This is a genomic window from Variovorax atrisoli 110B (assembly GCF_000382045.1).
In the GTDB taxonomy this organism is placed as follows: Bacteria; Pseudomonadota; Gammaproteobacteria; order Burkholderiales; family Burkholderiaceae_C; genus Variovorax; species Variovorax atrisoli.
Window position 1 is genome coordinate 736,321 of record NZ_KB907450.1, and the last position, 56,586, is coordinate 792,906.

At 68.7% G+C, this 56,586-nt stretch carries 50 protein-coding genes and 1 pseudogene (2 of these 51 cut by a window edge); 27 read left to right on the top strand and 24 right to left on the bottom strand.

Features of this window, described 5'->3' with window-relative positions; translation table 11 throughout:
* From G369_RS0103530 to G369_RS35370, 10 genes and pseudogenes are all read left to right on the top strand, one after another.
* Positions 1-691, top strand: the 3' portion of a protein-coding gene (locus G369_RS0103530; RefSeq protein ID WP_019652594.1) for a CmcJ/NvfI family oxidoreductase. 170 nt of this gene lie to the left of the window's left edge; the window shows 691 of its 861 coding nt (coding positions 171-861); its start codon lies off the left edge, out of view; it ends in the stop codon at positions 689-691.
* 9 nt (positions 692-700) lie between these two features.
* On the top strand, positions 701-2,032 hold the full coding sequence (locus G369_RS0103535; protein ID WP_019652595.1) for an LLM class flavin-dependent oxidoreductase: 1,332 nt from the start codon (positions 701-703) through the stop codon (positions 2,030-2,032).
* 73 nt (positions 2,033-2,105) lie between these two features.
* Positions 2,106-3,338 carry a multidrug effflux MFS transporter gene (locus G369_RS0103540; RefSeq protein ID WP_019652596.1) on the top strand — a complete coding sequence of 411 codons (1,233 nt, stop codon included), beginning with the start codon at positions 2,106-2,108 and terminating at the stop codon, positions 3,336-3,338.
* Positions 3,338-4,810 (top strand): MFS transporter, encoded by a 1,473-nt coding sequence (locus tag G369_RS0103545; protein WP_019652597.1) that lies wholly within the window; start codon positions 3,338-3,340, stop codon positions 4,808-4,810. The genes G369_RS0103540 and G369_RS0103545 overlap by 1 nt, the downstream gene beginning before the upstream one ends.
* A 20-nt stretch (positions 4,811-4,830) precedes the next feature.
* Positions 4,831-5,490, top strand: a complete 660-nt coding sequence (locus G369_RS0103550) for a paraquat-inducible protein A (protein ID WP_019652598.1) — start codon at positions 4,831-4,833, stop codon at positions 5,488-5,490.
* Positions 5,491-5,594: 104 nt separating this feature from the next.
* On the top strand, positions 5,595-6,266 hold the full coding sequence (locus G369_RS0103555; RefSeq protein WP_051127541.1) for a paraquat-inducible protein A: 672 nt from the start codon (positions 5,595-5,597) through the stop codon (positions 6,264-6,266).
* Complete coding sequence (locus G369_RS0103560) at positions 6,263-7,933, top strand: PqiB family protein (protein ID WP_019652600.1); 1,671 nt, start codon at positions 6,263-6,265, stop codon at positions 7,931-7,933. Before G369_RS0103555 ends, G369_RS0103560 begins: the two co-directional genes overlap by 4 nt.
* A complete protein-coding gene (locus tag G369_RS0103565) occupies positions 7,930-8,562 on the top strand; it encodes a PqiC family protein (RefSeq protein WP_019652601.1) in 633 nt (210 codons plus the stop codon). The genes G369_RS0103560 and G369_RS0103565 overlap by 4 nt, the downstream gene beginning before the upstream one ends.
* A 156-nt stretch (positions 8,563-8,718) precedes the next feature.
* Positions 8,719-10,320 carry an MFS transporter gene (locus G369_RS0103570; protein ID WP_019652602.1) on the top strand — a complete coding sequence of 534 codons (1,602 nt, stop codon included), beginning with the start codon at positions 8,719-8,721 and terminating at the stop codon, positions 10,318-10,320.
* A gap of 13 nt (positions 10,321-10,333) precedes the next feature.
* Positions 10,334-11,861: pseudogene (locus tag G369_RS35370) on the top strand (flavin-containing monooxygenase).
* Here G369_RS35370 and G369_RS0103580 read toward each other — a convergent pair.
* Both G369_RS0103580 and soxR read right to left on the bottom strand, forming a co-directional pair.
* Positions 11,858-12,382 (bottom strand): HD domain-containing protein, encoded by a 525-nt coding sequence (locus G369_RS0103580; RefSeq protein ID WP_019652604.1) that lies wholly within the window; start codon positions 12,380-12,382, stop codon positions 11,858-11,860. The pseudogene G369_RS35370 and the gene G369_RS0103580 overlap by 4 nt on opposite strands.
* Before the next feature lie 140 nt (positions 12,383-12,522).
* Positions 12,523-12,996, bottom strand: coding sequence for a redox-sensitive transcriptional activator SoxR (soxR, locus tag G369_RS0103585; RefSeq protein ID WP_019652605.1), 474 nt, complete (start codon positions 12,994-12,996; stop codon positions 12,523-12,525).
* Between the two features lie 99 nt (positions 12,997-13,095).
* Here soxR and G369_RS0103590 point away from each other — a divergent pair, with 99 nt between their 5' ends.
* The gene (locus G369_RS0103590; RefSeq protein ID WP_019652606.1) at positions 13,096-13,458 is read left to right on the top strand and encodes an antibiotic biosynthesis monooxygenase family protein; all 363 of its coding nucleotides are present in this window, start codon (positions 13,096-13,098) and stop codon (positions 13,456-13,458) included.
* A gap of 98 nt (positions 13,459-13,556) precedes the next feature.
* Positions 13,557-14,033: a VOC family protein gene (locus tag G369_RS0103595; protein WP_019652607.1), complete on the top strand. Its 477-nt coding sequence runs from the start codon at positions 13,557-13,559 to the stop codon at positions 14,031-14,033.
* A gap of 9 nt (positions 14,034-14,042) precedes the next feature.
* Here the strand turns inward: G369_RS0103595 and G369_RS0103600 are convergent, their stop codons facing one another.
* The 4 genes from G369_RS0103600 to G369_RS0103615 form a co-directional block, all read right to left on the bottom strand.
* Positions 14,043-15,479, bottom strand: a complete 1,437-nt coding sequence (locus G369_RS0103600; protein WP_019652608.1) for an MATE family efflux transporter — start codon at positions 15,477-15,479, stop codon at positions 14,043-14,045.
* Positions 15,476-16,048 carry a DUF2239 family protein gene (locus tag G369_RS0103605; protein ID WP_019652609.1) on the bottom strand — a complete coding sequence of 191 codons (573 nt, stop codon included), beginning with the start codon at positions 16,046-16,048 and terminating at the stop codon, positions 15,476-15,478. Before G369_RS0103605 ends, G369_RS0103600 begins: the two co-directional genes overlap by 4 nt.
* 109 nt (positions 16,049-16,157) lie before the next feature.
* A complete protein-coding gene (locus G369_RS0103610) occupies positions 16,158-16,520 on the bottom strand; it encodes a GIY-YIG nuclease family protein (RefSeq protein ID WP_019652610.1) in 363 nt (120 codons plus the stop codon).
* Between the two features lie 57 nt (positions 16,521-16,577).
* The gene (locus tag G369_RS0103615) at positions 16,578-17,093 is read right to left on the bottom strand and encodes a hypothetical protein (RefSeq protein WP_020722942.1); all 516 of its coding nucleotides are present in this window, start codon (positions 17,091-17,093) and stop codon (positions 16,578-16,580) included.
* A 370-nt stretch (positions 17,094-17,463) separates the two neighbouring features.
* Here G369_RS0103615 and G369_RS0103620 point away from each other — a divergent pair, with 370 nt between their 5' ends.
* The 4 genes from G369_RS0103620 (at position 17,464) to G369_RS0103635 (ending at position 22,838) form a co-directional block, all read left to right on the top strand.
* A complete protein-coding gene (locus G369_RS0103620; RefSeq protein ID WP_019652612.1) occupies positions 17,464-18,258 on the top strand; it encodes a LuxR C-terminal-related transcriptional regulator in 795 nt (264 codons plus the stop codon).
* Between the two features lie 8 nt (positions 18,259-18,266).
* On the top strand, positions 18,267-19,262 hold the full coding sequence (locus G369_RS0103625; protein WP_019652613.1) for a sensor histidine kinase: 996 nt from the start codon (positions 18,267-18,269) through the stop codon (positions 19,260-19,262).
* An 81-nt stretch (positions 19,263-19,343) separates the two neighbouring features.
* Entirely contained in the window at positions 19,344-21,719 is a 2,376-nt protein-coding gene (locus G369_RS0103630) for a Tex family protein (RefSeq protein WP_019652614.1), read from the top strand.
* Between the two features lie 45 nt (positions 21,720-21,764).
* On the top strand, positions 21,765-22,838 hold the full coding sequence (locus G369_RS0103635; RefSeq protein ID WP_026346186.1) for a patatin-like phospholipase domain-containing protein: 1,074 nt from the start codon (positions 21,765-21,767) through the stop codon (positions 22,836-22,838).
* On the opposite strand, the gene G369_RS0103640 is transcribed toward G369_RS0103635, so the two are convergent.
* The 5 genes from G369_RS0103640 to G369_RS0103660 are packed head-to-tail and all read right to left on the bottom strand — an operon-like array spanning position 22,802 to position 29,343.
* A complete protein-coding gene (locus tag G369_RS0103640; protein WP_020722943.1) occupies positions 22,802-23,158 on the bottom strand; it encodes a hypothetical protein in 357 nt (118 codons plus the stop codon). The genes G369_RS0103635 and G369_RS0103640 overlap by 37 nt on opposite strands.
* A complete protein-coding gene (locus G369_RS0103645) occupies positions 23,158-23,538 on the bottom strand; it encodes a RidA family protein (RefSeq protein ID WP_019652617.1) in 381 nt (126 codons plus the stop codon). Before G369_RS0103645 ends, G369_RS0103640 begins: the two co-directional genes overlap by 1 nt.
* A complete protein-coding gene (locus G369_RS0103650) occupies positions 23,535-25,079 on the bottom strand; it encodes an efflux transporter outer membrane subunit (protein WP_019652618.1) in 1,545 nt (514 codons plus the stop codon). Before G369_RS0103650 ends, G369_RS0103645 begins: the two co-directional genes overlap by 4 nt.
* 12 nt (positions 25,080-25,091) lie before the next feature.
* Complete coding sequence (locus G369_RS0103655) at positions 25,092-28,187, bottom strand: efflux RND transporter permease subunit (protein ID WP_019652619.1); 3,096 nt, start codon at positions 28,185-28,187, stop codon at positions 25,092-25,094.
* A complete protein-coding gene (locus tag G369_RS0103660) occupies positions 28,180-29,343 on the bottom strand; it encodes an efflux RND transporter periplasmic adaptor subunit (protein WP_019652620.1) in 1,164 nt (387 codons plus the stop codon). The genes G369_RS0103655 and G369_RS0103660 overlap by 8 nt, the downstream gene beginning before the upstream one ends.
* A gap of 196 nt (positions 29,344-29,539) precedes the next feature.
* Between G369_RS0103660 and G369_RS0103665 the strand changes: the two genes are divergently transcribed.
* The 3 genes from G369_RS0103665 (at position 29,540) to G369_RS0103675 (ending at position 32,025) form a co-directional block, all read left to right on the top strand.
* Positions 29,540-30,247, top strand: a complete 708-nt coding sequence (locus tag G369_RS0103665) for a response regulator transcription factor (RefSeq protein ID WP_038114016.1) — start codon at positions 29,540-29,542, stop codon at positions 30,245-30,247.
* Positions 30,240-31,649 (top strand): sensor histidine kinase, encoded by a 1,410-nt coding sequence (locus G369_RS0103670; protein WP_019652622.1) that lies wholly within the window; start codon positions 30,240-30,242, stop codon positions 31,647-31,649. The genes G369_RS0103665 and G369_RS0103670 overlap by 8 nt, the downstream gene beginning before the upstream one ends.
* Positions 31,650-31,716: 67 nt before the next feature.
* Positions 31,717-32,025, top strand: coding sequence for a YciI family protein (locus tag G369_RS0103675; protein WP_019652623.1), 309 nt, complete (start codon positions 31,717-31,719; stop codon positions 32,023-32,025).
* Here the strand turns inward: G369_RS0103675 and G369_RS0103680 are convergent, their stop codons facing one another.
* The 10 genes from G369_RS0103680 to gbd form a co-directional block, all read right to left on the bottom strand.
* A complete protein-coding gene (locus G369_RS0103680; protein ID WP_019652624.1) occupies positions 32,026-35,484 on the bottom strand; it encodes an efflux transporter outer membrane subunit in 3,459 nt (1,152 codons plus the stop codon).
* Positions 35,472-36,788 (bottom strand): hypothetical protein, encoded by a 1,317-nt coding sequence (locus G369_RS0103685; protein ID WP_026346187.1) that lies wholly within the window; start codon positions 36,786-36,788, stop codon positions 35,472-35,474. Before G369_RS0103685 ends, G369_RS0103680 begins: the two co-directional genes overlap by 13 nt.
* 38 nt (positions 36,789-36,826) lie before the next feature.
* On the bottom strand, positions 36,827-38,107 hold the full coding sequence (locus G369_RS0103690; RefSeq protein WP_019652626.1) for an HlyD family secretion protein: 1,281 nt from the start codon (positions 38,105-38,107) through the stop codon (positions 36,827-36,829).
* A gap of 155 nt (positions 38,108-38,262) precedes the next feature.
* Entirely contained in the window at positions 38,263-38,649 is a 387-nt protein-coding gene (locus tag G369_RS0103695; protein WP_019652627.1) for a DUF4150 domain-containing protein, read from the bottom strand.
* Between the two features lie 33 nt (positions 38,650-38,682).
* Positions 38,683-39,462 carry a DUF3540 domain-containing protein gene (locus tag G369_RS0103700; RefSeq protein WP_019652628.1) on the bottom strand — a complete coding sequence of 260 codons (780 nt, stop codon included), beginning with the start codon at positions 39,460-39,462 and terminating at the stop codon, positions 38,683-38,685.
* The gene (locus G369_RS0103705; protein WP_019652629.1) at positions 39,459-40,595 is read right to left on the bottom strand and encodes a pentapeptide repeat-containing protein; all 1,137 of its coding nucleotides are present in this window, start codon (positions 40,593-40,595) and stop codon (positions 39,459-39,461) included. Before G369_RS0103705 ends, G369_RS0103700 begins: the two co-directional genes overlap by 4 nt.
* Positions 40,592-43,231 carry a DUF2169 family type VI secretion system accessory protein gene (locus G369_RS0103710; RefSeq protein WP_019652630.1) on the bottom strand — a complete coding sequence of 880 codons (2,640 nt, stop codon included), beginning with the start codon at positions 43,229-43,231 and terminating at the stop codon, positions 40,592-40,594. The genes G369_RS0103705 and G369_RS0103710 overlap by 4 nt, the downstream gene beginning before the upstream one ends.
* Positions 43,232-43,252: 21 nt before the next feature.
* Positions 43,253-43,702, bottom strand: a complete 450-nt coding sequence (locus G369_RS0103715) for a hypothetical protein (protein WP_019652631.1) — start codon at positions 43,700-43,702, stop codon at positions 43,253-43,255.
* Entirely contained in the window at positions 43,699-46,041 is a 2,343-nt protein-coding gene (locus tag G369_RS0103720; protein WP_019652632.1) for a type VI secretion system Vgr family protein, read from the bottom strand. The genes G369_RS0103715 and G369_RS0103720 overlap by 4 nt, the downstream gene beginning before the upstream one ends.
* A gap of 184 nt (positions 46,042-46,225) precedes the next feature.
* On the bottom strand, positions 46,226-47,362 hold the full coding sequence (gbd, locus tag G369_RS0103725) for a 4-hydroxybutyrate dehydrogenase (RefSeq protein WP_019652633.1): 1,137 nt from the start codon (positions 47,360-47,362) through the stop codon (positions 46,226-46,228).
* Between the two features lie 141 nt (positions 47,363-47,503).
* On the opposite strand from gbd, the gene G369_RS0103730 reads away from it, so the two are divergent.
* The gene (locus G369_RS0103730) at positions 47,504-48,421 is read left to right on the top strand and encodes an alpha/beta hydrolase (protein ID WP_157773663.1); all 918 of its coding nucleotides are present in this window, start codon (positions 47,504-47,506) and stop codon (positions 48,419-48,421) included.
* Positions 48,418-49,317 carry a YbgC/FadM family acyl-CoA thioesterase gene (locus G369_RS0103735; RefSeq protein WP_019652635.1) on the top strand — a complete coding sequence of 300 codons (900 nt, stop codon included), beginning with the start codon at positions 48,418-48,420 and terminating at the stop codon, positions 49,315-49,317. Before G369_RS0103730 ends, G369_RS0103735 begins: the two co-directional genes overlap by 4 nt.
* Here the strand turns inward: G369_RS0103735 and G369_RS0103740 are convergent.
* Together G369_RS0103740 and ygfZ are read right to left on the bottom strand one after the other, a co-directional pair.
* Positions 49,311-50,264 carry a hypothetical protein gene (locus tag G369_RS0103740; protein ID WP_019652636.1) on the bottom strand — a complete coding sequence of 318 codons (954 nt, stop codon included), beginning with the start codon at positions 50,262-50,264 and terminating at the stop codon, positions 49,311-49,313. The two genes, G369_RS0103735 and G369_RS0103740, sit on opposite strands and share 7 nt — an antisense overlap.
* A 154-nt stretch (positions 50,265-50,418) precedes the next feature.
* Positions 50,419-51,345 (bottom strand): CAF17-like 4Fe-4S cluster assembly/insertion protein YgfZ, encoded by a 927-nt coding sequence (ygfZ, locus tag G369_RS0103745; RefSeq protein WP_019652637.1) that lies wholly within the window; start codon positions 51,343-51,345, stop codon positions 50,419-50,421.
* A 137-nt stretch (positions 51,346-51,482) separates the two neighbouring features.
* On the opposite strand from ygfZ, the gene mltG reads away from it, so the two are divergent.
* The 6 genes from mltG to G369_RS0103775 all read left to right on the top strand — a co-directional run bounded on the left by mltG (position 51,483) and on the right by G369_RS0103775 (position 56,152).
* Entirely contained in the window at positions 51,483-52,508 is a 1,026-nt protein-coding gene (gene mltG / locus G369_RS0103750; protein ID WP_019652638.1) for an endolytic transglycosylase MltG, read from the top strand.
* A complete protein-coding gene (gene tmk / locus G369_RS0103755; protein ID WP_019652639.1) occupies positions 52,505-53,161 on the top strand; it encodes a dTMP kinase in 657 nt (218 codons plus the stop codon). The genes mltG and tmk overlap by 4 nt, the downstream gene beginning before the upstream one ends.
* Entirely contained in the window at positions 53,158-54,174 is a 1,017-nt protein-coding gene (locus G369_RS0103760; RefSeq protein WP_019652640.1) for a DNA polymerase III subunit delta', read from the top strand. The genes tmk and G369_RS0103760 overlap by 4 nt, the downstream gene beginning before the upstream one ends.
* Positions 54,171-54,557, top strand: coding sequence for a PilZ domain-containing protein (locus G369_RS0103765; protein ID WP_019652641.1), 387 nt, complete (start codon positions 54,171-54,173; stop codon positions 54,555-54,557). Before G369_RS0103760 ends, G369_RS0103765 begins: the two co-directional genes overlap by 4 nt.
* Positions 54,558-54,668: 111 nt before the next feature.
* Positions 54,669-55,475, top strand: coding sequence for a TatD family hydrolase (locus G369_RS0103770; protein ID WP_019652642.1), 807 nt, complete (start codon positions 54,669-54,671; stop codon positions 55,473-55,475).
* Positions 55,472-56,152 (top strand): ankyrin repeat domain-containing protein, encoded by a 681-nt coding sequence (locus G369_RS0103775; RefSeq protein WP_019652643.1) that lies wholly within the window; start codon positions 55,472-55,474, stop codon positions 56,150-56,152. The genes G369_RS0103770 and G369_RS0103775 overlap by 4 nt, the downstream gene beginning before the upstream one ends.
* Before the next feature lie 16 nt (positions 56,153-56,168).
* Here G369_RS0103775 and G369_RS0103780 read toward each other — a convergent pair whose 3' ends face one another.
* On the bottom strand, positions 56,169-56,586 hold the end of the coding sequence (locus G369_RS0103780; protein ID WP_019652644.1) for an agmatine deiminase family protein. 602 nt of this gene lie beyond the right edge of the window; the window shows 418 of its 1,020 coding nt (coding positions 603-1,020); its start codon lies off the right edge, out of view — the gene reads right to left on this strand; the stop codon is at positions 56,169-56,171.

Below are 56,586 nucleotides of genomic sequence, written 5' to 3' on the forward strand. Positions count from 1 at the left end.
CGACGGGCGCCCCCTGGTTGCGCTGAACGAACTCTCGCTCGACCGCAGCGGCTTCACGCAGATCTCGCACCGCAGCGTGCTCGCCGATTTCTCCCAGGATGCGGCGATCCGCGACATCTACTACCGCGAGGCCGAGGCGCTGCTGCGCGACGTGACCGGCGCCGAGAAGATCGTGGTGTTCGACCACACGCTGCGCGACAGCGCACAGGGCTCGCGCCGCACGGCCGAGCTGCGCGAGCCGGTGCGCCGCGTGCACAACGACCAGACCTTCGTCTCCGGCCCGCGCCGCGTGCGCGACCATCTGCCCCCCGACGAAGCCGAGGAGCGGCTGAAGAGCCGCTTCGCGATCGTCAACCTGTGGCGGCCGCTGGCCACGGTCGAGCGCCTGCCGCTCGCGCTGTGCGACGCGCGCTCCATCTCGCCCGATGACCTCGTGCCCACCGACCTGGTCTACCCCGACAAGGTGGGCGAGACCTATTCCTTCACCTGGAACCCGGCGCACCGCTGGTACTGGTTCCCGAGGCTTCGGCCCGACGAGGCGCTGCTGCTGAAGATCTACGACTCGCTGGAGCAGGGCGTGGCGCGCTACACCGCGCACACCGCCTTCGAGGATCCGACGGGCTCGCAGGAGGCGCCGCCGCGTCGCAGCATCGAGCTGCGCGCGCTCGTGTTCTGGCCCGCCGGCAAGTAGCCCCCGTCCATGAGCACCACGAGGCAACTGCGGCTGGGCGCCTTCATGCGCCCGGTGAGCATCCACACCGGCGCTTGGCGCTATCCCGGCGCGTGGCCCGACGCGAACTTCAACTTCGCGCACCTGAAGCAGCTGGCCCAGACGCTCGAGCGGGGCCGTTTCGACGCCTTCTTCATGGCCGACCACCTCGCGGTGCTGAACATGCCCGTGGCCGCGCTGCAGCGCAGCCACACGGTGACGTCGTTCGAGCCGTTCACGCTGCTGTCGGCACTGGCGCAGCACACGCAGCACATCGGACTGGTGGCCACCGCCTCGACCACCTTCGACGAGCCGTTCCACATCGCGCGGCGCTTCGCCTCGCTCGACCACCTGAGCGAAGGCCGTGCGGGCTGGAACATCGTGACCACCTCCAACCCCGACGCCGCGCTGAACTTCGGCCGCGACGATCACATGGAGCACGACGAGCGCTATGCCCGCGCCCGGGAGTTCTACGACGTGGTCACCGGGCTGTGGGACAGCTGGGCCGACGATGCCTTCGAGCGCGACGTCGAAAGCGGCCGCTTCTTCGACCCGGCGAAGCTGCACGTGCTGAACCACAAGGGCAAGTACCTGTCGGTGCGCGGGCCGCTGCACATCGCGCGGCCGGTGCAGGGCTGGCCGGTGATCGTGCAGGCGGGCGCCTCCGAGGCGGGGCGCCAGCTTGCGGCCGAGACTGCCGAAGCCGTGTTCGCCGCGCCGGGCACGCTGGCCGGTGCGCGCAGCCTGTATGCCGACATCAAGGGCCGCATGCGCGCGATCGGACGCGACCCCGACCATCTCAAGATCCTGCCGGCGGCCTTCGTGGTGGTGGGCGACACGGTGGAAGAGGCACGCGCCATCCGCGCGAAGCTCGACGGCCTCGTGCACTACGACAGCGCCATCGCGTCGCTCTCGATCGCGCTGGGCCACGATGCGTCGAAGTTCGACCCCGACGGCCCGCTGCCCGACGTGCCCGAGACCAATGCGAGCCAGAGCGGCCGCGCCCGCGTGATCGAGCTGGCCCGCAGCGAGAACCTCACGGTGCGCCAGCTGGCACAGCGCCTGGGCGGCTACGGCGGCCTGGCCTTCGTCGGCACCGCGCAGACCATCGCCGACGCCATGCAGGAGTGGCTGGAAAGCGAGGGCTGCGACGGCTTCAACGTCATGTTCCCCTGGCTGCCCGGCGGGCTCGATGCCTTCGTCGACAAGGTGGTGCCCGAGCTGCAGCGCCGTGGCATCTTCAGGCGCGAGTACGAAGGTCGTACCCTGCGCGAGAACCTCGGCCTGCCATGGCCCGGCAACCGTTTCTTTGCCCAGAATTAGCAACACCGACTGAACCGCGCCCGGGCCGACCCCACGCCTGCACCGATCGCCGCGCTTCGCGACAATCGGCTCGATGCGTTCTTCCCCCTTCTTCAAGATGGCCCTGCTGCTGGGCCTGCTCTCGGCCATCGGGCCATTCGCCATCGACATGTACCTGCCGGCGCTGCCGGCCATCGGACAGAGCCTGCGCGCCGACATCGGCGCGGTGCAGATGAGCCTCACGGCCTTCTTCCTGTCGCTGGGCGCCGGGCAGCTGCTCTATGGGCCGGTCTCAGACATGGTGGGCCGCAAGCCGCCGCTGTACGCGGGGCTGCTGCTCTTCGCGCTGGCGAGCATCGGCTGCGCGCTGGCGACCGACATCCAGACGCTGATCGTGCTGCGCTTCGTCCAGGGCCTGGGCGCCGCGGCCGGCATGGCGATCCCGCGCGCGGTGGTGCGCGACCTGCACACCGGCACCGACGCCGCGCGGCTGATGTCGCTGCTGATGCTGGTGTTCAGCGTGTCGCCGATCCTCGCGCCGCTCGCGGGCAGCGCCGTGATCGCGTTCGCCGGCTGGCGCGGCGTGTTCTGGGCCGTGACCATCGCCGCGGTGGTCGGCCTCGCCATGATGGCGAAGCTGCTCGACGAAACCCGCCCGGCTTCGGAGCGCGTCGAAAGCAGCCTCGGCAGCGCGCTGTCGGCCTACTGGCTGCTGCTGCGCGACTCGCACTACCTCGGGCTGGTGTTCATCGGCAGCTTCGCGATGGCGGGCTTCTTCACCTACCTCGCGAACTCGTCGTTCGTGATGATCGACCACTACGGCCTGTCGCCCGCGCTCTACAGCGTGGCCTTCGGCGTGAACGCGGCCGCTTTCATCGGCGCCTCGCAGTTCAACGGTGCGTTGGGCGAGCGCTACGGGCTGGTCAAACTCGTCAAGTTCGGCGTGGTGTGCTGCGGCGCCGCGATGATCGCGATGTTCGCCTACTTCGCGATGGGCGGCGACAGCATCTGGGTGCTGATCGTCCTGTACTTCATCGCCTCGGGCTTCATGGGGCTGGTGATCCCGACCACCGGCGTTCTCGCGCTCGAAATGCACGGTGCCATCGCAGGCACGGCCTCGGCGCTGCTGGGCACGCTGCAGATGCTCACCGGCGCACTGGCGATGGCGGTGGTGGGCTTCTTCACCGACGGCAGGCCGCTGCCGATGGTGGCCGGCATGGCCGCCGGCGCGCTCATCGCGCTGGTGCTGACCTGGCTCACGCTGGGCGGCGTGCGCTCGGAGCCCACGGGCAAGGCAGGAAAGACAGGAAGGACACAGCAAGCCTGATGAACACGGTACGCGCAGGCGCCGCGCTCCCGGCCGCCGAAGACAACAACAACGGCGGCAACGCGGCGCCAAGGCCCGTCGACGGGCTGTCCCAGCCGGAGCGCGGCAGGGCGATGCTGGTCATCATCCTCGGGCTGATCGTGGCGGTGCTCGACGGCACCATCGTCAACCTCGCGCTGCCTGGCATCGCGCGCGAACTCAGCGCGAGCCCGTCGCAGTCGATCTGGGTGGTCAACGCCTACCAGATCGCCACGCTGGTGATGCTGCTGCCGCTGGCCTCGCTGGGCGACCTCGTGGGCTACCGGCGCGTGTACCTGGTCGGCATGGCGGTTTTCACGCTGTCCTCGCTGGCCGCCACATTCGCCAACTCGCTGGGCACGCTGATCGCGGCGCGCGCTTTCCAGGGCCTGGGCGCGGCCGGCATCATGAGCGTGAATGCGGCGCTGGTGCGTCTCACCTACCCGTCGTCGCAGCTGGGCAAGGGCATGGCGATCAATTCGCTGGTGGTGGCCACCTCGTCGGTGGCAGGGCCCTCGGTGGCGGCGGCGATCCTGTCGGTGGCTTCGTGGCCATGGCTCTTCGCCATCAACGTGCCGCTGGGCATCGTCACCTTCGCGCTCGGCCTGAAGGCGCTGCCTTTCAACCGCGTGCCGCCGGCCGCGGGGCTGCGCTTCTCGCCGCTCGACGTGGCGCTGAACGTGCTGATGTTCTCGCTGGTGTTCCTGGGCGTGGACCGGCTGGGCGTGCGCGAGGGAGGGGCGCAGGGCGCGGGCGGCTCGCAGGCGTCGGCCTGGGGCATCCTGGTGGCCGGACTGGTGGTCGGCTTCGTCTACCTGCGGCGCCAGCGCAAGCAAGCCGTGCCGCTTTTCCCGATCGACCTGCTGCGCATCCCGGTGTTCGCGCTGTCGATGGGCACCTCGGTTGCGGCGTTCTGCGCGCAAATGCTGGCCTACATCTCACTGCCTTTCCTGCTGCTGGAGGTGTACGGGCGCAGCCACATCGAGGCGGGCCTGCTCATCACGGCCTGGCCCCTGGCCATCGTGGTGATGGCGCCCATCGCGGGCAAGCTGATCGGGCGCTACCCCGACGGGCTGCTGGGAGGCATCGGGCTGGGCCTTCTGGCCATCGGGCTGGGGCTGCTGGCGGCGCTGCCGGCGCATCCGGGCAATGCCGACATCGCCTGGCGCATGGCGTTGTGCGGGCTGGGCTTCGGGCTGTTCCAGTCGCCGAACAACCACACCATCGTGAGCTCGCCGCCGGCGCACCGCAGTGGTGCGGCCAGCGGCATGCTGGGTACGGCCCGGCTCACCGGGCAGACGCTGGGCGCCGTGGTGCTGGCGGGCGTCTTCAGCTTCTGGAGCCCGCATGGCGGCCACGGGCCGGTGGTCGCGCTGGTGCTGGCCGCCAGCTTTGCCGCGGTGGCGGCGGTTTTCAGCAGCCTGCGGCTCAAGACGACAAGCCACGGCGGCTGAATGAGTTAGGGTACTCATCCATGACGGAAGTACCTGATACCGTGGTTTGCCCGGGCTGTGATGCGGTCTATGGCCGCACGCCGCTTCGCCCGCGCGACGTGGCGCGCTGTCCGCGCTGCGGCACCGAGCTCGACCGGCATCCGGGGCAGCAGGAGCGCCGCATCCTCCCGCTGACGGTGGCCTGCCTGATCATGTTCGCCATCGCGAACCTGTTCCCCATCGTCGAGATCGAGCTGCAGGGCATGCGCAGCCAGACCACGCTGGCCGGCGCGGTGGTGGCGCTCAGCGCCGAGGGCATGTCGGTGGTGGCGCTGCTGGTGCTGGCCACGACCATCCTCTTTCCCTTCCTGCAGCTCTGCATCCTGGCCTACCTGCTGGTTCCGCTGAGCCGCGAGCACCGGCCCCTGGGCTTCGCGCTGCTGGTTCGGGCGATGCAGTCGCTGCGGCCCTGGGGAATGATCGAGGTGTTCCTGCTGGGCGTTCTCGTGGCCATCGTCAAGCTTTCGAGCATGGCGACCGTGGTCCCGGGGCCGGCGCTGTGGGCCTTCGTGGCGCTCACGGTGATGCTGACGGCGGTGCTGTCGTTCGACCCGGGCGCGTTCTGGGGGATGGCGTTCCGCCCGAGGGGCGAGAAGGTCGGCGACGAACCTGGCGAAGGGAAAGGCGGGGCATCGGCATGAAGCCGCTGGGACGCGTCCGGCAGCGCCTCGGAAGCCTCGCGGCTTACGGCGACCGATACCACCACGAACATGAAGAAGACGCGAAGTCGCCCACCGCCGCCTCGATGGGCTACATGGCCTGCCGCCACTGCGGCGCCGTCTGGAAGGACGCGCAGGACGGCGAACCCTGCGGCCGCTGCGGCACGCACCTGCACACGCGCAAGCCGCAGAGCCTGAAGCTCACCTGGGCCTTCCTGATCGCGGCCTGCATGATGTACATCCCGGCCAACCTGCTGCCGGTGATGATCACGCGCACGCTGTTCGGCACGCAGAACGACACCATCCTGAGCGGCGTGATCTATTTCTGGGTGTCCGGCGCCTACGGGCTGGCGGCCATCGTCTTCATCGCGAGCTTCCTGGTACCGCTGTTCAAGCTGGCCGTGCTCCTGCTGCTGGTAGTGCTGGCGCAGCGCGGCAGCACGTGGCGGCGGCGGGAGCGGGCGAAGCTCTATCACATCATCGAGATCATCGGCCGCTGGTCGATGCTCGACGTGTTCGTGGTGTCGCTGCTGACCGGGCTGGTGCAGATCCAGGGCTTCGCGGTCATCACCGCGGGCGTGGGCATCGCGGCCTTCGGCTCGGTGGTGGTGCTGACCATGCTGGCCTCGCTGAGCTTCGACCCGAAGCTCACCTGGGACAGCCGGGAGGACCAGGCCATCCTGCAGGACAACGAGGAAGCCGCACGGCACGAGCAGCTTGTACAGGGACATGAAAAAAGGGACGAGAAACCAGCATGAGTGAAGACGACCGACCCCAAGACGACCCGGCACCATCCGCCCGGCCGAGCCCGACAGGCCAGCACCCGCTTCCCAAGCCGCGCGTGGTGCGCCGGCGCGAGTGGCTGCCCTCGCTGATCTGGCTGATTCCCATCGTGGCCGCGCTGGTCGGCATCACGCTGGTGGCGCGCATCATCATGGAGCGCGGCCCGGAGGTGGTGCTGACCTTCAAGACCGCCGAGGGGCTGGAGGCGGGCAAGACCGCCGTCAAGTACAAGGACGTGCAGATCGGCCTGGTCACCAGCCTGCGCCTGGCGCGCGACCGCTCGCACGTGCGCGTGCTGGTGCAGTTCAACAAGGACGCGCAGGGCTTCACCGCGGAAGACTCGCGCTTCTGGGTGGTGCGCCCGCGGCTGGACACCTCCGGCATCTCGGGCCTCAACACGCTGCTGTCGGGTGCGTACATCGGGGCCGACGCAGGCGTGTCGAAGGAAACGGCGGGCGAGTTCACTGGCCTGGAGAGCCCGCCCATCGTCACCCGCGACGACTCCGGCAAGCAGTTCCTGCTGCGCGCCAACGACGTCGGCTCGCTCGACGTCGGCTCGCCCGTCTACTTCAGGCGCATCAAGGTCGGCCAGGTGGCGGCCTACGAGCTCGACGGCGACGGTCGCGGCGTGACGCTGCGCGTGTTCGTCAATGCGCCGTACGACAAGTTCGTGGGCATGAACACCCGCTTCTGGCAGGCCAGCGGCATCGATGCGCAGCTCAGCGCCAGCGGCTTCACGCTGCGCACGCAGTCGCTGGCCACGATCCTGCTCGGCGGCATCGCCTTCCGCGCGCCCGAGGACGCCATGGGGCCGACGGCGAACGAGAACGCCTCCTTCGCGCTGGCGCAGGACGAAACGACGGCCATGAAGGAGCCCGACGGGCCTTCGCAGACGCTGCTGATGTACTTCAACCAGTCGCTGCGCGGCCTGGCGCCGGGCGCGCCAGTCGATTTCCGCGGCGTGGTGATCGGCGAGGTGAAGTCGATCGGCGTCGAATTCGACCGCGCCGAGCGCGAGTTCCGCATGCCGGTGCTGGTGCAGGTCTATCCAGACCGCCTGCGCCGCCGCGCGGGCGAGACCGGCACCGAGTCGCGCTTCAGCCAGCAGGAGCGGCTGCGCTTCCTGGCCGAGAAGGGCCTGCGCGCGCAGCTGCGCAACGGCAATCTGCTGACCGGCCAGGTCTACGTGGCGCTCGACTTCTTCCCGAAGGCGCCTGCCGCCAAGATCGACCTGTCGAAGAACCCGATCGAGCTGCCCACGGTGCCCAACAGCCTCGACGAGATCCAGTCGCAGGTGCAGGAGATCGCGACCAAGCTCAACAAGGTGCCCTACGAGCAGATCGCGGCCGACCTGCGCACCACGCTCGCGACGCTCAACAAGACCCTCACGGCCGCCGAGCAGACGGTCAAGCGCATCAACAACGACGTCACGCCCGAGCTGGCTGCAGCCATGAAGGACGTGCGCAAGACCGTGAACACGGCCGAGCGCACGCTGGCCGACGACTCGCCGCTGCAGCAGGACATGCGACAGACGCTGCAGGAGCTCACACGCGCCGCCGGCTCGGTGCGCGTGCTGACCGACTACCTCGAGCGCCACCCCGAGTCGCTGCTGCGCGGCAAACCGGACGACAACAAGAAATGAAGACGAAACACCTTGCCTATCCCGCGTACCTTGCCGCAGCGCTGGTCGCGCTCTCGGGCTGCGCCAGCAAGCCCGACAACTACTACACGCTGGCGAGCCCGGTGGCCGCAGCCGACGCGGCGCCCTCGACGATCGGCGGCACCGCGCCGGTCTACATCGAGCTCGCGCCGGTGGCCGTGCCCGAGCGGCTGGCCCGGCCCCAGATGGTGGTGCGCCGTCCCGACGGCAGCGTGCAGGTCGACGTGCTGGAGCAGCACCGCTGGGCCTCGTCCTTCGAGAACGAACTGCGCGACGCGCTGGCCAGCGGCATCGCCGGGCGGCTCGGTGCGCTCGACGTGACCAAGGGCGGCCGGCAGAGTTCGCTGCCGGTGTGGCGCATCGCGGTGCAGCTGCGGCAGTTCGATGCGGTGGACGGCGCTCGCGTGGACGCGAACTTCACCTGGACGCTGCGGCGCTCCGACGAGGCGCGCACGATGATCTGTCAGCTGAGCCTTGGCGAGCCCGTGGGCAGCGGCATGGACGCATTGGCGCAGGGTGCGCAGCGCGTGACCTCGGCCGCCGCCGCCGCGATGGCGCGCAGCGTGAGCGCGGCGCTGGCCAACCCCTCGGCGACCGCCTGCGCGACCTGATCCTGGCTGTTTCTCCCTCTCCCTCTGGGGGAGGGCAGGGGTGGGGGCACGGCAGCGCTCGAGGAAGCATGGCGTATCGTGCGGGGGCTGCCCCCATCCCGACCTTCCGCCAGAGGGGGGAAGGGGCAAGACGGAATCCCATGAAAAGGAGACCCCATGGCACAGATCGGCAAGGCGCCCTGCGACGACACGCTGATCCTGCACGGCGCCCGCCCCGAGGAGACCGGCTGTCCCGAAGCCGCCAGGCCATGGGTGCTGGCAGCGGCCATCGTTGGCTCGAGCATGGCCTTCATAGACGGCACCGTCGTCAACGTCGCGCTGCCGGCCATCCAGTCCGACCTGCACGCAACCGCCTTCCAGGCGCAATGGGTGGTCGAGTCCTATGCCTTGCTGCTGGCGGCGCTGCTGCTGGTGGGCGGGGCGCTGGGCGATCACTACGGGCGCAGGCGCGTGTTCGCGATCGGTGTCGGCATCTTCGCGTTGTCATCGGTGGCCTGCGCGCTCGCGGCCAATGTGCAGCAGCTGATCGCCGCTCGCGCGGTGCAGGGCATCGGCGGCGCGCTTCTGGTGCCGGGCAGCCTCGCGCTCATCAGCGCGGCCTTTCCGGAGAAGGAGCGCGGCAAGGCCATCGGCACCTGGTCGGGCTTCAGCGGCATCACGGGGGCGGTGGGGCCGGTGCTGGGCGGCTTCCTGGTCGATCACTTCTCGTGGACCTGGGCCTTCCTCATCAACGTGCCGATGGCGCTGGTGGTGCTGTGGATCGTGTGGCGCCACGTGCCCGAAAGCCGCGGAGCCTCCGCTACCGGCGGGCTCGACCTGTGGGGCGCGCTGCTGGCGACGGCAGGTCTCGGCGGCATCGTCTACGCCTTCATCGAGGCGCCGACGCAGGGCTGGGGTTCGCCGGCGGTGCTCTGCGCGCTGGCCATCTGCGTGCTTGGCAGCGTGGCTTTCTTCTTCGCCGAGCACAGGGCGCGCACGCCGATGCTGCCGCTTCAGCTGCTGCGCATCGGCAACTTCAGCGGCGCCAACCTGCTCACGCTGCTGCTCTATGCGGCGCTGGGCGGCGGGCTGTACTTTTTTCCGCTCAACCTGATCCAGGTGCAGGGCTACTCGGCCACGGTGGCCGGCGCGGCGCTGTTGCCTTTCATCTTCATCATGTTCGCGCTCTCGGGCTGGGCGGGGCAGCTGGTCGACCGGTTCGGGCCGCGCATGCCGCTGGTGATCGGCCCGTCCATCGCCGCCGTGGGCTTCGCTTTGTTCGCCTTGCCGGGTGTCGGCGCGAGCTTCTGGAGCGGCTTCCTGCCGGCGGTGGTGGTGCTGGGCTTCGGCATGACGGTGACGGTGGCGCCGCTGACGACCACGGTGATGAACTCCGTCGGCGCCGACCTGGCGGGCGTGGCCTCGGGCGTGAACAACGCGGTGTCGCGCGCGGCGGCGGTGCTGGCGATCGCGGTGTTCGGCGCGCTCATGGCCTGGGCCTTCGACGCGGCGCTGGCGGCGCACCTGCGCGAGATGGGGGCTTCGCCGCAGCTGGCGGCATTTCTCGAAGGCGAACGCAGCAAGCTCGGAGGCGCTGCGGTGCCGCCGGGCGTGGACGCGGCGACCGCGGCCGCGGTCAAGCGCGCGGTGGCCGAATCCTTCGTCGCGGGGTTTCGCTGGGTGATGCTGTCGAGCGCGGCCCTGGCGGTGCTCAGTGCGGTGAGCGCCTGGCTGATGATCCGGAGCAAGCCCGCAGGAGGCGCCGGCAGCAGGAACTGAGGAGACAGGAGACATGTCGATGCAGGAAGAAGACCGAGACCGGCAGACCCAGCAACAGCAGCCGCAACAGGAGCACCGACAGGAGCACCTCGACGTGCTGGTCGTGGGCGCCGGGCTCTCCGGCATCGGCGCCGGCTACCACCTGCAGGCGAAGTGCCCCGGGGCGCAGCTACGCGATCCTCGAGGGGCGCGAACGCAGCGGCGGCACCTGGGACCTGTTCCGCTATCCCGGCGTGCGCTCCGATTCCGACATGTACACGCTGGGCTATTCGTTCAGGCCATGGACGCAGGAGAAGTCCATCGCCGACGGGCCGTCGATCCTGGGCTACCTGCGCGAGACGGCGCGGCAATACGGCATCGACCGGAAGATCAGGTTCAGCCACCGTGTGGTGCGCGCCTCGTGGTCCACGCCCGATGCCTGCTGGAGCGTGGATGTCGAGCGCGGTCCCGAGCGGACTCCGCTGCGCATGCGCTGCAACTTCCTCTTCCTGTGCAGCGGCTACTACCGGTACGAGGCCGGGTATACGCCCGGGTTCGCCGGCATCGGCGACTACACGGGCCGCATCGTCCATCCGCAGCACTGGCCGGAGGATCTCGATTGCAGCGGCAAGAGGGTGGTCGTGGTCGGCAGCGGCGCGACCGCGATGACACTGGTGCCGGCGCTGGCCAAGACGGCCTCGCACGTGGTGCTGCTGCAGCGTTCGCCCACCTACGTGGTCGCGCGGCCGGCGCGCGACCCCATCGCCCATCGGCTTCGCAGCTTCCTGCCGTCAGGCATCGCGTACGGCCTCACGCGCTGGAAGAACGTGCTGCTGTCGATGTACTTCTTCCGCCTTGCGCGGCGCAGGCCCGAACGCGTGAAGCGGCTGATCCTCGGTGGCGTGCGGCAGGCCCTCGGGCCCGGCTACGACGTCGCCACGCATTTCACGCCGCGCTACAACCCGTGGGACCAGCGCCTCTGCCTCGTGCCAGACGGCGACCTGTTCGCGGCCATCAGGGCAGGGCGCGCTTCGATGGTCACGGACCATGTCGACACCTTCACGCCGGGCGGCATCAGGCTGAAGTCGGGCAGAGAGCTGCAGGCCGACGTGATCGTCACCGCCACCGGACTCGAGCTGCAGGTGCTGGGCGGCGTGCAGCTCGATGTGGACGGCCGCAGCGTGGACCCGGCCGCGACCTTCAACTACAAGGGAATGATGTACAGCGACGTGCCCAACCTGGCCTCGTCGTTCGGCTACACGAACGCCTCGTGGACGCTCAAGAGCGACCTGACCTGTGCGTATGTCTGCCGGGTGCTCAACCACATGGAGAAGCACGGCTGGAGGCAATGCACGCCCCGCAACACCGACCCGTCTCTGGTGCCCGAGCCCTGGCTGGACTTCTCCTCAGGCTACGTGCAGCGCGCGGTGGACAGGTTTCCGAAGCAGGGCTCGCGCGCGCCGTGGCGGGTGTACCAGAACTACGCGCGCGATCTCGTGAGCCTGCGCTTCGGTTCGGTGGACGACGGGGTGATGGAGTTCGCGAATCCGCGTGCCGGCTAGGGCGCTGGCGCGTGCGGTGGCGAGAGCAGCGTGTCGAGCTCGGCCCACAGCGGATCGCACTGCCCGGGCCTGAACGCGGCTGCCCTGAAGGTCGGGTGCTCCCCGCGGTAGGTGTCCCACAAGGCGCGCTGGCCGTCGGCCACGCAGGCGCGCACATTGGCCAGCCGGTCGGCGGCCTTCACGAGCAGCGCGAGTTCCTCGTCGCCCTTCACCTCGGCCAGCGCCGCGTAAGTCCTGGCCTTGCGCTCCTTGCGATTGGCACCGGGTGCGTCGGTGAGCAGAGCGACGCAGGAGGCGACCAGGTCGCCGAAGCGCGAGCGCACGTCGGCCACGGTGGCGGCCGTGTCCTCGACCACGTCGTGCAGATAGCCGACGACGCGCGCCTTGTCGCCGTAGGGCTGGAGCAGGGCGGCGACGGCGTCGAGATGGTGCACGTAGGGATGCGTGCCGTATTTCTGTTCGCCGTGCATCTCGACGGCGTAGGCACGGGCGGCCTCGGGTGTGAGTGAAGTACTCGTCATTCGGAGTCCTTTGCTTTTTTCCATTCTGCCTTCGTGGCGGCGCACCATCCTTGGCGCTTGCAGCCGCCGTGGGGCGCGGTCGATTCGGCCGGGGCATTTCGCCGGCGAAGTGCTTTTTTTGGCGCAAGCGCCCGGGTTCTTCAGGCGCCTCGTTTCACCAGCAGCCGCTGCGGCCCCTGGCCCTCGGCGCCGAGCCGGTCGAGCGAATTGCGCAGCTTGCAGCGGTCGATAGACAGGCAGCCGCAGCCGATGCAGTCGTCGAGGGCGTCGCGCAGCTTCTGCAATTGCGCCAGGCGCTCGTCCAGATCCGAGCGCCATGAGGCCGAGAGCCGGGCCCAGTCCTCGCGGGTCGGCGCGGCGGAGTCGGGCAGGGTAGCCAGTGCAGCGCCGATCTCGGCAAGCGAAATGCCTACCCTCTGGGCTACCCGAACGAAGGCCACGCGCCGCAGCACCGTGCGCGGGTAGCGTCGCTGATTGCCCGCGGTGCGGGTGCTGCCGATCAGCCCCTGCGCCTCGTAGAAATGCAGCGTGGACACGGTCACCCCGCTGCGGCGGGCGACCTCGCCGACCGTGAGCGTGGGGGGAATGCCGGCTCGTTGAAGTGCGTCGTTCATGGAAGAGAAAAGCCCTTGACCTCAGCTTTACTTGAGGTTTGAGAATAGCTCCCAGCGCGCGGGTCCCGTGCGCATTTTTCTCTGCAAGGAATCCGCTCCATGTCGCACGACACCATCGCCTCGTCCTCGACCTCTTCCTCGATCCCTGCCTACGGTCCCGTCTTCCGGGTCGACAAGTTCGCCGTGCCAGCCGACGCGCGGCCGGCGTTCATCGCGCAGATGCAGCGCATCCAGCAGACACTGCGCAACCTGCCGGGCTGCCTGCGCGCGCATGTGCTGGACCAGACGGGCGGAGGCAGCGAGTTCAACGTCCTGACGCTGGTCGAATGGACCAGCGAGCAGGCCGTGGCCTCGGCCACCGAGTTCGTTAAGAAGAAGTTCGCCGAGGAGGGCTTCGATCCGGTCGAGTTCACGAAGAAAGCGGGCGTACGCCCCGACCAGGGCTTCTATCGCATCGCCTGACAACTTCCCACTGACAGGCGTTGCACGGGTTGACAGCCAGCGGCGGAGGCTTCGATACTGAACCTCAAGGTTCATCATTCAAGCACCAAGGAGATCCCATGCAGAAGATCGTTCCCTGCCTCTGGTTCGACACCAACGGCGAGGAGGCGCTGAATTTCTACAGCAGCATCTTCCCCAACTCCCGCGTCACCGACAGGCTGCTGTGGGGCGACGCCAACCCCCAGCGCAAGGGCTCGCTGCTCACCGCGACCTTCGAGCTCGACGGGCAGGAGTTCATGATCCTCAACGGCGGCCCGCAGTACAAGTTCAACCCGGCCATCTCGATGTTCGTTCCGTGCGAGACGCAGGCCGATGTCGACTACTACTGGGACAGGCTGCTCGAAGGCGGCGGCGAGCCCGTGCAGTGCGGCTGGCTCACCGACCGCTACGGCGTGTCGTGGCAGGTCGCGCCCAAGGCCATGATCCGCATGTTCCAGGACAAGGACCAGGCCAAGGCCAACCGCGCGATGCAGGCCATGATGAAGATGGTCAAGCTCGACCTTGCCGAGGTGCAGCGCGCCTTCGAGGGAAGGTAGGAGCGGCGCCTACACCAGCCGGTGGATCGCCTTCTTGCGCCACACGAGCTGGTAGTACGCGGTCTGCAGCAGCAGCATCGCGCCGAAGGTCACGGGGTAGGCCACCCAGACTCCGTCGAGCCCGATGCGGTGGCTCATGAGCCATGCCACCGGCACTTCCACGCCCAGGATGCAGAAGATGGAGATCAGCGTCGGCACCAGCACCGAGCCGCTGGCGCGCATGATCCCCGAGAGCGCCGAGGCCATGCCGAACACCACCAGGCTCCACAGCATGATGTGCAGCAGCGTCTGCGCGATCTCGATCACCGGCGCGCTGGTGATGAAGAAGCCCATCAGCGGACGCGAGAAGAGGTAGCCCAGCAGCACCAGCCCGCCCGTCAGCACGAGGTTCATCAGCAGCGCCGTCTTCGCGATGGCGCCGAGCCGGTTGGCACGGCCCGCGCCGATGGCCTGCGCGCCGAGGATCGACGCGGTGATCGCGATGGAGATGGCGGGGAACTGCACGTAGGCCACCACCTGGTTGACCGCGCCGTAGGCGGCCGTGGCGTTGGAGCCGAAGCCGTTGACCATCGACAGCAGCACCACCTCGGCCAGCGCCACCACGATCATCTGCACGCCGGTGGGCACGCCGATGCGCAGCACGGCCTTCAGCAGGTGCGGCTGGATGCGCAGGTTGCGCATGAATTCCGCATCGGGTGCGAGCGGGCTCCTGCGCTGGCGCAGCCGGAAGCCCAGCCAGACGGTCGCCACGAGGAACGACAGCACCGAGGCCCATGCGCCGCTGGCTACGCCGAGCTGCGGCAGGCCGCCCCAGCCGCGGATGAGCGCAGGCGTGACCACCAGGCCGATCAGGGTGGAGATCAGCAGCGTGAGCAGCGGCGTGACGGTGTCGCCCACGCCGCGCAGCATCGCGGTGGCCAGCAGGAAGATGAACACGCCCGGCATCGCGATCAGCATGATCCGCGCATACCGCGTGGAGTCGGCCAGCACGTCGGGCGGCGTGCCCAGCGCCGCCAGCATGGGCGTGGTGAACGCGCCGCCGAAGACGGCGATCACGAGGCCCATCAGCACGCCGACGGTGAGCGTGGTGCCCGCGACGGCCTTCGCCTTGGCGGCGTCGCGCGCGCCCCAGGCCTGGCCGATGAGCACCGAGGCGCCCGCACCCAGGCCGATGATGAAGGCGATGAAGAAGAACATCACCGGGAAGAAGCTCGACACCGCCGCGAGCGCGCCCACGCCGAGCATCTGGCCCACGTACACGTTGTTGAGCGTGCCCGAGAGCGACTGGAGGATGTTGCTGAGCAACATCGGCGCGAGGAAGAAGAGGAACACCTTCCACAAAGGCCGGGGCGCGTTGACGGGCGATACGGGCACGCCCTGCAGGCCGCTCTGGCCGGCACCCTGGCTGCTGGCCGGGGTGCCGGTCGTCTCGGTTGTCGTTCTCATCGATGGTTCCAGCCGGCGGCCGCGAGTTTCTGCAGATGGGCGCGCACGTCGGCGGGCCAGGGTTCGATCAGGTTGGCGAAACGCTGCTCCTCGCCAGCGAAGAGCGCGCGGGTGGCTTCCTCGAAGCCGGGCAGGTTGCCCGCGATCGCGGTCATGAAGCGGTAGGCGGCCTCCTGCGCAGCGCGCACGGTGTCGCGCTCGGCGTTCACGCGGCGCGCATCTTCGACCAGCTTGCGCAGCGCGACCGACGCGCCGCCGGGCTGGCGGCCCAGCCAGTCCCAGTGCCGCGGCAGCAGCGTGACCTCGCGTGCGACCACGCCGAGCTTGGGACGGCCCACGCTGCGCGGTGCCTCGTCGCGATGCGGCTCGGCCTCGGGGTAGCGCAGTTCGGGCGGGAGCTCGCGCATGTCGAGGTCGAGCTGGGTGCCGGTCTGGTCGTCGAAAACGAGATACGGGCCGGGATCGTCGCGGCGGCTCAACTGCTCGAGCACTTCGGCCTTGCTGCCGTGCGCGACGCGCTGGAAGCCGAAGAACACGGTCAGGGTGGTTGTCGGGGTGTCGGAAGACATTCGGGTGTTTGTTTGTTCCTGGGAGGATGCCAAGCGAAACGAGGTGCGTAATCTACTCGCTGCTGCGCTTCGCTGCGCGCCGTTTCGACAGCAGGTATCGCACATGCGTTCAGGGTGTGTTGTAGCCGTTCGCCCCGAAGCATTGAAGCTCTTCCTGCCAGAGCGAAAGAAGCTTCTCGAGTTCGGCCTCGCGATCGAAATCGGGGTCTTTTCGCTCCTTGACGCGATCGACCACCTCGAAGCTGAAATGGTCGGCGCCGTGAGCGATCCAGTCGCGCAAGAGCGCCTTGCTGCGATGGGAGCGCATGTTCAGCTCGAAACGCGCGCGATTCATCGCGCCGTCGACGTCGAGGCTGCCGCCCACGTAGATGCGCCCGTCGAGCCTGTTGCGGATCGCGTAGACGCCGGCGGGGCGCGGGGTTTCCTTGTACTGGCGGATCAGGGCGCGGCGGGTTTCAGTGGGCAGGTTCATGCCTCAAATATTACCCGGGTTAAATGGAGATTGCAATATACCCGGGTAAAATGTGAGTCAGCCTTCCTTGAAATGACGCCAGCTTCGGGCGAGGCGCCGATTCAACGCCCGCACAAGGCGCCAGGGGCGGCTCTGCCTGACGAAGTCGAGCACGCGGTCCTTCCAGGCCTTCCATCGGGGATACCAGCGGGCGAACCAGGGAATGCGCATCAGCGGTCCCTCGACCAGCTGGAAGATCCGCGCCACGATGGCCGTGCCGACCAACTTGGCCAGCACCAGCACCGTCAGCGCACTCGCCGCATGGCCACGGCCGAAGAGGAAGAGCGCCAGCACCTTCACCGGCAGCAGCAACAGGACCGGCACGAAGAAGGCCAGCAGCGCTCCCCATGGCGGCAGCCGGCGCAGCCTCTCCTCTAGCGCAGCCCATAGGGGAAGGTGCGAGAGGCGCGCCACAAGCGCCGCCAGCGGCTCCCAGCCCCACTCCTCGAAGAGCAGCAGCGGAACGACGAGCGCCGTGGCAATGGCGCGGAGCAGGGCACGCAGCACGCGCAACAGATGCGCAAGGAAAGTCATCGTGCGAGCGTAAGGCAAGGCAGTGCGGCGGGCCGCTTTGCCATCAGCTGACGGTCAGCGAGGGGGATTTGAATGGCTCAAATGTCAGTCGAAATGCTTCGTCAAGGCCTCGGAGAGGGTTGGCGGCGCCCCTTGTTGGGTAGAGCAAGGCTATGGCAAAAGACATGTCGAACTGCCCATCCAAAGCCTCGCGGAACGGGCATTACATGCGTTGCCACAAGGGAAAAGTAGTACTTTTACTTGACACCGGTAGTCAATCGCAACAGGATGCAACCAAGGTAATCAAAAAAGTTCGATTTAAAAATCTGAGTAGAAATGGATTAACTTTTGGAAACGAACACGATGGACTAGTTGTCACAAAGGGGCTGAAATGGAAAGCGATCTTGAGATTTCGTTGACAGATTCAAGCAACTCTGCGAGGAAGTACAACAACCCTGGCCAGTTCGGCGGACTGCTGTCACCGTCCGCCGACACCCTCCCGTGGCCAGACTTCCTGACCGGGCAGCAGACCAAGCCGGTGCGCGTACTGCTCGTGGACGACGACCCGTTCGTGCGCCGCGTCATCGCCCAGGAATTGCTGGGCGACCTGCGCATCCAGCTCGAAGGACAGGCCGGTACGCTGCGCGAGGGCCGGCGCCTGCTGATGCAGCATGAATTCGACGTGCTCATGGTCGACATCCGGCTCGGCGACGGCAGCGGATTCGAACTGATCGAGGAGGCCAAGCGCCATCGCAGCGCGGCCGAGATCATCGTCATTTCCGCCCTCGAGGACGAACCCCAGGTGCTGCATGCCTTCGAGCTCGGCGCCTCGGGCTACCTGGTCAAGAACGCGTGGTTCCAGAGCTATGCGCAGGCCGTGCTGCAGGTGGTCAATGGCGGTGCCGCCATCACCCCCCGGCTGGCCCGCAGGCTGCTCGTGCACCTCGATCACAAGCGCTCCAACGTGAACCCGGTGCGCCCGCCCGACAGCAAGGCGACCCTGTCGGCGAGGGAGCGCGAAGTGTTGCGACTTGTAGCGACCGGCTACGTAACCGAAGAGATCGCACTGCAGCTCACCATCAGTGCCCAGACGGTTAACGCACACGTCAAGAACATCTATCGCAAGCTGCACGCGCACACGCGCGCGCAGGCCGTGAGCTTCGCCTCCCATCGGGGACTCCTCTAGGCCATGCCATGCTCGCGCCGCAGGACCTTCAGCTTCCGCATCTTCTGGAAGACCAGTTCGTGTGGCTTTCGATCGCTGCCTGGTGCGTGCTGCTGGCATGGCTGCGCCGGCAGGTCTCGCGCCGCCGGCTGCTGGCCTGGACCGCGCTCGCGGGTGCACTGCACCTGACGCCGGTCGCCGCGCAGGCGATCTGGTCAGGGCCGGCCGCCGTCGCAGCCACTGCGGGCGACATGTCGTTCGCCTTCTGGGCCCTTCAGGCCGTCAACGTGCTGGTGCTGGCCATGGTCGTGGGCATCTGGTACTTCTCGCGGCAGCGCACCTCCCATTCGCTCCAGACCGAGGCCGTGATGGCCGAGCGCCGCCGCATTGCCAACGACCTGCACGACGGCGTCGGTTCCAGGCTGGTGGCGCTGCTGGCCAGCCAGGACCCCAGGTCGGCCGGCCCCGGCAGCCTCTCGATGGCGCTCCAGGCCTGCCTGCTCGAGCTGCAGATGACGGTGGACGACCTGGACGACCAGGGAGACAGCACTGTCGTCGAGCGCCTCGGACACCTGCGCTACCGCCTGCTGCCCGCCTTCGAGCGCATGGGGGTGGCCTTCGAGTGGAGCGTGCCGGCCGAGGCAGAGACTTTCGAGATGCCCGCGGAGACCGCCTCGCAGGTCTGCCGCGTCGCGCAGGAGGCGCTGTCGAACGCCTTGCGCCATTCGCGTGCGAGCCGGGTCGAGCTGCGGGTCGCGGCGCACGACCAGGGGCGCGCGATGGTGCTCGAGGTGCGCGACGACGGCCGCGGGCTGGGCCCGGAGGCGAACGTTCGGGCGGGCGAGGCGGCGGGCGACGGGATTCCCTCCGCCGGCCTGGGCAAGGGCCTGCGCAGCATGCATTCGCGCGCCGAGGCGATCGGCGCTGAGCTCGACATCGGCCCCGTCGCGCCGCACGGCCTGTGCGTGCGGCTCGTGGTGCCGTGCGCGGCGCCGGCACGGGCGGAACACGAACGCAAGCTGTAACACGCCCGGCGGGCCGGCAGGGGGCGAGGCCGCGCTCGCCTATGGCAAACTCCCGCGCTTTGCCAGGGACGCGCTCAAGACATGCAGAAAATCATTCGCCAGCTCGCCGTCGAGATCAAGGTCGGCGAGAACCAGGTGAAGGCCGCCGTCGAACTGCTCGACGGGGGCGCCACGGTTCCATTCATCGCCCGCTACCGCAAGGAAGCCACCGATGGCCTCGACGACACCCAGCTGCGCGAACTTGAAGCGCTTCTTTCCTACCTGCGCGAACTCGAAGACCGCCGCGGGGCCGTGCTCAAGGCCATCGACGAGCAGGGCAAGCTGACCCCGGAGCTGCGCGCCGCCATCGAGCTGGCGCCCACCAAGCAGGAACTCGAAGACCTCTACCTGCCGTTCAAGCAGAAGCGCCGCACCAAGGGCCAGATCGCCCGGGAATTCGGCATCGAGCCGCTGGCCGACAAGCTGCTGGCCGACCCCACGCTCGACCCCGCCGTGGAAGCCAAGGCCTTCCTGCAGCCCGCCACCACCCTCGACGACGGCAAGCCGGGCCCCGATTTCTCGACCGTGCCGCTCGTGCTCGACGGCGTGCGCGACATCCTCTCCGAGCGCTGGGCCGAAGACGCCGCGCTGGTGCAGAGCCTGCGCGAATGGCTCTGGAACGAGGGCCTGCTGCGCTCCAGCCTCATGGCCGGCAAGGACGAGAACAACGCCGACGTCGCCAAGTTCCGCGACTACTTCGAGTACGACGAGCCCATCGGCCGCGTGCCCTCGCACCGCGCACTGGCCGTGTTCCGCGGCCGCGCGTTGGAGATCCTCGATGCCAAGCTGGTGCTGCCCGTGGAGCCCGAACCCGGCAAGCCCAGCATCGCCGAGGGCCGCATCGCGCTGCACCTGGGCTGGAGCCATTCGGGCCGCCCGGCCGACGACCTGCTCCGCAAGTGCGTGGCCTGGACTTGGCGCGTGAAGCTCGCGCTGTCCACCGAGCGCGACCTGTTCACCCGCCTGCGCGAAGACGCGGAAAAGGTCGCCATCAAGGTGTTCGCAGACAACCTGCGCGACCTGCTGCTCGCAGCGCCCGCCGGCCCGCGCGTGGTGATGGGCCTGGACCCCGGCATCCGCACTGGCGTGAAGGTGGCCGTGGTCGATTCCACCGGCAAGCTGGTCGAGACCGCCACGGTGTTTCCGCATGAACCGCGCAAGGACTGGGAAGGCTCGCTGCACACCCTGGGCAAGCTGTGCGCCAAGCACGGCGTGAGCCTGATCGCCATCGGCAACGGTACCGCCAGCCGCGAGACCGACAAGCTGGCGGCCGACCTCATCAAGCTGCTGGCCAAGATGGCCGCGCAGGCCGGCGCGCCCGAGCTGAAGGTCGACAAGGTGGTGGTGAGCGAAGCCGGCGCCTCGGTGTACTCCGCCAGCGAATTCGCCTCGCAGGAAATGCCCGACGTGGACGTGAGCCTGCGCGGCGCCGCCTCCATCGCACGCCGCCTGCAGGACCCGCTGGCCGAGCTCGTGAAGATCGACCCCAAAAGCATCGGCGTGGGCCAGTACCAGCACGACGTGAACCAGAGCGAGCTCGCGCGCACGCTGCAGGCCGTGGTGGAAGACTGCGTGAACTCCGTGGGCGTGGACCTCAACACCGCCAGCGTGCCGCTGCTCAGCCGCGTGTCGGGCCTGTCGTCCAGCGTGGCGAAGGCGGTAGTGCGCTGGCGCGAAGCCAACGGCGCCTTCTCCACCCGCAAGCAGCTGCTCGACGTGACCGGCTTCGGCCCCAAGGCTTTTGAACAAAGCGCGGGCTTCCTGCGCATCCGCGGCGGTGCCGACCCGCTGGACATCACCGGCGTGCACCCCGAGACCTACCCGCTGGTCGAGCAGATCATCGTCAAGACCGGCAAGCCGATCACCGAGCTGATGGGCCGCGCCGACATGCTCAAGACGCTGAAGCCCGAGCTCTTCGCCAACGAGAAGTTCGGCGTCATCACCGTCAAGGACATCCTGGGCGAACTCGAGAAGCCCGGCCGCGACCCGCGCCCCGACTTCAAGGTGGCGCGCTTCAATGACGGCGTGGAAGACATCGCCGACCTGAAGGAGGGCATGGTGCTCGAAGGCACCGTGAGCAACGTGGCCCAGTTCGGCGCCTTCGTCGACCTCGGCGTGCACCAGGACGGGCTGGTCCACGTGAGCCAGCTGAGCCACAAGTTCGTGAACGACGCGCGCGAGGTCGTGAAGACCGGCGACATCGTGAAGGTCAAGGTGATGGAAGTGGACGTGGCCCGCAAGCGCATCGGCCTGTCGATGAAGCTCGACGCCGCTCCGGCGCGCCGCGACGGCCCGCGCGACAACCGCTTCGAAGGGGCTGGACGCGGCCAGCAGCAGCACGGCCGCCGCGACAGCTCGCCGCAACCGGCCGGCCAGATGGCCAATGCCTTCGCCAAGCTGCAGGGGCTTCGCAAGTAAGGCAGGCGTCGACGCACGCTTCTTGCTGACGCGACCGGCATGACGATGAAAGCCCTGCGCATCTACGCCGGCCCCGCGGCCCGCAAGCACATCGAGCAGCACGGCCTGCGTCCGCAGGACGTGCGCACCGTTCCCGGCGCGGCGGGCGGGCCGAAGGGGCTGATCCTCGGGCCGCTCGACCGTTTCATCTTCGGACGCTGGCTGCCGCAGTCGAGCCAGCAGGTGCACCTGGTGGGCGCGTCGATCGGCGCGTGGCGGCTGTCGACGGCCTGCCTGTCGGATCCCGACACCGCTTTCGAGCGCTTCGAGCACGACTACGTGCACCAGCAGTTCGAGGTGCCGCCCGGCCAGAAGAAGCTCAGCCCGCACCAGCTCAGCGAGCGCTTCGCCGAGAGCCTCGAATCGTTCTACGGCGGGCGCATCGGCGAGGTGCTGAGCCATCCGCGCTATCGGCTTCACGTGGTGACCTCGCGCGGCCGGCACATCCTCGGGCGCGAGGGCAGGGCGCGCACGCCCGTGGGCTACCTCGGGGCATTCGCCACCAACAGCCTGCACCGCAAGAGCCTGGGCGCGTGGCTGGAGCGCTGCGTGTTCTCCACCCCCGGCGCGGCCCTGCCTTTCGCCACGCGCGACTTCCGCACGCGCCAGCACGCGTTGAGCGAGGCCAACTTCAACATGGTGCTGCAGGCCTCGTGCTCGATCCCGTTCCTGCTGGCGGCGGTGCACGACATTCCCGGCGCGCCGCGCGGCGCCTACTGGGACGGCGGCATCACCGACTACCACCTGCACCTGGACTACCAGCCGGCCGACGAGGGCATCGTGCTGTACCCGCACTTCCAGCAGGCGGTGGTGCCGGGCTGGCTCGACAAGGGCCTGCGCTGGCGCCACAAGGCCAGCGGTTTTCTCGACCGGATGGTGGTGCTTGCGCCCGACCCCGAATGGGTTCGGTCACTGCCCAACGGCAAGCTGCCCGACCGCAAGGACTTCATCCATTTCGCGAACGACGCGCAGGCGCGCATCACCGCATGGGGCCGCGCCACGCGCGAGGCGCGGCGGCTCTCCGACGAGTTCGAGGGCTGGCTTCAGCGCGACGGCGTGCCGGAGTTGCTGCCGCTCTGACCCGGCAGCGCCAGGGGCGCGGCGCAGTCGAGGACGTTCACTTCCACCGCATCGCCGACCTTGAGCCGGGCGTCGGCAGGCCATCGGCCGGTGCCTACCGAACGGCTGTGCACGCCTCCGTTGCGATAGCGCACGACGGCGTAGGGCGCCGCGGCACCACCGTCCGAGCCGCAATCGCGATCGGCCGTGGCGGCAAGGTCGCCCGCGCGCCCGACGCTGACGACCTCGGCAGCGCGCCAGCCGGCGGAGCGGTCGAAGGAATGCGCATCGAAGGCCGAGCAGCCGCTCAGCATCAGCGCTCCAAGAAGGAAGAGGCGCATCACGGCGCCGGCCCCTTCACTGCGATCGCGGCCGTCGCCTGGATCTCGACGCGGTACTCGGAGTCGATCAGTTTCGCTCCCACCGTGGCGCGCGCGGGAGTGTGTCCCGCCGGCACCCATTCGTCCCACACCGAGTTCATCGCGGCGTAGTCGCCCACGGTGCGCAGGTAGATCGTCACGCTGACCAGGTCCTGCTTGGTGGCACCCTGCGTGGCGAGCAGGCGGTCGATGTGATGGAGGATCTCGCGCGTCTGCCCGGTGATGTCGAGCGACGGGTTCTCGGCCACCTGGCCCGAGAGATACAGCAGGCGCGCAGTGCCGAGGTCGACGGTCACCATCTCGCTGAAGCGGGGTCCCATGTCGTGGCGGATGATGTTCATGGCGATGCGGAGGAATTGGAAGAAGACGTCGAAAGCGACGAAGACGAGTCGACCGCAGCATGCGGCTGGTTCCACCAGCCGCCGCCCAGCGCCTGGAAGAGGGCGGCCGCGTCGGTCAGCCGCAGCGCGCGGGCCTGCACCAGGTTGAGCAGCGCCTGCTGCTGGGCCTGCTGGGCGATGCGCAGCGAGAGCGCGCTGGCGTCGCCCAGCCGTACTTGTGCCTGCGTGCGCGCCAGGCTCTGCGACGCGGCGCGCTCGGCCTTCACCGCTGCCTGCAGCGCGCGGGTGTCGGCGTCGATGGCTTCGAGCGTGTTCGCCACGTCCTGGAAGGCGGCGAGCACCGTTGCGCGGTACTGCCCGGCCGCCTGGTCGAACGATGCGCGGGCGGCGGCCTCGCGGTGTTTCAGCGCGCCGCCGTCGAAGATGGGCTGCGTCACGCTCGCGGCGACCGTCCAGAAGAGCGAGGACGACTTGAACAGATCCGCCAGCCGGTAGGCCGAGGAGCCGTACGAGTTCACGCCCAGCGTCACGTTGGGCAGGCGCGCGGCCACCGCCACGCCGATGGCCGCGCTCGCCGACTTCAGCTGCGCCTCGGCCGCACGCACGTCCGGCCGATGCTCGACGAGGCTGGAGGGCAGGGTCAGCGGCAGCTCCGTCGGCGGTTGGAGCGCGTCGAGATCGAAGCGCGCCTCCACGCCCTGGCTCGGGAAGCGGCCGGCCAGCGTGGCCAGCAGGTTGCGCTGCTGCGCCAGCTGCCGGTCGAGCGGCGGCAGCGTCGCTTCGGTGGCGGCCAGCGCGGCCTCCTGCGCATCGACGTCGGCCGGCGCTGCCTGGCCCAGCGCCAGCTGCCTGCGATAGGCCTGCAGCACTTCCTTCTGGCCCGCGATGATCTTCAGCGTGGCGGCCTGCTGCGCGCGCAGCGAGGCTTCGGTGATCGCGGCGGTCACCACGTTGCTGCTGAGCGAGAGCTTTGCGGCCACGCTCTGGAACTGCTGCAGCTCGGTGTTGGCCTGCGCGCCTTCCACCTGCCTGCGGGTGGCGCCGAACACGTCGGGCGTGTACGACACCGTCACCTGCGCCGTGTGCAGCGTGTAGAGGCTCGCGTTGGACGACACCGGGCTCGCCACCGCGCTGGCCACGCGCTGCCGCGTCGGCGAGTAGCCCAGCGCCACGCTCGGCCAGAAGGCGGCGCGGTCGGCGGCTTCGTTCTCCTGCGCGGCGTGCAGGGCGGCATCGGCGGCCTCGATGGTCGGGTTGCCGGCGAGGCTCTGGGTGACCAGCGCGTTCAGCGGCTCGCTGCGGAAGGCCTGCCACCACTGGGCAGGCACGTCCACATCGATCGACAGGTGCGCGAGCGGCACGCCCTCGGCGGCCTGGCTCGTGGGTGGCGCAGGCGTGTATCGCTCGGGCAGGTTCAGCTGCGGGCGCGCGTAGTCAGGACCGACCGCGCAGCCCGCCAGCAGCATCGCCGCGATGCCGGCAGTGATGCCGGCCGTAATACCAGCCGGGACGGGCGCCGCCAGGTTCGTCTTCTTCTTCATTTCTCTGTTCTCCTACCGGTCGCGCCGCGAGCGCGTGCCCCAGCCCTTGCGTTCGAACAGGCGTTCCATCGCGAAGTAGAGCGTGGGCAGGATGAAGAGCGTCAGCAGCGTCGACACGACCAGCCCGCCGACGACCACGGTCGCCAGGCCGCGCTGCACGTCGGTGCCCACGCCGGTGGCCAGGGCGGCGGGCAGCATGCCCACCGAGGCCACCGTGGCCGTCATCAGCACCGGCCGCAGCCGCTCGGTCGCGCCTTCGAGCACCGAGGCCTGCAGCGCCAGGCCTTCGCCGCGCACGCGGCGGAAGTTGGCGACCATGATGATCCCGTTCTGTATCGATACGCCGAAGAGCGCGATGAAGCCCACGGCAGTGGCCACGTTGAGCGTTTCGCCCGCGACGTGCACCGCGATCAGCCCGCCCAGCGTCGCCATCGGCACCACGCCCAGGATCAGCGCCACCTGCCGGATCTTTCCGAACTGGAAGAACAGCAGCACGGCCATGATGCTCACCACGATGGCCAGCGACACGCCCAGCCGCGCCTGCGCGCGCTGCTGGTTCTCGAACTGGCCGGCCCATTGCAGGCGGGTCTTCGTGGGGTCGAGCTTCACTTCCTTCGCGATGCGATCGCGTGCCTCGTCGAGGTAGGAGGCCAGGTCGCGGTCTCGGTTGTCCACGCGCACCGTGATCTGGCGCTCGTTCATCTCGTGCGAGATCGTGCTTTCGCCGGTCTGCAGCCGGATGTCGGCCACCTGCGCCAGCGGCACCTTGGCGCCGCTGGAGCTGTTGAGCAGCAGCGAGCCGATGGCTTCGGTGTTGCCCTTGGCGCTCTTCGGCATCTTCACCGACACGTTGTAGGTGCGGTTGCCCGAATAGACGGTGATGACGGGCGCGCCGCCGATGCCGGTCTGGATCAGGTTGGCCACGTCGTTAGCGTTCACGCCGAAGCGCGCCGCCGCCTCGCGGTTGAGCTCGATCACCACCTGCGGGATCGGCGGCTCCTGGAACAGCGACGCCGAGGCGGTGCCGCGCACCGTCTGGAGCAGGTCGACGATCTGGTTGCCGATGCGCCGGCTTTCCTTCAGGTCGTCGCCGTAGATACGCAGCACCAGCGGACTGTGCGCGCCGCCCACGGCGTCGTTCACGCCGTCGATGATCGGCTGGCTGATGCCCACGTCGAAGCCCGGCATGCGCGCGAAGCGCTCGGTCAGCGTGCGCACGAAGTCGGCCTTCTTCACGCCGGCCGGCCATTCGCCATAGGGCTTGAGGCCCACGGGCACCTCCATGTGCGAGGGCGTCCACGGATCGGTGCCGTCGTCGTTGCGGCCGAGCTGCGTCACCACGTAGGAGACCTCGGGGTACTCCAGCAGCACGTGCCGCAGCTCGGTGGCCATCTCGCTGGCCTTGTCCAGCGACAGGCCCGAGGGCAGCTGGACCTGCAGCCACAGGGCGCCTTCGTCGATGTCGGGCAGGAACTCGCGCCCGGCCGTGGCGCCCAGCACCACCACCGCGGCCAGCGCCGCCACGCTCAGGCCGTAGGCGATGGCCGGCAGCTCCAGCAGCCGCGCCAGTACCCGGCGATAGGCGCCCGTCAGCCATACCAGCGGCTTGTTGACGAAGGGCTTGCTCGGCTTGCGCAGCGCCACGTAGGCCAGGCTCGGAATGAGCGTCAACGCGCAGAGCAGGGCGCCCACCAGCGCGTAGCCGACCGTGAAGGCCATCGGCTTGAAGAGCTTGCCCTCGGCGCGCTCGAAGGCGAAGAGCGGAAAGTAGGCCGTGATGATGATCAGCGTGGCGAAGAAGATCGGCCCCGACACATGGCTCACCGTCTCGAGGATGTTGCCCTCGGTGAGCGTGGCATGCGGCTCTTCTTCGCGGCGTCGCAGGATGGCCTCCATCACCACGATGGCACCGTCCACGATGATGCCGAAGTCGATCGCGCCCAGCGAGAACAGGTTGGCCGGCATGCGGGTGAAGTGCATCACGATGAACACCGTCACCAGCGACATCGGAATGGCAACCGCCGCCACCACCGCGCTGCGCGGGCTGCCCAGGAAGAGGATGAGCACGAAGCACACCAGCGCCATGCCTTCGAGCACGGTGTGCGTCACCTTGTCCACGGTGAGCTTCACCAGGTCGTCGCGGTCGATGTAGGGCACGATCTTCACGCCCATGGGCGCGAGCTCGGCCTGCAGTTCGTCGATCTTCCCGTGCACGCCCTCCAGCACGCGCGATGGGTTCTCGTACTTGAGCATCAGCACGATGCCCTCGATGGTGTCCGGGTTGGTGTCCTTGCCGAGGATGCCGCCGCGCTCCTGGTGCCCGAACTGCAGCCGCCCGAGATCGCGCACCAGCACCGGCGAGCCGCTGCTCTGCGCCACCACCACCGTGCCCAGGTCGTCCAGCGTGCGGATCTGGCCGATGCCGCGCACCACGTAGCTCTGGTCGCCGCGCGCGATGCGGCCGCCGCCGGCGTTGGCGCTGTTGTTGTTGATGGCCGTGACCACGTCGTTGAGCACCAGACCGTATTTCTGCAGACGCGCCGGGTCCAGCTCCAGCTGGAACTCGCGGGTGAAGCCGCCGAAGTTGTTGATGTCGACCACGCCGGCCACCTGCTTGAGCGCCGGAATCACCTTCCAGCGCTGCAGCTCCGACAGCTCCATCAGGTTCTTGGTGTCCGACTCCAGCGTGTAGCGGTAGATCTCGCCTGCCGGCCCCGCCACCGGCCCCAGGCCGGGCTGCGCGCCGGAGGGCAGGCTGACCTGGCCGATGCGCTCGGTCACGCGCTGGCGGGCGAAGTAGTCGTCGGTGCCGTCCTTGAAGGTCAGCGTGATCAGCGAGAGACCGAAGGTGCTGCTGGATCGGATCCACGCCAGCCCGGGCGTGTTGCTCAGCGCGCGCTCCAGCGGCGTGGTGATCTGCTGCTCGATCTCCTCGGCGGCCAGGCCGTTGACCTGCGTGGTCACCTGCACGTTGACGTCGCCGAGGTCGGGGTAGGCCTCGACCGTCATCTGCGTCCACGACCACGCGCCGAAGAGCACCAGCGCCACCGACATCGCCCAGGCCAGGTGCCTGCGGCGGAAGAACTGGGTGATGATGAGGTTAATCATTCAGCAGCACACCACCACGCACCACCACGCGCTCGCCCGCGGCCAGGCCGCTGCGGATGCGGACCTTGTCGCCGTCCTCCCGGCCCAGTTCCACCGTGCGGCGCACGAAGGTCCAGGGCTCGGCCTCGACGAAGACGCTCACGCTGTCGTTGTTCATCAGCAGCGCCGAGGCCGGCACCTGCGGCTGCGCGCCCTGCGGCACGCCCAGCACGGCCGTCGCGTACATGTTGGGCTTGAAGATGCCTTCGGGGTTGGCGAACACGATGCGGGCGCGGGCGCGGCGCGTGTCTGCGTCGAGCACCGCGCTCACGAAGGCGACCTTGCCGCTGAAGCTGCGGCCCGGGTAGGCGGCCAGCGTGACCACCACGTTCTGCCCGGGCGCGACCGTGCCCACGACGCTCTCGGGCACGTTGACCGTGACCCAGACCGAATCCAGGTTCGACACCGTCATCAGCGCCGCGTTGGCGTCGTTCAGGTTCGAACCGGCCGCCGCGTTCAGCGCCGTGACCGTGCCGGAGGCGGGCGCGACGATCTTCAGCACCTGCCCGGCCTGGCCAGCCTGGGTGCCGCTGCCGTCCGCGCCCAGGCTGCGCAGGCGCGCCTCGCTGCGGCGCAGTTCGGCCGTCTGCTGGGCGACGGCACTCTGGGCCGCCTCCACGTCCTTGGCGGCGTTGGAGCCGGCCTCGTTCACGCCGCGCGCACGCACCAGCGCACGCTGCGCGAGGTCGAGCGCGTCGCGGGCCTTCTGGGCATCGGCCACGGCCTGCGCGAGGTCGGGCGAGCTCATGGTGGCGAGCACCTGGCCGCGCTTGACGGTATCGCCCAGGCGCACCTTGAGCTCGAGCAGCCGGCCGGTCAGCGGCGGCAGGATGTTGACGGTGCTCGCCGGGTTGGCTTCCACCGTGGCGGGCAGGCTCACCTCGTGCGGCAGCGTGTCCTGGCCGACGGTGGCGACCAGCAGCCGGTCGCGCAGCGGAGAGCCGGCGGGCACGCTCAGGCGGTTGCCCTGGCGCACCAGCATCGGGGCGGGGGCGGCGGCCACCGTGGTGGCTGCATGGGCGGCGCCGTCGAAGGAGTCGACGCACAGGGCCGCGCAGGTCATCACGCCGAAGACGATGCGCGCGGGGGTTATCTGGTAGAGGGATTTCTTCTTCATCGCGATCCGGGGTGTCGCGGGACGGGCGCGCCGTGCACGGGACGCCTTCCCATGCCCTCGATCCGCTCCCGTCTCCTGCCGGAGAGCGTAGGAAAAGGCGCCTGAAGAAGCTCCCAAGAAATCCTGAAGTTCTCTTAAGGATCCGGACCGGTGGCCCGGTGGCCGTTGGTCAGGAAGGCACGGCATGATCCGCGCCATGAGAATTCTGCTGATCGAAGACGACCGCAAGGCCGCCCGGCTGCTGGCCCGGGGCCTGCAGGAGGAGGGCTTCGTGGTCGACGTGGTCCATACCGCGGAGGAGGGCGACGAGGAGGCGTTCGTCGTCGCCTACGACCTGATCGTGCTCGACTGGATGCTGCCCGGGAAGGACGGCCTCACCCTGTGCCGCGACCTGCGCCAGCGCGGCTGCAAGACCCCCGTGCTCATGCTGACCGCCCGGGACGCGCTCAGCGACCGGGTGGCCGGCCTGAACACCGGCGCCGACGACTACCTGACCAAGCCCTTCGCCTTCGACGAGCTGCTGGCCCGCGTGCGCGCGCTGCTGCGCCGCTCCGAGCTGGTGCGCCCGGTGGTTCTCGCACTGGCCGACCTGAGCCTCGACCCCGTGAGCCAGCGCGTGCTGCGCGGCGGCATGGTGCTGGAGCTGACCCACAAGGAGTTCGCGATCCTGCAGATCCTGCTGCGCCACGCCGGCGAGGTCGTCAGCCGCTCGCGCCTGGCCGAGCAGGTGTGGAAGGACGACCTGATCTCCATCGACAACCTGATCGACGTTCACATCAGCAACCTGCGCCGCAAGGTCGATGCGCCGCCGTGCGTGCCGTTGATCCACACGGTGCGCGGACGCGGCTTCAGGCTGGCGCTGGCCGAGGACGCCAACGGCGGCGGAATCGTCGCTCATGATTAGCTTCCGCAAGCGGCTGGCGCTGGCGCACGTCAGCGTGATCGTGGTGGTGATGGCGGTGGCCGCCTTCGCCTCCTACCTGGTGTTCTCGCGCAACGTGCACCGCGAGCTCGACGCCGCGCTGCTCGCGCTGGCCGAGACCGAGATGGGCATGCTGCTGGCGGCCGGCGAGGGCGACACCGTCATCGTCCACGAGGCGCCGCCGGGCCCCGGCGCGCCTTCGTTCGTTCGGCTCGACCGGCTGGTGCAGATCGTCGATGCCGACGGCCGCGTGCTCGCGCGCAGCAGCAACCTCGGCGAGGCGCAGCTGCCCATCCCGGCCGCGCTGCGCGAGCGGCTCGCGGCGGGCGAGACCGTCTTCGAGACGCTCGACGGCTACGGCGAGGAGCCCACGCGCATGGTCTCGGTGCCCGTGCCGGGCCGCAGCTCGCTGCTCGCGGTGCAGGTGGCGGGCTCGCTGGACGACGTGAACCGCACCGTGGCCATGGCCAGCGCGCTGTTCATCATTCTTGGCGGCGCGCTGCTGCTGGCGCTGGGCGCGGCCGGTGCGCTCATCACCCGGCGTGCCTTCGGCGCCATCGACGATGTGGTGCGGCAGGCCCACCGCATCGGCGATGCGAACCTCGGCGAGCGGCTGCCGCACCCCGGCACCAGGGACGAGATCGGCCGCCTCGTGGACACCCTCAACGACATGCTCGCACGCATCGAGCAGGGCATGGAGGCGCAGCGTCGCTTCACAGCCGATGCCTCGCACGAGCTGCGCTCGCCGCTGTCGCGCCTGCGCACCGAGCTCGAGCTGGCGCTGCGAAGGCCGCGCGAGCCGGCTGCTTACGTGGAGACGCTGCGTTCCTCGCTGGAGGAGGTCGAATCGCTCACGCTGCTGGTCGAGGAGCTGCTGGTGCTGGCCCGCCTCGACGCCGGCCAGGAGCGCGACGCGGTGGAAACGGTGTCGCTGAACCAGCTCGCCGAGGAGGCCCTGCGGCGCCTGGAGCCGCTGGCACGCGAACGTCGGCTTGCCCTGTCGCTGGACGCGCCATTCCCGGTCGCTGCGCGCGTCGCCCGAGGCGCAGCCAGCCTCGCGCTGGCCAACCTGCTGGACAACGCCCTCAAGTTCTCGCCGCCCGACACGGTGGTGAACGTGAACGTGCGCGCCGACCTGGAGGCCGACGAGGCGATCGTCAGCGTGTCGGACCACGGGCCGGGCATTCGCGGCGACGAGCTGCCGCACCTGTTCAAGCGCTTCTACCGCGGCGCCGCCGCGCGCTCCGACGAGAAGACGCCCGGACTCGGCCTGGGGCTGGCGCTGTCGCAGGCGGTGGTGCATGCGCAAGGCGGGCGCCTGGAGGCGGCGAACGAAGCGGGCGGCGGTGCGCGCTTCGACATGCGGCTGCCGCTGGCGCGCTGAATACCGAAAGTGCCATGGCGGGCACGGTCGCTGCTACCGCTCTGGAAAGCCATCGAAGACACCATTCATGAAGCACTTCATCGTCGAAATCAACTACCTCGTTCCGCTCGAAAGAATCCAGGAATCCGTGCCGCCGCATCGCGCCTACCTGCAACTGGGCTACGACGCCGGCTTGCTGCTCTGCTCCGGGCCGAAGGTGCCGGCGACAGGCGGGTTCATGCTGGCCCGCGCGGAATCGCTCGCCGCGCTGCAGGCGTTCTTCGCGCAGGACCCGTTCCACACCGAAAAGCTCGCGAGCTTCACGTTCAGCGAGTTCAACCCCGTCAAGCGGCAGGGCTGGGCCGAGGCGTGGTTCGCCGAACCCCCGGCGGCTTGATCACCGGCGCGGCGCCGCGCCTGCTGCGGCAATGGGCGCAGGCGCATCTTCCCAGCCGCCGCCAAGCGCCTTGTACAGGCTCACCGTGTTGACCGCCTGCTTGAGCTGCAGCTCTATCCATTGCCGCTGCTCCACGTACAGCTCGCGCTGCGCATCGGCGCCGGCGAAGTAGTCTTCGAGCCCGTTGCGAAAGCGCGTGCGCGAGATCGCCGCCACCCGCTGCAGCGACTGCACGCGCGCCTGCTGGGCCTGGAGCTGCGGGCGCAGGTGGCTGTCGGCGATCAGCGCGTTGGCGGTTTCGCGGAATGCCTGCTGCACGGCGTATTCATAACTCGCCATGGCAGCGGCCAGGCGCTCTTCGTTCGCGCTCAGGTTGGCGGAGCGCCGGCCCCAGTCGAAGATGGGCAGCGACACGCCGAGCACCGTGGCCCAGCTGCGGTTGCCTGAGCTCAGCAGGCTCGAGAACTCGCTGCTCAGGCCGCCACCCACGGCGGTCAATGAAAAGCTCGGATAGAACGCCGCCTTGGCCGCGCCGATGCCAGAGTTCGCGGCCTCGACGCGCGCATACGAGGCCAGCAGGTCGGGCCGGCGCTGCAGCAGGCTCGCGGGCAGGCCCACCGGTACGTCGGCCACCGAGCGCTCCGGCCATGGGCGCTGCGCGCCTGTGTTGGCGGGCACCGGCTGGCCGACCAGCACGGTGAGCCATTGCAGGTCCTGCCCCACGCGCATGCGGAATTCCTCGCGCTGAACGGCGGCACGCTGCACCAGAGACTGCGAACGCAGCAGGTCGAGGTCCGACGTGCCGCCCGCCGTGCGCGCACGCTGCATCACGCCGGTGCTGTCGGTCTGGGTGGCGAGGTCGGACTCGGCCAGCGCCAGCAGTGCGCGGTCGGCGCGCAGCGTGAGGTAGGCGTTCGACACCTCGCCCACGAGGCTCATGCGCGCCGCGGCAAAGTCCAGGTCGCTGGCCGTGGCCTGCGAGCCCGCCTGCTTCACGCCCGCGTCGACGCGGCCGAAGAAGTCGAGCTCATAGGCCATGATGCCGGCCTGCACCGCATAGGTGTTGCCTACGCGGCCGACCGCCTGGCTGTTGGTGGCCACGCCGTTCGGGCCGAGCGACGTGACCTGGTTGCCGCGTCCGGCGGAGCCCGCGAGGCCGATCTCCGGAAACAGGCTGGAACGCGTGCTCGCATAAACGGCGCGCGCTTCCCTCGCCTTGGCGGCGTACACGCGCAGGTCGCGGTTGCGGGCCAGTGCGGTGGCGATCAGCCCGCGCAGTTCGTCGTCGCGCACGAAGGCCTGCCATGCCATGGGTGCCGCATCGGCGCCGCCCGCTCCCTCTGCCCACTGCGCGGGCACTTCGACGTCGGCCGGTTTCAGCGGCGGCGTGAGGTTGCAGCCAGACAGCACCAGCACGGCGACCAGCACCACCATCAGCATCGGCGCGCTGCTGGCGAACATGCGCGGCATCGCCGGCATTCGGGGCATCCTGGGCCAACGCCAGCCCGCGCTGTCCATGAAGGCCAGCGCGGCGCGCCCCGGCTTCACCTGCGTGGCGACATGGCTGGGCGGCAGGCTGAAGACCTGGCGCACCAGCCGGTCGTGCACCGCCTCGTCGTGCTCGAAGGCCAGTTCGGTGCCTGCGTCGGAGCGGCCCGTCACCGTGGCCGCAACCCAGCCGACGTGGTCGACGTGGACGTCCAGCGGCTGCCCGACCGCGATGCGGCCCAGCGCGGCGCTGTTGAGCAGCCGCGCGCCGTCGCCCGCGATCTCGGCGAAGCGTGCCGCACCCACGCCCGCGGCGCTGCGCACGGTGGTGACGGCGTCGTACGGAAAGCGCTCGTCGTGCTCGGGGCGCGGGCGGTCGATGCAGGCGATCAGCGCGGCCAGGCAGTACACGGTGGCGACGAAGGTCCACACCACGTTGAGCACATCGCCGGCGGTCATCGAGCCGCCGATGGCGCCCAGCGCGCCCATCAGCATCGCCGCGATCAGGGCGCCGAACACCGCGACCAGGTTCCAGTGCACGACCGTCCTGCTGCGGTCCTGCCCCTTGGCCGTGACCTTGAACGGCCGCCCGAAAGGGCGGATCAGCGCCGAGACGATGGTGCGCGTGACCGCCATCGCGGCCACGATCTGCGTCACCTCGGTGAACACCGGCAGGCAGCGGCGCTGGCTGATCCAGTAGGTGTAGCCCCAGAACATGACGAGCGGCGGCAGGCCGTACATGGCAAAGGCCTGGGGCGTGGCATGGAAGGCCGACACGCCCGTGTACCAGTAGAGCGCGGGCGCCGCCAGGATCAGCAGGATGAAAGGCTTGGTGAGCCAGTGCATCAGCCCGTGCACGTAGTGCAGCCGCGCCGTGAAGCTGTAGCCCTTGCCGCGCAGCGGGCCGTCGCGCAGCAGCGCCACCTGGATGGTGCCCAGGCACCAGCGGCTGCGCTGGTTGATGTAGTCGATGACGCTGTCCGCCGACAGCCCGTTCGACGGCCGCTCGTTGAGCCAGCGCGTGACCCAGCCGAAGCGCATCAGCGTGTAGGTGGTGTAGATGTCTTCGCACACGCTGCCCGTGGGGAAGCCGCCGGCAGCGGTGATGGCGTCGCGCCGCACGATGAACGAGGTGCCTACGCAGAACGCCACGTCGGCCGCGTCCTTGGCGGGCTGCAGCACGTCGAAGAACACGCGCTGTTCGTCGACCCAGCTGTCGGTGGCGCGCAGGTTGTGCTGTATGGGGTCGGCGTTGTAATAGAACTGCGGCGTCTGCACCAGGCCCACCTTCGACTTCGGGTCGTCGAACAGGCCGAGCACGCGGTAGACGATGTCGCGGTGAGGCGCGAAGTCCGCGTCGAGCACGAGGATGTAGGGTGCATTGGTCATCGCCGCCGATTGCCGAAGCCCATTGTTGAGGTTGCCCGCCTTGGCATGCGCGTTGTCGGGCCGGCGCGCGTAGTGCACGCCTTTTCGCTCGCAGTAGTCGCGCAGCCAGTCGCGCCGCGTGTCGTCGAGCACCCAGACATTCAGATGCGGATAGCCGATGGCCTGCGCAGCGAGGATGGTCTTCTCGAGCACGCCGATCTCCTCGTTGTAGGTGCAGATGAAGACGTCGACGGCCGGCACGGCCGCGCCGCGCTTGCGCAGCATCGCTTCGCCCGCATCCGCCTGCGCGTGGTTGTCGCGGCGGCGCGAGAGCATCTGTATCGACAGCAGGGTGTAGACGATCGACACCATCTCGAACACCAGGAACACCCAGCCCATCAGCGTGCCGAAGCCCAGGTCCGCCGGCGGCAGGGTTTCGGCCAGCCGCCACACCACGTAGCGCACCAGCACCAGCGCGGTGAGAAAGCCGAACAGCACGCGGTGCGACGCACGGTCGGCGCGAGCATGGAAGATCATGATCAGGGCCAGGCCCACGACCATCAGATTGACCCTGAATTCAGGCGTATCGATCAGTTCGAACATGGCTTTGCTCCTGCGACGGTGGTGATTCCGGTGAACGGGTTCCAGCCCTTGGCTGCAAGTGCGATCCAGGCCGTGGCGCCCAGGTGGGGCCAGCGGTAGTAGAAGAAGTCGGGGCCCTTGGAATCGGGCCCGATGGCCAGCCCGGTCGAGATGCGCGGGCTGGGCGTGGCGTAGTACAGGCCGTTGGGCGCGCGCTGCGCGGCCAGCAGTTGCCACAAGGCCTCCGGCGCCGCGCCCTTGACGGCCACCAGCGTGGCTGCGGCCTGGGCGCTGCCCTCGGTCCAGATGCCGTCGGGCTGGCGCGAGAAGCCGTAGCCGGCACCGTAGCGATGGTTGGCATCGATCCATGCAAGCCCGGCTCGCCATGCGCAGTGGCCCGGCGGCGCGGCGAGCAGCGGCCACAGCTGCGCATCGAGGCCCGAGGCCATGCCCGAGACGCTCGCGCCGTCGGCCTGCGTGCCGATGTAGAAGCGCTGCTCGCCCTTGTTCCACATGCGTTCGACGAAGGCCAGCGCGGTGGTGGCCTGCTGCTTCTGCTCGGGGTGCGTGCCGGAGCGTGCGGCCCATGCGGCGGCCATGGCGATGTCGATGTTGTGCTCGGTCGATTTCCAGGTCTGCGCCGCCTGCTTTTCGTCCCAGCCGTACCAGCCGCCGCTGTAGCCATCCGGCGCAACGCTGGAACGCGTGCGTTGCTCGATCCATGCCAGCAGCCTCGCGGTGGCATCGGCATAGCGCGGCGAAGGTGCCGACTGGTTCACGTTGAGCAACAGCAGCGCGGCCCAGGCCACGTTGCCTGTCGCGGTGCTGACCTGGTAGGCATCGGCGATCCACTGGTTCCTGCTGGCGTCCCAGTAGCCGGACAGCACGGGTTTCGCATCGGCCAGCAGACCGGCGCGGTAGGCGTTGCGGATGCGGCCGTCGGAGTAATGCGGATCGTGCTCGACGGCCAGCACCATCGCGTCGGCGATGCGCTTGGCCGATGCGGTGTCGCCGCATGCGAGCAGTGCGATGCCGGCCAGCGCGTTGTCGTACACGAAGGCCACGTTCGCGAGGCTTGGCGCGAGTTCAGGCACGCCGTCGATCTGCGCCTCGGTGCGATAGCTCGGCAGCAGCAGCGGCGCCGAAGACTCACCCCGGCTGCTGAACGCCACGGCGCGGCGCAGGCCGTCGCAGCTCTGCCGCGCGAGCAGCTGTTGCACGGTGCCTTCGGCCGCCGGTGCCTGCGGCGCATGAAGGCACAGCATCGCCGTGAGCGCCATGGCCGGCGCCAGCGCGCATCGTCGAACGGGTGTTGCGTGATCCATCGTCTGCCTTCATCGGCGTCGTGGATGCATGCTTCGCGCTAGGAGGCCAGCCTTGCCGACACCACCTTGCCGGGGGCGCACAGGCCCCGTTGCGCGATCCAGGCCGGGTTGTCGGACTCGACACGCGCCACCGCGTACAGCGAGCCTTGTTCCGCGAAGGGGAAGGGCACTGCATAGCGGCTCTGGAAATCTTCTGGAGCAACTGGCAACAACTGGGTAACGCGGGCCGACACTTCCGCGCCGCCGTCGTCCGTTTTCACGGCGATGGTCGAGCCCATGTTGAGCTTCCTGGCCACCCGCGGCGGAAAGACCGCGACCACTTCGATGCGGCTGCAGTCGGTCATGCGCACCAGAGTGGCTCCTTGCGGCACGAAGCTGCCCTGCGGCATGAGCACCGAGTTCACCTGGCCCGGTTGCATCGCACGTACCTGGAAGGCGGCCATGCGGTCGATGCGGCTGCGTTCCTCGGCCTCCAGCGCGGTCACTTCGCGCAGCTGCTGGCGCAGGACCTCGCTGTCGTGCTGCGCGCGCTCGATGGAGCTGCTCAGTGTCTCGCGCCGACTGGTGAGCGTCTGGTAGACGCTGGCACCGCCGCCGCCCACGAACACGCCGCGGCTCGCGCTCGCCATGCTCTGGCCCAGGCCTGAGTAGGCCTGCTCGGCCACGGCCGCATTGGCCCGCGAGATGCTCAACTGCGCCTGTGCCGCGTCCATGGCCTGCGGGCTCACCGCGCCTTCGTCGAGCATGGCGGACGTGCGGCGCACCTTCTGCTCCTGCTCCGCCACGCTGGACTGCGCCACCTCGCGCTGGCGCTGCGCGATCTGCCACGCATCGCGCGTCTGCGCCATCGATGCGGTGCGGTAGAGCTTGACCTGCTGCTCCACGAACTGGAGTTCATCGCCCGATGCGTTGGCCTGGTTCGTCAACTGCGCCACCTGGCTTTGCAGCGCGAGCCGCTGGGTGCTGAGCGTGGTGAGGATGTCGCGGTTGATGGTCGGGTTCTGCACGGTGGCCACCACGGCGCCGGCGTCGACCTTGTCGAGCGCGCGCACCGACATCTGCGTGACCACGCCGCTGATGGGCGAGGTGACCAGCGTCACCGGGGCCTGCAGCACCGCGCGCGTGGCCTGCCTGGAGACCAGCGGCTGTATCAGCGTGGTGACGACGAGCCAGAGCACGAAGGCGAGCAATGCGTATCCCGCGATGCGCGGCACCAGCGATTCGGCGGTGCCGCCTCGCCATCGTCGCCAGCGCTCATGCCATGTGGAGACCTCCGCCTTCGCGATCTGGTGCGACTCCGGGACGGTACTTGCATTCATTGGCGCCTCGCAATCGATGACGTGGTGGCTTTTCAGGACCTGCGTCTCCACTGCCGTGGCACATCATTGGGGCATGCCATCTGCTTTGCTGCATTGCAGCAATACACATGCCAAAAGTGAACCATTTCCGCTTACAAAAGCAACCGAATGTGCATTCAGGGCGCGAGCACGAGCACCTTGAACTGGCTCGGCACGATGCGCATGCCGACGATGTTGCTGCGGTTCTGCACGGTCAGGCTGGTCATGCGCGTGCATGGCGAGCCCTTGAGCAGCACGGTGAACGCGCCCGTGATGTGGCGCGACGGACCCATCACGGTCTGCGACACCACGCCCATCAGCACGCCTGCGTTGTCGCCGTTGGTGATGGGCGTGGTCGTCGCCAGGTTGTGCGCGGGTGTTCCGCCGTAGAGGATGTTCCAGGCATTGGGAATGGCCGTGGGCCCGAGCGCGAAGTTGGGGTAGGGAATCGGAACGGCCGGCGGCGTCTTGCAGACATCGGGAAAGGCCAGGTCCATGCCCATCATCTGTGCGTTGGCGAACATGCGTGAAGCTCCTTCGAATCGGTGGCGGGTGGTTCAGCCCATGTGGATCTGCTCGGCATCGACCTTCACCAGCTCCTTGCTGGTGACGAGCGTGTTCTTCGCATGCAGGCGCAGCGTGCGCGAGGCCTGCATGTCGATCTGCCCCGCGCGCACCTGCTCGACTTCCTCGGTGATGCGGAAGCTCGACCGCGTGAGCAGGCTCAGCCGGTCGAGCACCACCTCGCAGGCGCGGCCGACGAAGCGCGACACCAGCACGCCGAACCGCACTTCGGCGCCCTGGTAGTCCAGCTCGGACACGGTGCATTGCGCGCGCTCGGCCGCGAGCGTCCATTGCGGCGATCGGCTGGCGATGGCGGTGTCCGATTGGAGGTCGATCGCACCCGCGCCCTGGATGGCAACGCCGCCGTGACGCGACTGCAGCCGCAGGTCGCCGTCGACTGCGAGCGTGGCCAGGCTGCTGTCGGCCTGCGCAACGACGGCGATGAGATAGAGCGCCTCGTCGTGCGGGCCGGCGACCATCACCGTGTCGCCGGGGCCGGGCAGCAGCAGGCAGCTGGCGGCGCGCCGGCAGCGCAGCATGCGGCGGCTGTCTGCGAGCACGACTTCGCAGAAGCCGTCTTCGGCCTCAGCGGCGCTGACCGTCGCCATGGCGATGCCGCTGGGCGGTGCGTCGGCTTGCCGTTGCTTCGGGCCTGCTTGCTTGCGCAGCAGCGGCGCCAGCGCGTTTTCGTCGGCGCTTTCATTGCCGCATTCGTCGCCGCGGCCGGCCAGCGGCGCGGGTGCGCTGGACGGTGTCCTGGATGCCATCGTCATGCGGGGTCCTTCATGTGGGAGGAGGGGAGGTCCTGCGCGCGCATCAGGCCGTGCGCGTCGCGATCGATGCGCACGGCGCGGTGCGGGCGCTGCCACGCGACGCGCTCGGCCTCGAACAGCTCGGGGTCGGCGTCGAGCACGCCGATGCGGTCGCTCCAGCGCGTGCCCGCCTGCAGGCTTCGGTGCATCTGCGTGCGCTGGAAGACGGCCTTCTCGAAATTGGCGGCGCGCAGGTCTGCGTATGAAAAGTCGGCGTACATCAGCCGGCTGTGCGCGAACGACGTGCGCTCGCAGCGGGCGCGGTGGAACACGCATTGTTCGAGCCGCGCGTCGGAAAAGTCGGCGTCGGCGAGCTGCGCATCGATCCACAGCGACTGGTCGAACACGCCCCCGCGGCAATCCGCCCCGCGCATGTCGGCCTGCGGAAACAGCGACTGCGGCGCGTGCACGCGCAGCAGCCGTGCGCCATCCAGCGCCGCGCCCTTGAAGTTGCACTGCACCAGCCGCGCGTCGTCGAACACGCAGTTCGACAGGCGCGCGTCGATGAACTGGCAGCGCTCGAGCGACTGGCCTGCGAACGACTGGCCCCGCAAGTCGGCCTCGGTGAAGATTGCGTTGTCGAAGCGCGCGCCGAGAAAGCCCGTCTCGCGCAGGTCGCAGCGAAAGAACACGCCGGTCGCGAACGCGGCTTCGCCGAAGTCGGCATCGCCGATGCGGCTGTCGTTGAAGATTGTCTTGGTGACCGATGCACGCACGAACCGTGCGCCGCCGAGGTCGCAATCGTGGAAAGCGGCCTCCTGCAGTACCGATTCATCGGCCTGCACGCCCCGCAGATCGGACTCGGCAGCCACCGTGCCTTCCCACCGAGCCGCGTGCATCGGCGCTTCCTGCAGGCTGCAGCGCAGGAAAGAAGTCTTGCCCAGCTGCGCGCCGTCCATCGCTGCGCCGTCGAAGACACAGCGCTCGAACACGGCGTCGGCCAGTTGCACGCCGTTCATGCTTGCGCGCGTGAAGCGGCACTCGCTGAACAATCCGCCCGACAGGTCGAGTCCGTCGAGCGGCATTGCGCTGAAGTCTTCTCCCTGCAATGGCTCGCCGCTGCGTACCTTGGCTGCCAGCGCCTGCGGGCTCATTCGACGGCGGCGGCCCGCGCGGCCGGCACGGTCTTGGTGTGCACGATGTAGGCGTCGCGTGTCTCGGTGACGTCGTCGATCACGATCTGGGACATGTCGGCGCGAAACAGGTTGGCTTCGCGCAGGTCGGCCGACAGCAGCCGGGCCTTGTTGAAATTGGCGTTCATGAGGTTCGCGGCGCGCAGCGAAGCCCGGCTCAGGTTGCTGCGTATGAAAAGGCTCTCGGGCGTCTGTGCCGCACCGAGGTCGGCGGCGGTGAGGTCGCACGACGAAAGATCGCAGGTGTCGAGGGTCGAGCGCGCAAAGCGCACGCCCTCCATCGGAATCTCGCGCAGGCTGCATTGCACGAGCGTGGCTTCTTCGAAGTCGGCGCCGCGCAGGCTGCTGTTGCCGACGAAGCAGGTGCTGCGCAGCAGTGCACGCCCGAACACCATTCGGTCGTCGCAATTCACGTGGGTCCAGGCGCAGGCTTCGAGCTCGGCGCCGCTGAAGTCGAGCCCTGCCACGCGGCACCCCAGGAAGCCGGCCTTCATGAGACGTGCGCCGCGAAAGCTGCAGTCTTCGATGGTCACGTCGGAAAGAAACCCGATGTAGGCGGCGTCGACCGCATCGAAGTTGCAATGCAGCAGCTGCGATTCGATGACGTGCAGGTGGCGCATGCGGGCCGATGAAAAGTCGCAGCGCTCGAGCTTGAGCTTCTCGAAGCCCGTGCCTTCGAACAGGGCCTGCGAGAAGACGGCCTGCTCGCACTGGATGCCGGCAAGGTTGGTGTCGCGGAAGACCGCGCGCTTGAAGTCGCCGGCCGACAGATGCGCGCGCACGAGCACGGCTTCGCTGAAGTCCGCGCCTTCGCAGCGTGCGCGGCGCAGGTCGGCGCCTTCGAGCAGCGCGCGGCGGAAGCAGGCGCCCTGCAGGTCCATTCCGCAGAGGTCGGCGCCCGTGAGGTCCATGTCGGTGAAATCGCGGCTGCCCTGGAGCACGGACAGAACCTTGGCGCGCAGCGCGGCCTGCCGTTCGTCGCTGGGTGCATCGATCGGCGTCTGGTGCTGGGCCGAACCGCGGTACAGCGCGAGCAGCCCGCGCTCGGCGTCCTGCGCGAGCTTGCGCATCGACTCGACTTGCTGCCCCGGCAGCGGCGCGGTACCGGTGGCCGCGGGAATGCCTTCGAAGCCGCGCAGCAGTTCGGCGCTGTCGACCTTCGGCGGGCCCTTCGGGCGCGTAGCGTCGTGTTCACGCACCAGCTTGCCGGTGTCGAAGCCGACTTTCATCGACTCCTTGGCGTTGGCATCGGCCTCGCGCTGCAGGCGCTCGCGCTCGACGGCGCCCTGTTCGCGCTGGGCCCGCGCGTGGTGGTCGGCCTGTTCGACGAAGTCCGGCAGCTCGCGCAGCGTGGGCATTCGCGTGAAGGGCTCCGGCAGGCGGCGCTCGTTGAAGTGCCGCGCCTTGTGGCCGGCGGCGAGCGCCTTCTGCTTCAGGTCTTCGCGGGCTTGCGCGCCACGCTCGCGCATGTTGCGCACGAGCGCCGAGTCGCCGGTGCCGGGCTGGTCGAGCCACGGGCCGATCGCTTCGTCGGGAATGAGCTCGTCGTCGCGGAACATGTACAGCGCGCCCTTGTCCGGGTCGCAGCGCTGGCGCAGCACGGCGGCGTAGTGGTCGAGGTCGCGCGGCTGGCCGACGCTTTCCAGCGCGGGCATCACATGCGAGATGTCGGACGCATCGTCTTCATCGATGCGCGTCTCTCCGTGGAAGACCAGCACCACGCGCTCGAGATGTGGAAAGAACCATGCGGTGGTCAGCCGCTGCGGCACTTCCTCGATCTGGCCGGGAAGCCGGTGCCGCGCGATGACGGCAAGGGCGCGCCACTGCGGCAGGCGGCCTTGCTGGATCGGCGTTGCAGGGTGCATGTTCCAGACCGCGAAGGGCGTGCCCGGTGCAATCTCCGCCGTGTCGTGAAAACGCTGGTCGGCGGGCGCGGCGTTGAAAAGCTGCCAGTCCATGTCCTCGGCGAATCCGGGGAACAGGTTGTCGCGCCAATGCCCGTCGTATTGCTTGCCGATGAGCCGCAGGCGGCGCGGCCATGCGATGTCGAGCGGACCGAAGCCCGCCGGCTCCGGCCGGTCGCCTGGATGGTGCAGGCGGTGCGCGGGGTCTTCGATGTTGGGTAGCCGCTGCACCTCATGGCCGTTCACGTTCTCCAGGCCGTGGCCGCGGCCCAGCGGGTTGTCCGCGAAATCGGGGCCGCCGTAGGCGCGCGTCCAGTCGATGCGCATGGCCTCGAAGGGCTGGGGTGGGGAAGGGCGTGCGCCGATCCAGAAACGATCACCGAACACCGCGAGGTCCTTGGCCAGATGGCCGACCTGCAGCCGTGCGGCGCAGCGGGTCTTCTCTTGGTGGTGCGCGGTGTAGGCGTAGCCGGTCGCGAGCATCTCGGCGCGAACCTTGGGAATGCCGAGGTCGATCGCCGTGGCCGGCCCCAGTTCCTCGGACAGCGTCTTCCAGAACTCGGGCTCGGGTGTCAGCACAGGCTGGCTGCTCATCGAGGCCATGCAAAGCGTGGTGACGGCCAGGCGCTGCTCGGCCCGCCGGAGGAAGGGGCGCGTGATCACGCTCAGCCGCAGCGGCTTGACTGTCTTCATGGACGAGGAAGGGAACAGCGCTCAGTCGGCACGCGGCAGCTCCAGCGGCGTGCGCGTGCGGTCGATGGCCACCGAGGCCGGATCGCTCGGGTCGTAGCGCAAGTGGACGACGCGCTGCGGCGTGAGGAACTGCGGCACCAGCGCGTCTTCGACGAAGGTGGGAATCGAGGCCGAATGCGCCGCGCCGGCGGCATCGGTGTAGGCCACGTCGAGCACCAGCGCGCAGACCGTCTGGCCGCGCGAGCCGCCGCGCGTCATGTTGTTGGGATGCATGCGCACGTTGCTGACCACGGCTTCAGCCGGCTGGCCCGTCTGCGCGAGCACCGCCCAGCGCCTGGCCTCGGCCATGTAGCGGCCGTTCTCCTTGCGCATGTAGCCCACCGCGCCGATGCCGCCCAGCACCACTACGGCCATCACCACGCCAAAGAACACCCAGAGAAGCGTCTCCCACTCGACCATGCCGGGCGTCACATCACGAGGTGCATGGCCTGCGCATAGGCCGCCATGCCGTCCATGTAGAAGCGGACCGCGGTCCTGCCGACTTCCATGGCCTGGTTGGTGATGTCGATGCCCTTGTTCGCGATCTTGAAGGTCAGGAAGTCGACCTTGAGCACCGCGTACTGCGAGTTGATGCCGTAGAACTGCTGGCGCACGCCCCAGAAGTCGAGCGACATGCCCACCGCGCCGAAGCGGAAGCCCGCGCCGCCGGAGCGCGTCAGGCGCCAGTCGCTGCTCTTGGCGTAGTTGTTGGTGTAGCTGACCGAGTTGTTGGTGTAGCTCACCGCCAGGTTGTTGTACGTGTTCGACGTCGTGTTGTAGACGGTGGTATTGATGACGTGCTGCGTCGTGTTGTGGATATGGTTCGTGGTGTTGAAGGTCACGTCCGGCGAGGTATGCACCGTCGGGCCGGTGACGGTGGTGGTCGACGGGCCGTTGACCACCACCGTATTCGAAGCGTCGATGGTGTCCTGCCGGCCCGCGCTCACGAAGCGCACTTCCTGCCCGTTGATGGTGCCGTGGTAGCCGCCGGTGATGGTCGAGTTGACGCCGCCGGTGATGGTGTCGTTCAGGCCTCCGCTGAGCACGCGCGTCTTGCCACCAGAGATGGTCTGGTTCACGCCGCCGGTCACGGTCTCGGTGAAGCCGCCGGTCACGCTGCGGGTGTCGCCGCCCGTGATGGTTTCCTTGGCACCGGCGGTGATGTCGCGTGTCTCGCCGTCCTGGTAGGTGGCCGATTCGTGGCCCTTGATGAGCGTGGTGCGGGTGCCGTCGGTGGTGTGGGTTTCGTCCGCTTCCACTTCCACGTCGAGGTTGCGCTCGGCATGCAGCAGGATCTGCTCGGCACCCGTGCGGTCCTCGAAGCGCAGCATGTTGGCCTGGTTGGCTGCGCCGCCGCTGCTGGAGCGCGTGAGGATGCCGCTGGCCGTGGCGTTGGCGGGCAGCTCCCATGGCGGCATCTGGTCGCTGTTGTAGACGCGGCCGGTGACGATGGGGCGGTCGGGCTCGCCGCCGATGAAATCGACGATCACTTCCTGGCCCACGCGCGGCATGTGCATGGTGCCGTAGTTGGCGCCGGCCCAGCTGCTCGACACGCGCACCCAGCAGGAGCTGTTCTCGTTCGACTGGCCGTAGCGGTCCCAGCGGAACTGGAGCTTCACGCGGCCGAAGCGGTCGGTCCAGATCTCCTCGGGGCCGACCACCGTGGCTGTCTGCGGACCGTTGGTACGAGGGCGTGGCGTCTTGCGAGCCGGACGGTAGGGCACGGAGGAGGGCAGCACGGTGAAGTCGAACTCGCACACCGATTCGCTGCTGCCGCCCGAGGAGTACTCGGGCTCGCGCAGGTCGTAGCGGGCCTCGGTGACCAGGTATTCGCGGTTGTCCGACTCGCGCGGGCAATGCGTCATCTGGAACAGGTAGCCCGGCGCCATGCCCACCACGTTGGTGTGGCCCGCGGCCAGCTCGTGTGCGCACTGCAGCTCCTGCAGGCGGATCTTCGCGTAGGCGTCGCCCTGCTGGTGCTCGGTGTAGCCGCCGAGCCATTCGTAGACCTCGTAGGTCGAGTGATCGTGAGGCTTGGGGTCCTGCTGCACGCTCTGGAGCGAGGCGCGCGACTTCCGGAAATCGAAGTCGTCGAGCATCACGCGGCCGGAGGTGATCTGCTCGGCCACCCGCCACTGGTCGATGCAGGGCTCCAGCGCATTGACCACGCGGTCGCGCGGCCGGTAGGGAATGCTGGCATGGCCCGGCAGAGGCTTGTAGCTGCCTGCGTCGTCGGCCAGCACCAGCAGGTGCGAACCGTCGGCGTGTTCGAAGTGATAGGCGATGCCTTCGTGCTCCATCAGGCGGCTGACGAAGGCGAAGTCGCTTTCCTGGTACTGCACGCAGTACTCCCAGGTGGGGTAGCTGCCGGTGAGGCGCTTCTCGAACTGGAAGCCGTACTTGCCCAGCACTTCGTCGAGCACCTCGGGCACGCTCTTGTTCTGGAAGATGCGGCAGTCGGTGGTGCGCGTGAGGTACCAGAGCCACGGCTGCACCAGCGCGCGATAGATGTATTGGCGGCCGGTTTCGTTGGCGCGGCCCACGAGCTCGAAGCGAACCACGGTGCCGTTGAGGAAGCGCGGGCCGCCTTCGTCGGCCAGCTCCAGCGTGAGCGAGGTGCCGAGCAACTGCTTCAGGTCGAGGCTGAAGCTGGTGCTGACCATGTCCACTTCGAACTCGAAGAGTTCGGAGAGTCCCTCCCGTCCCCGCATCGAGCGGAACTTGAGCTGCTCCGAGCTCAGGACGGTGTGGACTTGGACTGTGCGCTGCATTCGGAACTTCCCTGACCCTTGGGTTTCCGCGGCTGGGAAACCTTCGGTGACAGTCTAGAAATCCCTTATGTCACATAAATGACGCGAGGGGTGTGAGAGGGCGGTTTTTCCCTCTGAAACACCCCTCGGAACGCTCACTGAAGCAATGTGTAGAAGAAGCCATTACAGGCTTCTTGCGCGGGCCTTACATCGAGGCTTCGAGCATCGCCTTGTAGTCGTCGCGCGTGGCCAGGCGCGGGTTGGTCTTGTGGCAGTGGTCGGCCATGGCGCCGTCGATGATCTGCTCGAACATCGCCGGCATCACACCCACTTCGGCCAGGCCCTTGGGCAGGCCGAGGCGCGCGTTCATGTCGCGGATCGCATCGCCCAGGTCGCCGGCCGAATCGAGGTGCATGGCTTGCGCCATGCGCTGCAGACGCTGTTCCTTCTGCACCGACTCGGCGCCCGAGTTGAAGTGGATCACAGCGGGCAGGAAGAGGGCGTTGAGCGTGCCGTGATGCAGGCGCGGATCGACGCCGCCAAGGCTGTGGCTCAGCGAGTGCACGCAGCCCAGGCCCTTCTGGAAGGCCATCGCACCCTGCATCGACGCGCTCATCAGGTTCAGGCGCGCCTCGCGGTCGCTGCCGTCCTTGGTTGCGCGTTCGATGTGGCCCCATGCGCGCTCCAGTCCGTCGAGGCCGATGCCGTCGGCCGGCGGATTGAACGCCGCCGACATGAAGGTCTCCATGCAGTGCGCGATGGCGTCCATGCCGGTGGCGGCAGTGAGCTTGGGCGGCAGGCCCAGCGTGAGCTCGGGGTCGCAGATGGCCGCCTTGGGCATCAGGAACCAGCTGTGGAAGCCCAGCTTGCGGTGGTCGTCGACGATGACGATGGCGCCGCGCGCCACCTCGCTGCCGGTGCCGCTGGTAGTGGGCACCGCGATCAGAGGCACCACGCGCTCGGTGATGCGCGGCGAGCCGCCTTCGATGGTCGCGTAGGTCTTGAGCGGACCCTCGTGCGTGGCCGCGATGGCGACGCCCTTGGCGCAGTCGATGGCGGAGCCGCCGCCCACGGCGATCAGGCCGTCGCAGCGGCCGCTGCGGTAGAGCTCCACGGCCGCGCGCACTGCGGCTTCGGTGGGGTTGGAGGGCGTCTGGTCGAAGACCGAGACTTCGAGGTCGGCGATGGCGTCGAGCGCCTTCTGCAGCACACCGGCCGCGCGCACGCCGGCGTCAGTCACGATCAGAGGACGGTTGATGCCGATGCGCGCGCATTCGCTGGAAAGCAGCTTGATCGCGCCGAACTCGAACTGGATCTGGGTGAGGTATTGAATGAGTGCCATGGGGGTGAAGGCCTCCGGGAGCCCGGGGCAGTACGATTGCCGACCAGCCAAATCTAACAAGAGCGAACCGTCTTGCACACGAAAGAAACCCTTGCCGCTGTCGCGCCGGGCACACCGGACACCACGCGGCTCACGCAGAAGATGGCCAGCGTCGTCGAACGCATGGCCCGCGCAGGCCACCCGCCGCTCGACCGCCAGACCCCCGACGAGGCCAAGGCCTCCTATGAAAAGGGTGCCGGCGTGCTCGAAGTGCCCAAGCCCGAACTGGCGCGCATCGAAGACTTCACCATCTCGGCCCGCGACGGCCATGCGCTCCCCGCGCGCCTCTACGCGCCCTCGGCGGAGGTGCTGCCGGTGCTGATCTATTTCCATGGTGGCGGCTTCACCGTCGGCAACATCCGCACGCACGACACGCTGTGCCGCGTGCTGAGCATGAAGAGCGGCTGCGCCGTGATTTCCGTGGACTACCGGCTGGCCCCCGCGCACAAGTTCCCGACCGCATCGAACGACGCGTGGGATGCCTTCCAGTTCATCGCGAAGGAAGGCGCAAGCCTGGGCCTCGACCCCTCGCGGCTGGCGGTGGGCGGCGACAGCGCGGGCGGCACGCTCGCGGCGGTCTGCGCCATCCTCGCGCGCGATGCGGGGCTGCCGCTCTCGCTGCAGATGCTGATCTACCCCGGCACCACCGCGCACCAGGACACGGCCTCGCACCTGCGCCACGTCGACGGCCCGCTGCTGACCAAGGCCATGATCGACTTCTTCTTCGCGCAGTACGTCAACACGCCCGCCGACCGCGACGACTGGCGCTTCGCGCCGCTGCTGGCCGACGACGTCGACGGCGTGGCGCCGGCCTGGATCGGCCTGGCCGAATGCGATCCGGTGGTGGACGAAGGCATCGCCTACGCAGACAAGCTGCGCGCGGCAGGCGTTCCGGTCGACCTGGAGATCTACCGTGGCGTGATCCACGAATTCATCAAGATGGGCCGGGCGATTCCGGAGGCGCTGCAGGCGCAGGACGACGCGGCCCGGGCAATCAAGGAGGCATTGCTGACACCATGAGCGACACGACGACATCCAACGAACGCAAGGACTTCCGCTTCTTCCACCGCCTGCGCGTGCGCTGGGCCGAAGTCGACATGCAGAAGATCGTCTTCAACGCGCACTACCTGATGTACTTCGACACCGCCATCGCCGACTACTGGCGTGCGCTGGCGCTGCCGTACGAGGAGTCGATGCACGCGATGGGCGGCGACCTGTACGTGCGCAAGGCGACGGTCGACTTTCGCGCATCGGCGCGCATCGACGACGTGCTCGACGTCGGCATGCGCTGCGTGCGCATCGGCAACTCGTCGATCGTGTTCGAAGGCGGGCTGTTCCGGCAGGACCAGTTTCTCGTCGGCTGCGAGCTGGTCTACGTGTTCGCCGATCCGGCGACGCAGACCTCGAAGCCGGTTCCGCCGGCACTGCGCGAGGTGCTGCTGGGCTACGAGGCGGGCGAGGCCATGCGCACCATCGAGACGGGCGACTGGGCCACGCTGGGCGAAGGCGCCGGTGCGCTGCGTCGTGCGGTGTTCATCGAAGAGCAGAACATTCCCGAGTCGCTGGAGTGGGACGAGCAGGATGCAGTGGTGCTGCACGCGGTGGCGCGCAACCGGCTCGGGCAGGTCATCGCCACGGCGCGGCTGCTGCCGGCCGAGAACGGCATCTCGCACATCGGCCGCGTGGCGGTGCACCGCAACCTGCGCAGCGGCGGACATGGTGCCGCGGTGATGCAGGTGCTGGAAGACGCCGCCCGGAAGCGCGGCGACAGCGTGGTCGCGCTGAACGCGCAGCGCAGTGCCGAGCGCTTCTACACGCGGCTCGGCTATGTACCGCACGGCGAGGGCTTCGAGGAGGCCGGCATCCCGCACATCGAGATGCGCCGGCCGCTTCGGCCCGCTTCGTCTTCTCAGTAGCGGCTCGGAGGATCGGGCACGTAGCCCGGGTCCGAGCCGGGGAAAGGCGACGGGCCCGCGGGACGCGGCCAGCGCGGCGCGGGCGGCACCGGGATGATGCCCGCGGCGACGAGGTTCTCGCGGCTGTCGTAGCGGATGCGCACGACCTCGTCGGGCGACGACTGCGCGCGCTCGAAGGTGGTCTTGCCGACGTACGAGGTTTCGCGGCGGCCGTGGGCGGTGCCCAGGCTCGGGCTGGGTGCCGACTGGCGCGCCAGGTTGCCCGATGAAGAGGATTCGGCGGCCGCGGCGGGCGCGGCACTGTCCGCTGCGCCTGACTTGGCCCGCGCATCGCCCTGGTACGACGACGATTCGCTGCGGCGCTCGCGTTCGGGGCCATACCCTCCATATCCGCCGTAGTCGTCGCGGCGCGGGAACGGGGTGACAGGCGGAGGCAGCGGCTCGGGCATGCGCTCGCGGAACATCGCGACGCCGATCACGCCCACGTCGTCGGGCCTGCCGGTGCGGCTCGCGTACGAATTGCCGGCCGCCGCGAATTCGAAGGCCGCGATCTGCGAATCGCTCTTGCGCCAGCCGGTGATGTCGCTGCGCTCGCGGGGGCCGAACACGTAGCCGTTCTGCAGTACGCCCGCGGTCTCGCCCGTGACCACGTTGACGCCGTCCACGGACATCACGGCCATGATGCGCTCGCCCATCGCGTTGCGCGCCCGGATGGCATAGCGTGCGCCGGGGCGGCCGGCCACCCAGTATTCGCCGCGATGGCGGTAGATCGGCAATTCGGCGCCGGTGCCGCGGTCGACCACGCTGATCTGCATCAGCGAACCGATGCGGCTGGACGGCGTGGAAGGAACATAGGGGCGTTCCGATGGCTGGGCGCAGGCCGGGAGCGAGACCATGGCGGTCATGGCTGTCGCGGCCAGGGCGGTGGAAAAGAGTCTGCGCTTCATGGTGTGTCTTCCTTGCCGGAGTTGATCGGTGCCGGCTTCTACGGCGCAGCAAAGGCAACGGGGTTGGCAGACACGCAAAAAAATGGCGCCGTCGTTTCCGACAGCGCCAAACGCCTGTTTTCAAAGGCGTTGGGGGTTCAAGGAGTGCGCGGGCTCAGATGTCTTCGAGCAGCGGGTAGGGCAGCGGCTCGACCGTGAGCGCAGGGCCGTCGGCCGCGCCTGCGCGCAAGCCGCCGGCATCGAGCGCGGCGATCTGCATCGAGACCAGCGCGGACCAGCCGCCACCGGGCGCCGGCGCTGCCTGCGCCACGGTGCCCACGGGCTGCTCGGCGTCGTCGGCGGCGAACACTTCCTGGCCCACGGACACCGGCGCGTCAGCCTGCACGAGGTAGGTGCGCCGTTTCAGCGTGCCGCGGAACTGGCTGCGCGCAACCACTTCCTGGCCGGGATAGCAGCCCTTCTTGAAGTTCACGCCGCCCACGGATTCGTAGTTGATCATCTGCGGCACGAAGGCTTCGATGACCGGGGTCGTCAGCGTCACGATGCCGCTGCGCACCTCGCTCCATTGCCACAGGTTGTCTTCAAGGGCCGGACCCGTTGGCGCAGCGTGGCCTGCGGGGGCGATCCAGAGCGCGCGCGGCACGCCGTCGGCAGGGTAGAGCGACACGGCGCTGACTTCATCGCCGACCGCCGTGCGCTTGCCCGGCTGGGCAGCGGCGTCGAGTCCGTTGGCCGTGAGCGCGGTGCCTGCCAGGCCGTAGAGCGCAAACTGCGCGGTCGCATCGGTCAGCTTGACCTTGGCGCGCAGCACGTACATCGACAGGCGCTTGAGGGTGGCGGCGAGGATGTCGCGGCTGCACACCAGCAGGATCAGCTCAGGTTGCGGCTTGATGCCGATGAAACTTGCGATCACACGGCCCTTGGCGGTGCACAGGGCCGCGAGGCGGGCATCGGAGGCGCCGAGCAGGGAGAAGTCCTGTGTGAGCTGGCCGTGGAGGAAGCTGGCGGCGTCGGGACCTTCGGCCCGGATCACGCCGAGATGGGAGAGGGCGGTCACCCCATTGAGAACGACAGTGGTCATCGCTGAATTATCATGGCCGGGCCTGTCCCTTCGGGGCGGCGGGGGCTCCGGCCCTGCGGTTCGCAAGGGCACCTGTCTCTCGTCCGGGGCCTGCTGGTTTTTCCTCCGTTTTTCTCCGTCACCCCCACATCGGATCCGTGCGCAGCTTCTTTCTCACGCTTTTCCTGCTCGCCGCCCTGGTCGTGCTCGCGCTCGGCGGCGCCGGCCTATGGTGGGTGCACCAGCCACTCAAGCTGCCTGCGCCCAGCGTCGACCTGTCGGTCGAGCCCGGCACCACGCCGCGCGGCATCGCCCAGGCGGTGGCCGACACGGGCGTCGACGTCCAGCCGCAACTGCTCTACCTGTGGTTCCGCATCTCCGGACAAGACCGCCAGATGCGCGCCGGCAGCTACGAGCTGGAACGCGGCGTGACGCCCAAGCTGCTGCTCAACATCCTGGTGCGCGGCGAGGAGGCCACGCGCAGCGTGGTGCTGGTGGAAGGCTGGAACATCCGCCAGGTACGCGCCGCGCTCGCCAAGGCCGACCAGCTCAAGCCCGACAGCGTGGGCATGACCGACGAGGCGCTGATGGCCAAGCTGGGAAGGCCCGGCGTGCATCCTGAAGGCCGCTTCTTCCCGGACACCTATACCTACTCCAAGGGCTCCACCGATGTCGCCCTGCTGCAGCGCGCGATGCGGGCCATGGACAAGAAGCTCGAAGCCGCCTGGGCCGCCCGAGCATCCGACCTGCCGCTGAAATCGGCCGATGAGGCGCTGATTCTGGCCAGTATTGTCGAAAAGGAGACAGGCAAGGCCAACGACCGGGCGGAGATCGCAGCCGTTTTCGCCAACCGGTTGCGCATCGGTATGCCGCTGCAGACCGATCCGACGGTCATCTACGGCATGGGCACCGCCTTCGACGGCAACCTGCGCAAGAAAGACCTGCAGACCGACACGCCCTGGAACACCTACACGCGCGGCGGCCTGCCGCCCACGCCGATCTCGATGCCGGGCAAGGCGGCGCTGCTGGCGGCCGTGCAGCCGGCCCAGAGCAAATCGCTGTATTTCGTGTCACGCGGCGACGGCACCAGCCAGTTCAGCAGTTCGCTCGACGACCACAACCGAGCGGTCAACCGCTACCAGCGCGGCGGCGGCGACACCAAACCGAAGGCGACGACCCAATGAGCGAACAGGGCCTTTTTCTGACGCTGGAAGGCATCGACGGCGCGGGCAAGTCGAGCCATCTCGATGCGCTGGAGGCGCGCTTCAAGGTGCAGGGCCGCACCGTCGTGCGCACGCGCGAGCCCGGCGGCACGCCGCTGGCTGAAACGCTGCGCGGGCTGATCCTCGAGAAGCCGATGGACCCTTTGACCGAGTCGCTGCTGGTCTTCGCCGCCCGGCGCGACCACATCGCGCAGGTCATCGAGCCGGCGCTGGCGCGTGGCGACGTGGTGCTGTGCGACCGCTTCACCGACGCCACCTTCGCCTACCAGGGCGCGGGGCGGGGTTTCGACAACGCCGTCCTGTCGACGCTCGAGCAATGGGTCCAGGCGCAGGCCGGCAGCGCGAAGCTGCTGCAGCCGCAGGTCACGCTGTGGTTCGACCTGGCTCCGGAGATCGCCGCGCAGCGGCTGGCCGGCGCCCGCGTGCCCGACAAATTCGAGGCCCAGCCGGTCGAGTTCTTCCGCCGCGTGGCGCAGGGCTATGCGGACCGCGCGAGCGCCGACGCGCAACGCTTCGTGCGAATCGACGCCAGCCAGACGCGCGAGCAGGTCTGGTGGCAGATCGAATCCGAGCTGATTGCGCGCGGTGTGCTGGCCGGCGGAGGCATTCGATGAGCGCCGAGGCACTGTCTCCCTGGCTGCGCCGGCCGCTGACGGAGCTGCTGCGCCAGCGCGGCCATGCCTGGCTGCTGCAGGGGCCGTCCGGCATCGGCCAGTACGAGCTGGCGCTGGCCCTGGCCTCCGCCTGGCTGTGCGAGCAGCCGACGGAGCAGGGCACCGCCTGCGGCCATTGCGCGAGCTGCCACGCCATCGAGGTGCGCACGCATGCCGACCTTTGCGTGCTGATGCCCGAAGTCGCCATGCACGAGCTGAGCTGGCCGCTCGACGAGAAGGCCCAGGCCGAGATCGACGACAAGAAGCGCAAGCCCAGCCGCGAGATCCGTGTCGAGGCGATGCGCGACGCGGTCGGCTTCGCCCAGCGCACCAGCGCGCGCGGACGCGGCAAGGTGGTGCTGGTGTATCCGGCCGAGCGCATGAACACGATCACCGCCAATGCGCTGCTGAAGACGCTGGAGGAGCCCGTCGGCGATGTCCGCTTCGTGCTCGCCAGCGAGGCTGCCTGGCAACTGCTGCCGACCATCCGCAGCCGCTGCCTCGGCTTCACGCTTCCCTGGCCTGAAACCGCCGAGGCGCAAGCCTGGCTGGTCGCGCAGGACGTGCCTGCGGCCGACGCGGCCGCCTTGCTGCGCGCCGCCGGCGGCCGGCCCAGCGATGCCCTGCGCCTCGCGCGGGCAGGGCAGTCGCCCAAGGCCTGGGCACTGCTGCCCAAGGCCATGGTGCGAGGCGACGTCGGCGCGCTGGCCGACCACGCACCTGCGCAGGCGGTAGGCGCGCTGCAGAAGCTCTGCCATGACCTGATGGCCGTCGGCAACGGCGCGGCGCCCCGATTCTTCGAAGCGGCCGACCTTCCCGCGGCACCGCCACGGCTGGCGCTCGCGCGCTGGTCGAAGTCGCTCGCGAGCGCCGCAAGGACCGCGGAGCACCCGTTCAACGCGGGCCTCATGCTCGAAGCGCTTGTGAGCGAAGCGCGAACCACCCTAAACTCTGCCGCTCGTCGCCGACCATGAACCAACCTGCCGCACCCGCTGCGCCCGCAGCATCCTCCGCACCCGCCCGGCCGAGCGTCATCCAGCTCGCCATCAAGGAAAAGGGCGCGCTGTACGCGGCCTACATCCCGCTGTTCGCCGAGGGCGGCATCTTCATTCCGACCTCGCGCGAATACCGCCTTGGCGACGACGTCTATGTGCTGCTGACGCTGCCGGAAGACCCGCAGCGCTACCCCGTGGCCGGCAAGGTGGCCTGGATCACGCCGCCGCGCGCCGCAGGCAACCGGGCTCCGGGCGTGGGTATCCGTTTTCCTTCCGACGAGAAGTCGCGCCAGCTGAAGGCGCGCATCGAAGCGGCGCTCGGCGGCTCGATGGCCTCCGACCGCCCCACGCAAACCATCTGAGTCTTCCGCCGCCGTCACGGTGGCGCGGAACTCGTTCGACGGCGCCCGCCTCCCATACGGACCCCGCACGGGGCCCAGCCAGGGGCGAGCACCGCCATCCCTTCATTCCCGATGTTCACAGACTCCCACTGCCATCTCACTTTTCCCGAATTCGCGGGCCAGATGCCTGAGATCCGCGCCGCCATGGCTGCGGCGCAGGTCGACCGGGCGCTGTGCATCTGCACCAAGCTCGAGGAATTCGACGAAGTGCAGGCCCTCGCGGCCGCCTACGACAACTTCTGGGCCAGCGTGGGCGTGCATCCCGACAACGAGGACATCGCCGAGCCCACCGTCGAAGACCTGGTGCGCCTCTCGCAGCGCCCGCGCGTGGTGGCCATCGGCGAGACCGGCCTCGACTACTACCAGATGGAAGAGCGCAAGGGCGGCCGCAGCATTTCCGACCTCGAATGGCAGCGTGACCGCTTCCGCGTGCACATCCGCGCCGCCCGCCAGACCGGCAAGCCGCTGATCATCCATACCCGCGAAGCCTCGGCGGACACGCTGGCGATCCTGAAGGAGGAGGGCGAGGACGCCTCGCCCGGCGCGGCCGGCGGCGTGTTCCACTGCTTCACCGAGACTGCCGAGGTGGCGCGGGCGGCGCTGGACCTGGGTTTCTACATCTCCTTCTCCGGCATCCTGACGTTCAAGAAGGCCCAGGACCTGCGCGACGTGGCCGCCTTCGTCCCGCTGGACCGCATGCTGATCGAGACCGACAGCCCGTACCTCGCGCCGGTGCCGTACCGCGGCAAGACCAACAACCCGTCCTACGTGCCCTACGTGGCGCAGCAGATCGCGGAGCTGCGAAAGATGCCAGTGGAGGCCGTCGCCAAGGCCACGAGCGACAATTTCGAAGCCTTGTTCAGGGAAGTCAAATCATGAAAAACTACTTCAAGAAATCGATCTATCTCATTGTCGTTGCTGTATCTTTTGCAGCCCATGCCGGTTCCTTCGAAGACTTTTTCCGGGCCGTGCGCGGCGACAACGCCAGCGGCGTCAGGAACCTCATCCAGCGCGGATTCGACCCCAACACCCGCGATGAACACGGTCAGACGGGCCTCCTGATCGCATTGCGCGAGCCTTCGCCTAAGGTGATCAAGGTGCTGATCGAGGCGCCGCAGACCGACGTGGACATCGCCAGCCCGAAGGACGAGACCCCTCTGATGCTCGCGGCCATCAAGGGCCAGCAGGATGTGGTGGACCAGCTGCTCAAGCGCGACGCCGCTGTCAACAAGACCGGCTGGACGCCGCTGCACTACGCCGCCACCAGCGGGCAGATCGCGATCATGAAGACCTTGCTCGAGAACTTCGCCTTCATCGACGCGCAGTCGCCCAACGGCACCACGCCGCTCATGATGGCGGCCATGTACGGCTCCAACGACGCGGTGAAGCTGCTGCTCGACGAGGGCGCGGACACGACCATGAAGAACCAGCTGGGCATGACTGCCGTGGACTTCGCGAACAAGGCGAACCGCTCGGAGGCTGCCTCGATGATCGCCGCAGCTGCGAATGCGAGGGCCAATGCGCCCAAGGCTGTGCCCAAGGATGGCAAGTGGTGAGCTTCGCTCCTCCTGCTCAGCCCGGCTGCTGCTGAGTCGTGCAGTGGATGCCGCCGCCGCCCGCGGCAATGGCGTCGATGTCCAGTTGAACGACCTCCCGGCGCGGAAACAGCTCTTGCAGCAGCGAACGGGCGTTGCCATCGGCTCGTGAATCGCCGAACTGCGGCGCGATCACCGCGCCGTTGCACACGTAGAAGTTGATGTAGCCGGCGGCGAACTCGGGCGTTTCCAGCTTCCGGCGTACGGAATCCGGCCCTCTTAGAACTTCCACACGCAGCCGCTGGCCGCGGGCATCCGTAGCCTGTTTCAGGATCTCGAGGTGCCGGCGGGTCACGGCCCGGTCATGGGAGCCGGGGTCCTCGTCGAGGCCGGCCACCACGACACCGGGCGAGGCGAAGCGGGCATAGAAATCGGTGTGGCCGTCGGTGATGTCG

Bases quoted from the DNA above. Each gene is read 5' to 3' on its own strand.
- G369_RS0103535 (WP_019652595.1), top strand. From the start codon at position 701: ATGAGCACCACGAGGCAACTGCGGCTGGGCGCCTTCATGCGCCCGGTG.
- G369_RS0103540 (WP_019652596.1), top strand. From the start codon at position 2,106: ATGCGTTCTTCCCCCTTCTTCAAGATGGCCCTGCTGCTGGGCCTGCTC.
- G369_RS0103545 (WP_019652597.1), top strand. From the start codon at position 3,338: ATGAACACGGTACGCGCAGGCGCCGCGCTCCCGGCCGCCGAAGACAAC.
- G369_RS0103550 (WP_019652598.1), top strand. From the start codon at position 4,831: ATGACGGAAGTACCTGATACCGTGGTTTGCCCGGGCTGTGATGCGGTC.
- G369_RS0103555 (WP_051127541.1), top strand. From the start codon at position 5,595: ATGGGCTACATGGCCTGCCGCCACTGCGGCGCCGTCTGGAAGGACGCG.
- G369_RS0103560 (WP_019652600.1), top strand. From the start codon at position 6,263: ATGAGTGAAGACGACCGACCCCAAGACGACCCGGCACCATCCGCCCGG.
- G369_RS0103565 (WP_019652601.1), top strand. From the start codon at position 7,930: ATGAAGACGAAACACCTTGCCTATCCCGCGTACCTTGCCGCAGCGCTG.
- G369_RS0103570 (WP_019652602.1), top strand. From the start codon at position 8,719: ATGGCACAGATCGGCAAGGCGCCCTGCGACGACACGCTGATCCTGCAC.
- G369_RS0103580 (WP_019652604.1), bottom strand. From the start codon at position 12,382: ATGACGAGTACTTCACTCACACCCGAGGCCGCCCGTGCCTACGCCGTC.
- soxR (WP_019652605.1), bottom strand. From the start codon at position 12,996: ATGAACGACGCACTTCAACGAGCCGGCATTCCCCCCACGCTCACGGTC.
- G369_RS0103590 (WP_019652606.1), top strand. From the start codon at position 13,096: ATGTCGCACGACACCATCGCCTCGTCCTCGACCTCTTCCTCGATCCCT.
- G369_RS0103595 (WP_019652607.1), top strand. From the start codon at position 13,557: ATGCAGAAGATCGTTCCCTGCCTCTGGTTCGACACCAACGGCGAGGAG.
- G369_RS0103600 (WP_019652608.1), bottom strand. From the start codon at position 15,479: ATGAGAACGACAACCGAGACGACCGGCACCCCGGCCAGCAGCCAGGGT.
- G369_RS0103605 (WP_019652609.1), bottom strand. From the start codon at position 16,048: ATGTCTTCCGACACCCCGACAACCACCCTGACCGTGTTCTTCGGCTTC.
- G369_RS0103610 (WP_019652610.1), bottom strand. From the start codon at position 16,520: ATGAACCTGCCCACTGAAACCCGCCGCGCCCTGATCCGCCAGTACAAG.
- G369_RS0103615 (WP_020722942.1), bottom strand. From the start codon at position 17,093: ATGACTTTCCTTGCGCATCTGTTGCGCGTGCTGCGTGCCCTGCTCCGC.
- G369_RS0103620 (WP_019652612.1), top strand. From the start codon at position 17,464: ATGGAAAGCGATCTTGAGATTTCGTTGACAGATTCAAGCAACTCTGCG.
- G369_RS0103625 (WP_019652613.1), top strand. From the start codon at position 18,267: ATGCTCGCGCCGCAGGACCTTCAGCTTCCGCATCTTCTGGAAGACCAG.
- G369_RS0103630 (WP_019652614.1), top strand. From the start codon at position 19,344: ATGCAGAAAATCATTCGCCAGCTCGCCGTCGAGATCAAGGTCGGCGAG.
- G369_RS0103635 (WP_026346186.1), top strand. From the start codon at position 21,765: ATGAAAGCCCTGCGCATCTACGCCGGCCCCGCGGCCCGCAAGCACATC.
- G369_RS0103640 (WP_020722943.1), bottom strand. From the start codon at position 23,158: ATGCGCCTCTTCCTTCTTGGAGCGCTGATGCTGAGCGGCTGCTCGGCC.
- G369_RS0103645 (WP_019652617.1), bottom strand. From the start codon at position 23,538: ATGAACATCATCCGCCACGACATGGGACCCCGCTTCAGCGAGATGGTG.
- G369_RS0103650 (WP_019652618.1), bottom strand. From the start codon at position 25,079: ATGAAGAAGAAGACGAACCTGGCGGCGCCCGTCCCGGCTGGTATTACG.
- G369_RS0103655 (WP_019652619.1), bottom strand. From the start codon at position 28,187: ATGATTAACCTCATCATCACCCAGTTCTTCCGCCGCAGGCACCTGGCC.
- G369_RS0103660 (WP_019652620.1), bottom strand. From the start codon at position 29,343: ATGAAGAAGAAATCCCTCTACCAGATAACCCCCGCGCGCATCGTCTTC.
- G369_RS0103665 (WP_038114016.1), top strand. From the start codon at position 29,540: ATGAGAATTCTGCTGATCGAAGACGACCGCAAGGCCGCCCGGCTGCTG.
- G369_RS0103670 (WP_019652622.1), top strand. From the start codon at position 30,240: ATGATTAGCTTCCGCAAGCGGCTGGCGCTGGCGCACGTCAGCGTGATC.
- G369_RS0103675 (WP_019652623.1), top strand. From the start codon at position 31,717: ATGAAGCACTTCATCGTCGAAATCAACTACCTCGTTCCGCTCGAAAGA.
- G369_RS0103680 (WP_019652624.1), bottom strand. From the start codon at position 35,484: ATGTTCGAACTGATCGATACGCCTGAATTCAGGGTCAATCTGATGGTC.
- G369_RS0103685 (WP_026346187.1), bottom strand. From the start codon at position 36,788: ATGGATCACGCAACACCCGTTCGACGATGCGCGCTGGCGCCGGCCATG.
- G369_RS0103690 (WP_019652626.1), bottom strand. From the start codon at position 38,107: ATGAATGCAAGTACCGTCCCGGAGTCGCACCAGATCGCGAAGGCGGAG.
- G369_RS0103695 (WP_019652627.1), bottom strand. From the start codon at position 38,649: ATGTTCGCCAACGCACAGATGATGGGCATGGACCTGGCCTTTCCCGAT.
- G369_RS0103700 (WP_019652628.1), bottom strand. From the start codon at position 39,462: ATGACGATGGCATCCAGGACACCGTCCAGCGCACCCGCGCCGCTGGCC.
- G369_RS0103705 (WP_019652629.1), bottom strand. From the start codon at position 40,595: ATGAGCCCGCAGGCGCTGGCAGCCAAGGTACGCAGCGGCGAGCCATTG.
- G369_RS0103710 (WP_019652630.1), bottom strand. From the start codon at position 43,231: ATGAAGACAGTCAAGCCGCTGCGGCTGAGCGTGATCACGCGCCCCTTC.
- G369_RS0103720 (WP_019652632.1), bottom strand. From the start codon at position 46,041: ATGCAGCGCACAGTCCAAGTCCACACCGTCCTGAGCTCGGAGCAGCTC.
- gbd (WP_019652633.1), bottom strand. From the start codon at position 47,362: ATGGCACTCATTCAATACCTCACCCAGATCCAGTTCGAGTTCGGCGCG.
- G369_RS0103730 (WP_157773663.1), top strand. From the start codon at position 47,504: ATGGCCAGCGTCGTCGAACGCATGGCCCGCGCAGGCCACCCGCCGCTC.
- G369_RS0103735 (WP_019652635.1), top strand. From the start codon at position 48,418: ATGAGCGACACGACGACATCCAACGAACGCAAGGACTTCCGCTTCTTC.
- G369_RS0103740 (WP_019652636.1), bottom strand. From the start codon at position 50,264: ATGAAGCGCAGACTCTTTTCCACCGCCCTGGCCGCGACAGCCATGACC.
- ygfZ (WP_019652637.1), bottom strand. From the start codon at position 51,345: ATGACCACTGTCGTTCTCAATGGGGTGACCGCCCTCTCCCATCTCGGC.
- tmk (WP_019652639.1), top strand. From the start codon at position 52,505: ATGAGCGAACAGGGCCTTTTTCTGACGCTGGAAGGCATCGACGGCGCG.
- G369_RS0103760 (WP_019652640.1), top strand. From the start codon at position 53,158: ATGAGCGCCGAGGCACTGTCTCCCTGGCTGCGCCGGCCGCTGACGGAG.
- G369_RS0103765 (WP_019652641.1), top strand. From the start codon at position 54,171: ATGAACCAACCTGCCGCACCCGCTGCGCCCGCAGCATCCTCCGCACCC.
- G369_RS0103770 (WP_019652642.1), top strand. From the start codon at position 54,669: ATGTTCACAGACTCCCACTGCCATCTCACTTTTCCCGAATTCGCGGGC.
- G369_RS0103775 (WP_019652643.1), top strand. From the start codon at position 55,472: ATGAAAAACTACTTCAAGAAATCGATCTATCTCATTGTCGTTGCTGTA.